Source organism: Streptomyces filamentosus (assembly GCF_014654895.1).
Taxonomy (GTDB): Bacteria; Actinomycetota; Actinomycetes; order Streptomycetales; family Streptomycetaceae; genus Streptomyces; species Streptomyces filamentosus.
Map to the genome: position 1 here is coordinate 2,797,082 of NZ_BNBE01000001.1, position 54,829 is coordinate 2,851,910.

52 protein-coding genes and 1 pseudogene (2 of these 53 cut by a window edge) are annotated in these 54,829 nt (G+C 73.0%); 23 read left to right on the forward strand and 30 right to left on the reverse strand.

All coding sequences use genetic code 11. The features are described from left to right. Together IE326_RS12660 and IE326_RS12665 are read right to left on the reverse strand one after the other, a co-directional pair. Window positions 1-122, reverse strand: partial view of a bestrophin-like domain gene (locus IE326_RS12660; protein WP_150229449.1) — the beginning only. 628 nt of this gene lie to the left of the window's left edge; the window shows 122 of its 750 coding nt (coding positions 1-122); the start codon lies at window positions 120-122; its stop codon lies beyond the left edge, outside the window. A gap of 4 nt (window positions 123-126) precedes the next feature. After that, entirely contained in the window at window positions 127-1,623 is a 1,497-nt protein-coding gene (locus tag IE326_RS12665) for a hypothetical protein (RefSeq protein ID WP_190041552.1), read from the reverse strand. Between IE326_RS12665 and IE326_RS41845 the strand changes: the two are divergent. From IE326_RS41845 to IE326_RS12675, 3 genes and pseudogenes are all read left to right on the forward strand, one after another. Next, window positions 1,602-1,853, forward strand: a pseudogene (locus IE326_RS41845) (hypothetical protein); the annotation flags it as partial. The gene IE326_RS12665 and the pseudogene IE326_RS41845 overlap by 22 nt on opposite strands. Before the next feature lie 36 nt (window positions 1,854-1,889). Further along, the gene (locus IE326_RS12670) at window positions 1,890-3,455 is read left to right on the forward strand and encodes a recombinase family protein (RefSeq protein ID WP_190041553.1); all 1,566 of its coding nucleotides are present in this window, start codon (window positions 1,890-1,892) and stop codon (window positions 3,453-3,455) included. A 133-nt stretch (window positions 3,456-3,588) separates the two neighbouring features. Next, window positions 3,589-5,400, forward strand: coding sequence for a thioredoxin-like domain-containing protein (locus IE326_RS12675; RefSeq protein WP_190041554.1), 1,812 nt, complete (start codon window positions 3,589-3,591; stop codon window positions 5,398-5,400). A 65-nt stretch (window positions 5,401-5,465) separates the two neighbouring features. Here IE326_RS12675 and IE326_RS12680 read toward each other — a convergent pair whose 3' ends face one another. Together IE326_RS12680 and IE326_RS12685 are read right to left on the reverse strand one after the other, a co-directional pair. Beyond that, on the reverse strand, window positions 5,466-6,773 hold the full coding sequence (locus tag IE326_RS12680) for a M18 family aminopeptidase (RefSeq protein WP_190041555.1): 1,308 nt from the start codon (window positions 6,771-6,773) through the stop codon (window positions 5,466-5,468). A 391-nt stretch (window positions 6,774-7,164) separates the two neighbouring features. Beyond that, on the reverse strand, window positions 7,165-8,994 hold the full coding sequence (locus IE326_RS12685; RefSeq protein WP_150229441.1) for an acyl-CoA dehydrogenase: 1,830 nt from the start codon (window positions 8,992-8,994) through the stop codon (window positions 7,165-7,167). Window positions 8,995-9,149: 155 nt separating this feature from the next. On the opposite strand from IE326_RS12685, the gene IE326_RS12690 reads away from it, so the two are divergent. The 3 genes from IE326_RS12690 (at window position 9,150) to IE326_RS12700 (ending at window position 12,139) form a co-directional block, all read left to right on the forward strand. Next, window positions 9,150-9,653 carry an SseB family protein gene (locus tag IE326_RS12690; RefSeq protein ID WP_150229439.1) on the forward strand — a complete coding sequence of 168 codons (504 nt, stop codon included), beginning with the start codon at window positions 9,150-9,152 and terminating at the stop codon, window positions 9,651-9,653. Window positions 9,654-9,948: 295 nt separating this feature from the next. Then, a complete protein-coding gene (locus tag IE326_RS12695) occupies window positions 9,949-10,911 on the forward strand; it encodes a pirin family protein (RefSeq protein ID WP_150229437.1) in 963 nt (320 codons plus the stop codon). A gap of 154 nt (window positions 10,912-11,065) precedes the next feature. Continuing rightward, window positions 11,066-12,139, forward strand: a complete 1,074-nt coding sequence (locus IE326_RS12700) for an AI-2E family transporter (RefSeq protein WP_150229435.1) — start codon at window positions 11,066-11,068, stop codon at window positions 12,137-12,139. Window positions 12,140-12,190: 51 nt separating this feature from the next. On the opposite strand, the gene IE326_RS12705 is transcribed toward IE326_RS12700, so the two are convergent. Both IE326_RS12705 and IE326_RS12710 read right to left on the reverse strand, forming a co-directional pair. Beyond that, a complete protein-coding gene (locus tag IE326_RS12705; protein ID WP_150229433.1) occupies window positions 12,191-13,009 on the reverse strand; it encodes an MBL fold metallo-hydrolase in 819 nt (272 codons plus the stop codon). A 223-nt stretch (window positions 13,010-13,232) separates the two neighbouring features. Then, on the reverse strand, window positions 13,233-15,353 hold the full coding sequence (locus tag IE326_RS12710) for an ATP-binding SpoIIE family protein phosphatase (RefSeq protein ID WP_150229431.1): 2,121 nt from the start codon (window positions 15,351-15,353) through the stop codon (window positions 13,233-13,235). A gap of 145 nt (window positions 15,354-15,498) precedes the next feature. Between IE326_RS12710 and aspS the strand changes: the two genes are divergently transcribed. Further along, window positions 15,499-17,322: an aspartate--tRNA ligase gene (gene aspS / locus IE326_RS12715; protein WP_150229429.1), complete on the forward strand. Its 1,824-nt coding sequence runs from the start codon at window positions 15,499-15,501 to the stop codon at window positions 17,320-17,322. A gap of 57 nt (window positions 17,323-17,379) precedes the next feature. Here the strand turns inward: aspS and IE326_RS12720 are convergent, their stop codons facing one another. Together IE326_RS12720 and IE326_RS12725 are read right to left on the reverse strand one after the other, a co-directional pair. After that, window positions 17,380-17,868: a GNAT family N-acetyltransferase gene (locus tag IE326_RS12720; RefSeq protein ID WP_150232859.1), complete on the reverse strand. Its 489-nt coding sequence runs from the start codon at window positions 17,866-17,868 to the stop codon at window positions 17,380-17,382. Window positions 17,869-17,942: 74 nt separating this feature from the next. Further along, window positions 17,943-18,446: a hypothetical protein gene (locus IE326_RS12725; protein ID WP_190041556.1), complete on the reverse strand. Its 504-nt coding sequence runs from the start codon at window positions 18,444-18,446 to the stop codon at window positions 17,943-17,945. A 153-nt stretch (window positions 18,447-18,599) separates the two neighbouring features. On the opposite strand from IE326_RS12725, the gene IE326_RS12730 reads away from it, so the two are divergent. Then, window positions 18,600-18,938 (forward strand): DoxX family protein, encoded by a 339-nt coding sequence (locus IE326_RS12730; RefSeq protein WP_150229425.1) that lies wholly within the window; start codon window positions 18,600-18,602, stop codon window positions 18,936-18,938. 68 nt (window positions 18,939-19,006) lie between these two features. Here IE326_RS12730 and metG read toward each other — a convergent pair whose 3' ends face one another. Both metG and IE326_RS12740 read right to left on the reverse strand, forming a co-directional pair. Further along, window positions 19,007-20,614 (reverse strand): methionine--tRNA ligase, encoded by a 1,608-nt coding sequence (gene metG, locus IE326_RS12735; protein WP_150229423.1) that lies wholly within the window; start codon window positions 20,612-20,614, stop codon window positions 19,007-19,009. Window positions 20,615-20,723: 109 nt separating this feature from the next. After that, the gene (locus tag IE326_RS12740) at window positions 20,724-22,526 is read right to left on the reverse strand and encodes a VWA domain-containing protein (protein WP_190041557.1); all 1,803 of its coding nucleotides are present in this window, start codon (window positions 22,524-22,526) and stop codon (window positions 20,724-20,726) included. Window positions 22,527-22,763: 237 nt separating this feature from the next. Between IE326_RS12740 and IE326_RS12745 the strand changes: the two genes are divergently transcribed. Then, a complete protein-coding gene (locus tag IE326_RS12745) occupies window positions 22,764-24,836 on the forward strand; it encodes a PhoX family protein (protein ID WP_190041558.1) in 2,073 nt (690 codons plus the stop codon). A gap of 39 nt (window positions 24,837-24,875) precedes the next feature. On the opposite strand, the gene IE326_RS12750 is transcribed toward IE326_RS12745, so the two are convergent. From IE326_RS12750 to IE326_RS12780, 7 genes are all read right to left on the reverse strand, one after another. Beyond that, window positions 24,876-25,865: a hypothetical protein gene (locus IE326_RS12750; protein ID WP_150229420.1), complete on the reverse strand. Its 990-nt coding sequence runs from the start codon at window positions 25,863-25,865 to the stop codon at window positions 24,876-24,878. 34 nt (window positions 25,866-25,899) lie between these two features. Further along, entirely contained in the window at window positions 25,900-27,372 is a 1,473-nt protein-coding gene (locus IE326_RS12755) for an APC family permease (RefSeq protein WP_190041559.1), read from the reverse strand. A gap of 373 nt (window positions 27,373-27,745) precedes the next feature. Continuing rightward, a complete protein-coding gene (locus tag IE326_RS12760) occupies window positions 27,746-29,749 on the reverse strand; it encodes an FUSC family protein (RefSeq protein WP_150229417.1) in 2,004 nt (667 codons plus the stop codon). Window positions 29,750-29,815: 66 nt separating this feature from the next. Continuing rightward, on the reverse strand, window positions 29,816-30,052 hold the full coding sequence (locus IE326_RS12765) for a DUF2630 family protein (RefSeq protein WP_150229415.1): 237 nt from the start codon (window positions 30,050-30,052) through the stop codon (window positions 29,816-29,818). Between the two features lie 18 nt (window positions 30,053-30,070). Further along, on the reverse strand, window positions 30,071-31,099 hold the full coding sequence (locus IE326_RS12770) for an endonuclease/exonuclease/phosphatase family protein (protein ID WP_229915310.1): 1,029 nt from the start codon (window positions 31,097-31,099) through the stop codon (window positions 30,071-30,073). An 83-nt stretch (window positions 31,100-31,182) separates the two neighbouring features. Next, window positions 31,183-31,644, reverse strand: coding sequence for a hypothetical protein (locus IE326_RS12775; protein WP_229915311.1), 462 nt, complete (start codon window positions 31,642-31,644; stop codon window positions 31,183-31,185). Continuing rightward, complete coding sequence (locus IE326_RS12780; RefSeq protein ID WP_150229413.1) at window positions 31,641-32,105, reverse strand: DUF7144 family membrane protein; 465 nt, start codon at window positions 32,103-32,105, stop codon at window positions 31,641-31,643. The genes IE326_RS12775 and IE326_RS12780 overlap by 4 nt, the downstream gene beginning before the upstream one ends. 156 nt (window positions 32,106-32,261) lie before the next feature. Between IE326_RS12780 and IE326_RS12785 the strand changes: the two genes are divergently transcribed. The 3 genes from IE326_RS12785 (at window position 32,262) to IE326_RS12795 (ending at window position 34,791) form a co-directional block, all read left to right on the forward strand. Beyond that, the gene (locus tag IE326_RS12785) at window positions 32,262-32,666 is read left to right on the forward strand and encodes a hypothetical protein (protein ID WP_190041560.1); all 405 of its coding nucleotides are present in this window, start codon (window positions 32,262-32,264) and stop codon (window positions 32,664-32,666) included. Window positions 32,667-32,902: 236 nt separating this feature from the next. After that, window positions 32,903-33,931, forward strand: a complete 1,029-nt coding sequence (locus IE326_RS12790; RefSeq protein ID WP_229915312.1) for an ATP-binding cassette domain-containing protein — start codon at window positions 32,903-32,905, stop codon at window positions 33,929-33,931. Next, window positions 33,928-34,791 carry an ABC transporter permease gene (locus IE326_RS12795; RefSeq protein WP_150229409.1) on the forward strand — a complete coding sequence of 288 codons (864 nt, stop codon included), beginning with the start codon at window positions 33,928-33,930 and terminating at the stop codon, window positions 34,789-34,791. Before IE326_RS12790 ends, IE326_RS12795 begins: the two co-directional genes overlap by 4 nt. Before the next feature lie 3 nt (window positions 34,792-34,794). On the opposite strand, the gene IE326_RS12800 is transcribed toward IE326_RS12795, so the two are convergent. Continuing rightward, complete coding sequence (locus IE326_RS12800; protein WP_150232851.1) at window positions 34,795-35,166, reverse strand: VOC family protein; 372 nt, start codon at window positions 35,164-35,166, stop codon at window positions 34,795-34,797. Between the two features lie 157 nt (window positions 35,167-35,323). Here IE326_RS12800 and IE326_RS12805 point away from each other — a divergent pair, with 157 nt between their 5' ends. Beyond that, the gene (locus IE326_RS12805) at window positions 35,324-36,487 is read left to right on the forward strand and encodes a MerR family transcriptional regulator (RefSeq protein WP_190041561.1); all 1,164 of its coding nucleotides are present in this window, start codon (window positions 35,324-35,326) and stop codon (window positions 36,485-36,487) included. A 280-nt stretch (window positions 36,488-36,767) separates the two neighbouring features. On the opposite strand, the gene IE326_RS12810 is transcribed toward IE326_RS12805, so the two are convergent. The 3 genes from IE326_RS12810 to IE326_RS12820 are packed head-to-tail and all read right to left on the reverse strand — an operon-like array spanning window position 36,768 to window position 38,971. After that, window positions 36,768-37,205, reverse strand: a complete 438-nt coding sequence (locus tag IE326_RS12810; protein WP_030747784.1) for a universal stress protein — start codon at window positions 37,203-37,205, stop codon at window positions 36,768-36,770. A 60-nt stretch (window positions 37,206-37,265) separates the two neighbouring features. Further along, a complete protein-coding gene (locus IE326_RS12815) occupies window positions 37,266-37,895 on the reverse strand; it encodes an FMN reductase (RefSeq protein ID WP_190041562.1) in 630 nt (209 codons plus the stop codon). Further along, complete coding sequence (locus IE326_RS12820; protein ID WP_190042230.1) at window positions 37,892-38,971, reverse strand: LLM class flavin-dependent oxidoreductase; 1,080 nt, start codon at window positions 38,969-38,971, stop codon at window positions 37,892-37,894. The genes IE326_RS12815 and IE326_RS12820 overlap by 4 nt, the downstream gene beginning before the upstream one ends. Before the next feature lie 178 nt (window positions 38,972-39,149). On the opposite strand from IE326_RS12820, the gene IE326_RS12825 reads away from it, so the two are divergent. The 3 genes from IE326_RS12825 to cobM all read left to right on the forward strand — a co-directional run bounded on the left by IE326_RS12825 (window position 39,150) and on the right by cobM (window position 41,343). Further along, the gene (locus IE326_RS12825) at window positions 39,150-39,290 is read left to right on the forward strand and encodes a DUF6126 family protein (protein ID WP_169092966.1); all 141 of its coding nucleotides are present in this window, start codon (window positions 39,150-39,152) and stop codon (window positions 39,288-39,290) included. A gap of 71 nt (window positions 39,291-39,361) precedes the next feature. Beyond that, entirely contained in the window at window positions 39,362-40,597 is a 1,236-nt protein-coding gene (gene cbiE / locus IE326_RS12830; protein WP_150229402.1) for a precorrin-6y C5,15-methyltransferase (decarboxylating) subunit CbiE, read from the forward strand. Further along, a complete protein-coding gene (gene cobM / locus IE326_RS12835; RefSeq protein WP_150229400.1) occupies window positions 40,594-41,343 on the forward strand; it encodes a precorrin-4 C(11)-methyltransferase in 750 nt (249 codons plus the stop codon). Before cbiE ends, cobM begins: the two co-directional genes overlap by 4 nt. A gap of 100 nt (window positions 41,344-41,443) precedes the next feature. Here cobM and IE326_RS41850 read toward each other — a convergent pair whose 3' ends face one another. Further along, window positions 41,444-41,518 (reverse strand): 50S ribosomal protein bL37, encoded by a 75-nt coding sequence (locus IE326_RS41850; RefSeq protein ID WP_099895366.1) that lies wholly within the window; start codon window positions 41,516-41,518, stop codon window positions 41,444-41,446. Between the two features lie 97 nt (window positions 41,519-41,615). Here IE326_RS41850 and IE326_RS12840 point away from each other — a divergent pair, with 97 nt between their 5' ends. The 3 genes from IE326_RS12840 to IE326_RS12850 are packed head-to-tail and all read left to right on the forward strand — an operon-like array spanning window position 41,616 to window position 43,375. Then, window positions 41,616-42,287, forward strand: a complete 672-nt coding sequence (locus tag IE326_RS12840) for a hypothetical protein (RefSeq protein ID WP_170313835.1) — start codon at window positions 41,616-41,618, stop codon at window positions 42,285-42,287. 54 nt (window positions 42,288-42,341) lie between these two features. Further along, window positions 42,342-42,701 carry a hypothetical protein gene (locus IE326_RS12845; protein ID WP_030747766.1) on the forward strand — a complete coding sequence of 120 codons (360 nt, stop codon included), beginning with the start codon at window positions 42,342-42,344 and terminating at the stop codon, window positions 42,699-42,701. Next, window positions 42,698-43,375 carry a nucleotidyl transferase AbiEii/AbiGii toxin family protein gene (locus IE326_RS12850; protein WP_150229396.1) on the forward strand — a complete coding sequence of 226 codons (678 nt, stop codon included), beginning with the start codon at window positions 42,698-42,700 and terminating at the stop codon, window positions 43,373-43,375. Before IE326_RS12845 ends, IE326_RS12850 begins: the two co-directional genes overlap by 4 nt. On the opposite strand, the gene IE326_RS12855 is transcribed toward IE326_RS12850, so the two are convergent. Together IE326_RS12855 and IE326_RS12860 are read right to left on the reverse strand one after the other, a co-directional pair. Next, a complete protein-coding gene (locus tag IE326_RS12855; protein ID WP_150229394.1) occupies window positions 43,372-43,929 on the reverse strand; it encodes a GNAT family N-acetyltransferase in 558 nt (185 codons plus the stop codon). The two genes, IE326_RS12850 and IE326_RS12855, sit on opposite strands and share 4 nt — an antisense overlap. A gap of 64 nt (window positions 43,930-43,993) precedes the next feature. Beyond that, window positions 43,994-44,473: a helix-turn-helix domain-containing protein gene (locus IE326_RS12860; RefSeq protein WP_150229392.1), complete on the reverse strand. Its 480-nt coding sequence runs from the start codon at window positions 44,471-44,473 to the stop codon at window positions 43,994-43,996. 800 nt (window positions 44,474-45,273) lie between these two features. On the opposite strand from IE326_RS12860, the gene IE326_RS12865 reads away from it, so the two are divergent. Further along, on the forward strand, window positions 45,274-46,485 hold the full coding sequence (locus IE326_RS12865) for an IS110 family RNA-guided transposase (protein WP_373310186.1): 1,212 nt from the start codon (window positions 45,274-45,276) through the stop codon (window positions 46,483-46,485). On the opposite strand, the gene IE326_RS12870 is transcribed toward IE326_RS12865, so the two are convergent. After that, window positions 46,482-46,892, reverse strand: a complete 411-nt coding sequence (locus tag IE326_RS12870; protein ID WP_190041563.1) for an ankyrin repeat domain-containing protein — start codon at window positions 46,890-46,892, stop codon at window positions 46,482-46,484. The two genes, IE326_RS12865 and IE326_RS12870, sit on opposite strands and share 4 nt — an antisense overlap. A gap of 289 nt (window positions 46,893-47,181) precedes the next feature. Here IE326_RS12870 and IE326_RS12875 point away from each other — a divergent pair, with 289 nt between their 5' ends. Then, window positions 47,182-48,393, forward strand: coding sequence for an IS110 family RNA-guided transposase (locus IE326_RS12875; RefSeq protein ID WP_373310186.1), 1,212 nt, complete (start codon window positions 47,182-47,184; stop codon window positions 48,391-48,393). Here the strand turns inward: IE326_RS12875 and IE326_RS12880 are convergent. From IE326_RS12880 to IE326_RS12890, 3 genes are all read right to left on the reverse strand, one after another. Then, window positions 48,390-48,800: an ankyrin repeat domain-containing protein gene (locus IE326_RS12880; protein ID WP_190041563.1), complete on the reverse strand. Its 411-nt coding sequence runs from the start codon at window positions 48,798-48,800 to the stop codon at window positions 48,390-48,392. The genes IE326_RS12875 and IE326_RS12880 overlap by 4 nt on opposite strands. Window positions 48,801-48,907: 107 nt before the next feature. After that, window positions 48,908-49,228, reverse strand: a complete 321-nt coding sequence (locus tag IE326_RS12885; RefSeq protein ID WP_190041564.1) for a 4a-hydroxytetrahydrobiopterin dehydratase — start codon at window positions 49,226-49,228, stop codon at window positions 48,908-48,910. A 1-nt stretch (window position 49,229) separates the two neighbouring features. Next, window positions 49,230-50,477: an NsdA family TPR-like regulatory protein gene (locus IE326_RS12890; RefSeq protein ID WP_190041565.1), complete on the reverse strand. Its 1,248-nt coding sequence runs from the start codon at window positions 50,475-50,477 to the stop codon at window positions 49,230-49,232. A 378-nt stretch (window positions 50,478-50,855) separates the two neighbouring features. Here IE326_RS12890 and IE326_RS12895 point away from each other — a divergent pair, with 378 nt between their 5' ends. Further along, window positions 50,856-51,047 (forward strand): hypothetical protein, encoded by a 192-nt coding sequence (locus IE326_RS12895; protein WP_190041566.1) that lies wholly within the window; start codon window positions 50,856-50,858, stop codon window positions 51,045-51,047. Between the two features lie 176 nt (window positions 51,048-51,223). Here IE326_RS12895 and IE326_RS12900 read toward each other — a convergent pair whose 3' ends face one another. Beyond that, window positions 51,224-52,342 (reverse strand): cobalt-precorrin-5B (C(1))-methyltransferase, encoded by a 1,119-nt coding sequence (locus IE326_RS12900; RefSeq protein ID WP_190041567.1) that lies wholly within the window; start codon window positions 52,340-52,342, stop codon window positions 51,224-51,226. Between the two features lie 12 nt (window positions 52,343-52,354). On the opposite strand from IE326_RS12900, the gene IE326_RS12905 reads away from it, so the two are divergent. Further along, window positions 52,355-53,080 (forward strand): cobalt-precorrin-6A reductase, encoded by a 726-nt coding sequence (locus IE326_RS12905; protein ID WP_150229381.1) that lies wholly within the window; start codon window positions 52,355-52,357, stop codon window positions 53,078-53,080. A gap of 12 nt (window positions 53,081-53,092) precedes the next feature. Here IE326_RS12905 and IE326_RS12910 read toward each other — a convergent pair whose 3' ends face one another. Continuing rightward, a protein-coding gene (locus tag IE326_RS12910) for a fibronectin type III domain-containing protein (protein WP_150229379.1) crosses the window boundary here: on the reverse strand, window positions 53,093-54,829 show its 3' portion. The gene runs 309 nt beyond the window's last position; the window shows 1,737 of its 2,046 coding nt (coding positions 310-2,046); its start codon lies beyond the right edge, outside the window; the stop codon is at window positions 53,093-53,095.

Genomic DNA, 54,829 nt, shown 5'->3' on the forward strand with positions numbered 1-54,829 from the left:
GCGACGTCCTCGCGCGGCTCCTCGTCCTCGCCGACGGGGAAGAGCCGTGTCTTGAGCAGGACGGCGAGGGCGCCGAGGAGCGCGACGCCGACGACGACGAAGAGGGTCTCGAACAGGTCCATCGGGTCAGGTCCTCCGGTTCCCGAGCAGTGCGGCGGCGAGGGCCGCCGGCACGAGGACGAGCAGCAGCAGCACGACGACCTCCATCTCCTCGGCCTCCCGGCTCCGGCGCCGCAGCCGCCCGAGGAACCCCTCGCCGTCGGCGGCGGCGGCCCGGCGCGCGGCCTCGGCGGCCGTCTCCCCGACGGCCTCCCCGGTCGTCCCCCCGGTGTCCCGGGAGGGGGAGGTGCGGGCCGGCGGAGTGCGGGGCGGGACGGCGGCGTCCGGCGCCCGGCCCTCCCCGGGCGCGGCCTCCACGGCCCCTTCGCCGACCCCTTCGTCCCCCACGGCCCCGACGCCCGTCCCCGCGCCGGCCCCGGCGCCGGTCCCGGCCCCGTCTCCGGCCCCGTCCGCCCCCGCCCCCGCGCCCGGGGCCTCCGCCCCGGCCTCCGGCGCGGGATCGGGCCCGGGCGGCCCCACCGGCAGCACCCCCACGGCGGCGGGCGGCACGGCGGCCCCGGGTGCTCCGGGCCGCCCGGGAACGCCCCCGGGCGGCGTCCCGCCCCCGGGCGGCCGCACCCCTCCGGGCGGACGCGTCCCCTCAGGAGGCTCCGTCCCCCCGGAGGACTCCGCCCCACCCGGCGGCTCCGTCCCCCCGGCCCGGGGCGGCTCCGGCACCGTGAACGAGGCGCGGGCCCGCGCGGTGAGCAGCGGAGCGGGGAGCCGGCGCCCGCCGGGGGCGTACGTGCCGACCCGGTCCGTGCCGGTGGCGACGCCGGTGCTGCGGTGGACGCCGGGCGGGCGCCGCACGCTCGCGGTGCAGCGCGCCGAGGCGCCCGGCGCGAGCGCCGGCACGACCCCGCCGCGGGCCGTCCCCCCGCCCCCGCAGTCCACGCCCCGCCCCGTGAGGCCGAGAGCGGGGTCGGTGACCCGCACGCCGTGCAGGACGCGGTTGCCGCGGTTGCCCACGGTGTACGTGACGGCGGCGGCGCCCGGCCCCTTCCCGGGGGTCACCTTCTCCGCGAGCGTCAGGACGCCCGCGACGCCGGTGTACCCGGACCGGGCGGTGGCGGCGAGGGTCCGGCCGAGCGAGGGGACGTCGCCCTCGGCCCGCGCGGTGGCCCGGTGGTCGCCGGGGAGGGCGCGGAAGCGGGCCACGCACTCCATGACGCCGAGCCCGGCGAGCCACCGTCCGGAGCAGCGGACGGAGCCCGCGGGGACGCCGGGGTCGCGCACCCGGACCGCGTACAGGTCGGCCTCGCCCCGGTTCTCCAGCCGGTACCGCTTCACGACCTCCGCCCCGGCCCGGACGGCGGGGGGCCGCTTCCCGCTGTGCCCGAGGGTGTTGACGGTGACGGTCATCCGCAGCGCCTTGTCCCCGACCCCGCCGGCCCGCGCCGTGCCGCTCCCGGCGAGGACCAGGCAGGGCAGGGCGAGCACCCCGACGAGGAGCCCGGCCCCGATCCGTACCCGTCGCCTCCCCCGAAAGCGGGAGTAGTCCGATGATCTGCCCGCATGCGTCATGCCCCCATGCCACCGCCCGCCCCGCCCCCCGCCCGCCCCGGGACACGCCCGCACCCCCCACCCGGCCGCACCGATCCACCCGTACGCCCGTGACGGCCGCCGCCCGGAAGCGTGCCCGTGTCCGTGCCCCCGAGCTGATCGGCAAGGGTGGCTGGCTCAACGCGGGTGGCGACGACCTCCCCCTTGCCGACCCGCGCGGAAAGGTCTTAGTCCTCGATTTTTGGATTTACTGAACCAATGTGCGCACTTCTCGCTAACGTGGGGATGTGCACCAACACACCACTGCTGACCTGTACTTGCGCCTGTCCCTGGACCGGGAGGGGAAGACCGCGATCGACCGCCAGGAAGCTGACTGTCGCGCATGGGCGGAGTGCAACGGACTGACCGTTCGCAAGGTCCACATCGACCGTGGACGTTCCGGTTACAAGAACGTCAGCCGCAAGGGATTCGATGCGGCGATCACAGCAGCCACTGCTGGCGTCGTGGGCGTTCTGATCGTCTGGAAGCTCGACCGCCTGTCCCGCAAGGGCATCGGCGAGGTCGGCAAGGCGCTGGACGACATAGGCCGGGTCGGCGGACGGCTGGTCTCCGTCATGGACGGGCTCGACACGAAGAACGACAGCGCTCGTGTCACCATCGCGATGCTGGCTGAACTGGCGCGCAACGAGTCCCGCAACCTTGGGATGCGCGTCGGCAACGCCAAGCGGTACCTACGCCAGCGGGGCCAGTGGATCGGCGGACAGCCACCCTACGGGCTGCTTGTGGACCCCGAGGCGAAGAAGCTCGTCCACGACCCCGAGACCGCCGTCTACGCCCGTCTGATCGCCGACGAGGCGCTATCCGGGAAGGCCCTCGTCCACATCGCCCGGCTGCTGAACGAGCACGGGGTGGAGTCTGTTCGTGGCGGCGAGTGGAACTCGTCCAGCGTCCTGCAGCTCCTACGCTCACCGGCCTTCGCCGGCCTCATGCCGCAGACCGAGTACGAGGAGCAGCCGGACGGGACACGCAAGTACATGAACCGGGTCTCTCCCTACCGGGACCCGGAGACGCTGGAGACCGTGAGTATCGGTGAGGGGATCATCACGGTCGGGGAGCGCGAACTCATCCTCCGCCAGCTCGAAGCGCGCACGTTCCCTCTGGCGGGGAAGCGGCACGGTCACAAGCAAGGGAAGTCACTGCTCACCGGGATAGCGCGTTGCGGGCTCTGCGGGGCCCGGATGAGCAAGGCCGGCACGTCGTACCAGTGCTCCAGCCACCGGATGGGGCGAGGATGCTCCGGCGTATCGGCTCGGGTGGAGAGCATCGACGACTACGTGACCCGGGCGTTCCTCTCACGCCTGCCATCCCTGGGGCCCCATGACCCGCTGCTCGCCGTGATCGCCGATCGCTGGGTGCAGCGGGAGGACCCGGAGGTCTTCGCGAAGCGGGACGCGATCGAGGCGGAGATCGCGGACGAAGGGGCCCGTCTGGCGGACCTGGAGGAGGCCAGGTACGTCCGTGGCGAGTTCACCGGCGCAGACGCCATCGACCGGTACAACCGTCTCGCCGGACGACTTCGTATCCGGATCGAGGGGCTGCGCGCCGACCTACTGCGGATGCCGATCCCTTCCGTGGACATCTCTCCTCTCCTGGACGCGGGCCTGCTACGCGAAGCTTGGGAAGCCGATGATGCGGCCGGAAGGCGTGAACGCCTTGGCCTCGCAATCGATCGCGTGGAAGTCCGGCGAGGCAGGGTGGGCGTGAGGTTCGACGGCGACGAGCGCTGCCGGATCGTCTGGGCGACGAGAGACGGTGCTGGGGAGGAGACAGCGGGTGACGAAGTGACGGAATGACGGTCGAAGTCCATTACCCCCTTAAGAGATGTAAGGAAGCTAGTCCGTGGTGGAGCGGATCCCGTAACTGCGCAGGGTAACGGCGTCGTACGGCCGTGATCCGGTGTTCATGGGCGAATGGCAAGCTTGAAACATGAACGATGCTGCCCCGGCGCCCACCCCCGCGCCCGCACCCCGCAAGCGTGCCCGTGTCCGTGCCCCCGAGCTGATCGGCAAGGGCGGATGGATCAATACCGGCGGGAAGGACCTGAAGCTCGCCGACTTCCGAGGCCGCACATTGATCCTCGACTTTTGGACCTTCTGCTGCATTAACTGCCTGCACGTCCTCGACGAGCTGCGGGAGCTGGAGGAGAAGCACCGGGACACGCTCGTGATCGTCGGTGTGCACTCGCCGAAGTTCGTGCACGAGGCGGAGCACCAGGCGGTCGTGGACGCCGTGGAGCGGTACGAGGTGCACCATCCGGTGCTCGACGACCCGGAGCTCGCGACCTGGAAGCAGTACGCGGTGCGGGCCTGGCCGACGCTGGTGGTGATCGACCCGGAGGGGTACGTCGTCGCCCAGTACGCGGGGGAGGGGCACGCGGGCGCGCTCCGGACGCTGGTGGAGGAGCTGGAGGCGGAGCACGCGGCGAAGGGGACGCTGCGGCGCGGGGACGGGCCGTACGTGCCGCCGGAGCCGGTCGCGACGGACCTCCGTTTCCCGGGGAAGGCCGTCGTCCTCCCGGGCGGCACCCTCCTGGTCTCCGACACCACCCGGCACCAGCTGGTCGAGCTGGCCGCCGACGGGGAGACCGTCCTGCGCCGGATCGGCGGCGAGGGCGTCTTCCGCGAGCCGCAGGGCCTGGCGCTGCTGCCGGACGGGACGGTCGTCGTCGCGGACACCGTGCACCACGCGCTCCAGCGGTTCGACCCGGAGACGGGCGCGGTGGGGCGGATCGCGGGCACCGGCAGGCAGTGGTGGCAGGGCTCGCCGACCTCCGGCCCGGCGCTCGACGTGGACCTGTCCTCGCCGTGGGACGTCGCCTTCTGGCGCGGCAAGGTGTGGATCGCGATGGCCGGCGTGCACCAGCTCTGGACGTACGACCCCGAGGTCGGGACCGTCGAGGTCGCGGCAGGCACGACGAACGAGGGGCTCGTGGACGGGCCGGGCGCCGAGGCGTGGTTCGCGCAGCCCTCCGGGCTCGCCGCCACCGAGGACCGCCTCTGGATCGCCGACTCGGAGACCAGCGCCCTGCGGTACGTCGACGCCGACGGGCACGTCCGCACGGCGGTCGGCACCGGACTGTTCGACTTCGGGCACCGGGACGGCGCCGCCGACCAGGCCCTCTTCCAGCACCCGCTGGGCGTGACGGCGCTCCCGGACGGTTCGGTCGCGGTCTCCGACACGTACAACCACGCCCTGCGCCGCTACGATCCGGCGACCGGCGAGGTCACCACCCTCGCCACCGACCTGCGCGAGCCGAGCGACGCGGTCCTGGTCGGCGAGGACATCGTGGTCGTCGAGTCGGCCCGCCACCGCCTGACCCGGCTGCGGCTCCCGGAGGAGGCCGTGCGGGTGGAGGCGGTCGCGCACCGCACGAAGCGGGAGGCCACCGAGGTCGCGCCCGGCGCCTTCCGCCTCGACGTCGTCTTCCGGGCGCCGGCCGGCCAGAAGCTGGACGAGCGCTACGGCCCCTCGACCCGCCTGCTGGTCTCCTCTACGCCGCCGGAGCTGCTGCTCTCCGGCGGGGGCACGGGCACGGACCTCTTCCGCGACCTGGTGCTGAACCCGGACCTCGCCGAGGGCGTCCTGCACGTCTCGGCGATGGCCGCGTCCTGCGACGACGACCCGGCCAACGAGTACCCGGCCTGCCACGTCCACCAGCAGGACTGGGGCGTCCCGGTGAAGCTCACGGCGGACGGCGCGGGCCGTCTCCCGCTGATCCTCGCGGGGCTGGACGACTGACCGGTCCGCATGTGCCGGAGGGCCCCCGCACGCCTCGGCGCGCGGGGGCCCTCCGGCGTACCGGCTCAGCCCTCCAGGAAGGCGACCAGGGCGTTGGCGAGGAGGTAGGGGTCCTCGGCGCCGCAGAGTTCGCGGGCGCTGTGCATGGAGAGGATCGCCACGCCGATGTCGACGGTGGTGATGCCGTGGCGGGCGGCCGTGATGGGGCCGATGGTGGTGCCGCAGGGCATGTCGTTGTTGGAGACGAACGACTGCCAGGGCACGCCCGCCTTCTCGCAGGCGGCGGCGAAGACGGCGCGGCCGGTGCCGTCGGTGGCGTACCGCTGGTTGACGTTGACCTTGAGGATCGGGCCGCCGTTGACGCGCGGGTGGTGCGTCGGGTCGTGCCGCTCCGCGTAGTTGGGGTGGACGGCGTGTCCGGTGTCGGAGGAGAGGCAGACGGTGCCGGCGAAGGCGCGGGCGCGGTCCTCGTAGGCGCCGCCGCGGGCGTAGACGGAGCGCTCCAGGACGGTGCCGAGGAGGGGGCCCTGGGCGCCGGTGTCGGCCTCGGAGCCGTTCTCCTCGTGGTCGAAGGCGGCGAGGACGGGGATGTACGGGAGCCCGTCGCGTCCGGAGACCTCGACGAGCGCGGCGACGGCGGCGTGCACGGACAGCAGGTTGTCCATGCGGGGGCCGGCGACGAGTTCGCGGTCGCGGCCGAGGTAGGCGGGGGCGTCGACGGCGTGGACCATGAGGTCCCAGCCGGCCACGTCCTCGGCGTCGACGCCGGCCTCGCCCGCGACGAACTCGATCAGGTCGCCCTCGTGCACCTCGCCGGTGCCCCAGACGGGCTGCATGTGGCGCTGGCGGTCGAGCTTGAGCCCGTCGTTGGCGGAGCGGTCGAGGTGGATGGCGAGCTGCGGGACGCGCAGCAGCGGCCGGTCGACGTTCACCAGGCGGTGGCTGCCGTCGCGGAGGGTGAGGCGTCCGGCGAGGCCGAGGTCGCGGTCGAGCCAGGTGTTGAGGAGGGTGCCGCCGTAGATCTCCACGGCGATCTGCCTCCAGCCCTGCGTGCCCATGTCGGGACGGGGCTTCACGCGGAGGTTGGGGGAGTCGGTGTGGGCGCCGACGATCCGGTACGGGGTGTGCGGCTCGGCGCCCTCGGGGACGTACCAGGCGATGATCGCGCCGCCGCGCGTGACGAACTTCCCGCCGCTGGTCCCGTCCCACGCCGCGGTCTCCTCGACCCGGCGGAAGCCGGCCTTCTCCAGCCGGTCGGCCGCGTTGGCCACCGCGTGGTACGGCGAGGGGGAGGCCGAGAGGAAGGACATCAGGTCATCGGTGTGGCCGGGGCCGAAGGGTACGGAAGCCGGTCGGGAAGCTGCGCTGCTCATGCGCCCCACCTTACGCAGCCCCCGCAAACCCTTTCCGCCGCCCGCACCCGATCCCCGCGGGCCCTCCCCCGCGCCCCCGACAGCACCGCGACCTCGCCTCGCGGAGCCCGTACCCCGGCCTCGTGGAGCCCGCCGCCCCCCGGCAAGTTCCCGCCACCTCGCCCCGCGGAGCCCGTACCCCCGCCCCGCAGGACCGGCGAGTGAGCCGAAGGGCGCGCCGGGGGAACGACCCCGAGCGCGCGGAGCCCCGTGAGGAACGAGCGGGGCGAGCACGATCGGGGTCGTGAGCCCGGCACAAAGCGCCCGGAGGCGAACCGAGCCCCCAAAAAAGGGGGAACGGCCCGCCCCCCTCCCCGGGGACGGGCCGTTCCGGCAAGGACCAGGTGCGTTCTTAGAACGCGGCCTCGTCCAGGTCCATGAGGCCGCCGTCCACGCTGTCGGCGAGGAGGCGCTCGGTGGAGACGCCGGGCAGGACGTTGGCGGCGAAGAACTTCGCGGCGGCGATCTTGCCCTGGTAGAAGGCGACGTCCTTGCCGGTGGCGCCGGCGGCGAGCTTCTCGGCGGCGACGGCCGCGCCGCGCAGCAGGAGGTAGCCGACGACGACGTCGCCGGAGGCCATGAGCAGGCGGGTGGTGTTGAGGCCGACCTTGTAGATGTTCTTGACGTCCTCGCCGGTGGCGGTGAGGTCGGTGATCATCGTGCCGACGATGCCCTCCAGGTCGACGGCCGCCTTGGCGAGCGCGTCGCGGGCGCCGGCGAGCTCGTCGCCGCCGGTGCCGACGGCGAGGAACTTCTTGATCTCCTCGGAGAGGGTGTTCAGGGCGGCGCCCTGGTCGCGGACGATCTTCCGGAAGAAGAAGTCCTGGCCCTGGATGGCGGTGGTGCCCTCGTAGAGGGTGTCGATCTTGGAGTCCCGGATGTACTGCTCGATCGGGTACTCCTGGAGGAAGCCGGAGCCGCCGAAGGTCTGGAGCGACTGGGCGAGCTGCTCGTAGCCCTTCTCGGAGCCGTAGCCCTTGACGATCGGGAGGAGCAGGTCGTTGAGGCCGTGGAGGGCCTTGGCGTCCTCGCCGGCGGCTTCCTTCTCCTGGATGGCGTCCTGGACGGAGGCCGTGTAGAGGACGAGGGAGCGCATGCCCTCGGCGTACGCCTTCTGCGTCATGAGCGAGCGGCGGACGTCGGGGTGGTGGGTGATGGTGACCTTGGGCGCGGCCTTGTCCATGAAGTTGGCCAGGTCGGTGCCCTGGACGCGCTCCTTGGCGTACTCCAGGGCGTTGAGGTAGCCGGTGGAGAGGGTGGAGATCGCCTTCGTGCCGACCATCATGCGGGCGAACTCGATGATGAGGAACATCTGGCGGATGCCGTCGTGCTTGTCGCCGATGAGCCAGCCCTTGGCGGGGTGCTTGTCGCCGAAGGTCATCTCGCACGTGTTGGACGCCTTGAGGCCCATCTTGTGCTCGACGTTGGTGGCGTAGACGCCGTTGCGGGCGCCGAGCTCGCCGGTCTCCCAGTCGAACTCGTACTTGGGGACGAGGAAGAGGGAGAGGCCCTTGGTGCCGGGGCCGGCGCCCTCGGGGCGGGCGAGGACGTAGTGGAGGATGTTCTCCTCCATGTCGTGCTCGCCGCTGGTGATGAAGCGCTTGACGCCCTCGATGTGCCAGGAGCCGTCCTCCTGCTGGACGGCCTTGGTGCGGCCGGCGCCGACGTCAGAGCCGGCGTCGGGCTCGGTGAGGACCATGGTGGAGCCCCAGCGGCGCTCGACGGCGATCTGGGCGGCCTTCTTCTGCTGCTCGTTGCCCTCGGTGTAGAGGATGCCGGCGAAGGCGGGGCCGGAGGAGTACATCCAGATGGCCGGGTTGGAGCCGAGGAGGAGCTCCGCGTAGGCCCAGATCAGGGAGCGCGGGGAGACGGTGCCGCCGATCTCCTCGGGGATGCCGAGGCGCCAGTACTCGGACTCCATGAAGGCGTTGTAGCTGGCCTTGAAGGAGGCGGGGACCGGGGCGGTGTTGGTCTCGGGGTCGAAGACCGGCGGGTTGCGGTCGGCGTCGGCGAAGGACTCGGCCAGCTCGTTCTCGGCGAGGCGGCGGATCTCGTCGAGGATGCTCTTGGCGGTGTCGACGTCCATCTCCTCGAACGGACCGGTGCCGTACACCTTGTCGCGGCCGAGCACCTCGAAGAGGTTGAACTCGATGTCGCGGAGATTCGACTTGTAGTGCCCCATGGCGACGGCTCCGTAAAGATCGGGGAGGGTTCCTCGTACCGAGGGCCACCCGCTTCCTACTCACGAGTAGCGCACTCTTCTCTCCGATGATGCTACCCACCGGTAATAAGAGCAACCCCTCTCGGGCGATCTGTGACGCAGTAGGCTCAGGGCCCATGTACGGCTACGAGCAGAATCCGGGTGCGCAGCAGCAGTACGCCCCGCCTCCGCAGGGGCAGTACGCGCCGCAGGCGGGCATGCAGGGGGGCGTCCCCGGCGGGTACGGGCAGCCGCAGCAGGCCCCGCTCTACCCCGAGCCCTCGCCGCCCTCCCTCGCCGACGCCGTACGGGCCTTCACCACCGGCACCCTGTCCGCCGAGGACTTCCAGCAGATCTTCGCGACCTCCAAGGTCTACTGCCCGCGCGGCGACAACCCCGGCTTCCTTGCGCTGCACAACACCCAGCAGCCGGTGATCCCGATGTTCACCTCGCTGAAGGAGCTGCGGCGGTACGCGGGCAAGGAGTCGAAGTACTTCGTGATCACCGGCGCCGAGGTGATCGACCTGCTGCCGACGGGGTACGGCTTCGTCCTCGACATGGAGGGCGACCACCGGATCGTCTTCGACGCGAAGGCCGTGGAGCAGATGGTCGACTTCGCGATGCGGCGGATGTACGGCTGATCCGCGCCGCGGCGTGCCGGCCGCCGGTGTGCGGCCGCCGGTGTGCGGGCGGCGGGTCGTCGGCGTGCGGGACGGCGGTCGGACGGCCGGTTCGTGCTGCGGTGCGCGGACGGCTGGGCCATCGTGGGACCCAGGGAGAACGCCCGGGAGGAATTCCTCCCGGGCGTTCCGCGTTCCAGGTGGCAAGAAGTTCAGCATTCAACTAAAGTGAGGGTACGAGGACGGGCCGAGCAGGCCGCCGAAGCCCTCGGGTCGTACCCAGGCCGTCCCCCAGGCCCACTCAGGAGGTCCCGCCATGCCCGCCGTGACTGTCGAGAACCCGCTCACCCTGCCGCGCGTCGTCGCCCCGGCCGACGCCGCCCCGCGCCCCGTGCTCGCCGTCACCACGGCGCCGCAGGGCTTCGAGGGCGAGGGCTTCCCGGTGCGCCGGGCGTTCGCGGGGATCAACTACCAGTACCTCGACCCGTTCATCATGATGGACCAGATGGGCGAGGTGGAGTACGCGCCGGGCGAGCCCAAGGGCACCCCCTGGCACCCGCACCGCGGCTTCGAGACCGTCACCTACATCATCGACGGCGTCTTCGACCACCAGGACTCGCAGGGCGGCGGCGGCACCATCACCAACGGTGACACCCAGTGGATGACCGCCGGCTCCGGCCTCCTCCACATCGAGGCCCCGCCGGAGTCCCTCGTCGTCAGCGGCGGCCTCTTCCACGGCCTCCAGCTGTGGGTCAACCTGCCCGCCGCCGACAAGATGATGGCCCCCCGCTACCAGGACATCCGCGGCGGCCAGGTCCAGCTGCTGACCTCCCCCGACGGCGGCGCGCTGCTCCGCGTCATCGCGGGCGAGCTCGACGGCCACGAGGGCCCCGGCATCACCCACACCCCGATCACCATGATCCACGCCACCCTGCGCCCCGGCGCCGAGATCACCCTGCCCTGGCGCGAGGACTTCAACGGCCTCGCGTACGTCATGGCCGGCCGCGGCACCGTCGGCGCGGAGCGCCGCCCGATCCACCTCGGCCAGACGGCCGTCTTCGGCAAGGGCGGCTCGCTGACCGTCCGCGCGGACGAGAAGCAGGACGGCAACACCCCCGACCTGGAGGTCGTGCTCCTCGGCGGGCAGCCGATCCGCGAGCCCATGGCCCACTACGGCCCGTTCGTCATGAACACCCAGGCCGAACTCCGCCAGGCCTTCGAGGACTTCCAGGCCGGCCGCCTCGGCACCGTCCCGGCCGTCCACGGCATGGGCGAGTAGGCCGCCCAGGGCGGGGCGAGCGAGCCGTCCGCGGCAGGGGCGAGCGAGCCGTTTGAGGCAGGGGCGAGCAAGAGGCGCTCCTGAGTGACGGGCCGTCATCCGGACGGCCCGTCATGTCCGCATTCGGCAGGTATTGGTGTGATCTTATGGTCGGGTGGAGACGAGTCGAACGCCCCTGCTTCCCGAGCCCGCCCGCAAACTCGGCGCCTGGTGCGCCGTGGTGCTGCTCGTCGCCGGGGTGGCCGCCGTCTTCGTCTGGCTCTGCGTGGTCTTCAAGGCCGCCGTGACGCCGGTGCTGCTCGCCATCCTCGGGACGGCGCTGCTCGGGCCGCTCTACCGGCGGCTGCTGCGGATGAAGGTGAGCAAGTCCCTCGCCGCCGCGATCACCGTCCTCGCCGTGCTCGTCGTCGTCGGCGGAGCCACGTACATCGTGGTCGCCGCGCTGATCGAGACCGGCGACCAGATCCTCGCCTCGCTGCGGCAGGCCGCCGTCGACATCGCCGAGCACTTCGGGGCCGCCGGGACCTCCCTGGAGGACCTGGCGGAGAACGCCAGGACGCTGCTGGAGAAGTTCGGCGGCACCGCCGCCTCCGGCGTCATCTCCGGGCTCAGCGTCGTCGGCCAGATGCTCGCCACCGCCGTCCTCGCGCTCCTCCTGATCTTCTTCTTCCTCCGCGACTCCGACCGGGCCGCCGGCTCCCTGCGCTCCCTGGTCCCCGCCGGCACCGGCGACACCGCGGAGGCCATGGCGCGCCGCGCCTTCGAGGCCGTCGAGGGCTTCATGCGGGGCACCACCCTCGTCGCCCTCGTCGACGCCGTCCTCATCGGCGTCGGCCTGCTCGTCCTCGACGTGCCCGGCGCCGTCGGCCTCGCCGCGCTCGTCTTCGTCACCGCCTACATCCCCTACCTGGGCGCCTTCCTCTCCGGCGCGGTCGCCGTCCTCGTCGCCCTCGCCGACCGCGGCTTCGTCATCGCCCTGTGGGTGCTCGGCGTGGTCCTCGCCGTCCAGGTCATCGAGGGCAACGTCCTCCAGCCGATGGTGCAGAGCCGCACCGTCCAGATGCACCCGGCGGCCGTCATGCTCGCCATCACCGCCGGGGCCTCCGTCGCCGGCGTCCTCGGCATGCTCCTCGCCGTCCCCCTGACGGCCGCCGCCACCGGCATCCTCGGCGAACTCCGCGCCCGGTACGCCGCTCCCCAGGGCCCCGTCCCCGAGGAGGCGTCCTAGCCCGGACCGGGTGGGACGGGCAGGGGCGGGGGGCGGGGAACGCGGGCCGGGTCAGGCCGCCGCGGGCGCCCCGCCCGGCTCGAAGGACCTCAGCAGGGCCTCCAGGGCCGCCTGGTCGGGGCCGACGAAGGGATCGGAGTCCGGCGCCATCGCCAGCGTCCCCAGCAGCCGGTCCGTCATCCGCACGGCCGGCGGCAGGTGGGTGCAGAGCACGATCTCCGGGTCCATCTCCCGCAGCGGCTCCAGGCCCGCCCGGTACTTCTCCGCGTCGACCAGGTGCACCCAGGGGCTGTCGACCGTCGCCCACAGCAGCTGCGCGGCCCGCAGGTCCTCCGGCTTCAGGTCGCTCGCGTGCCCGCTCTCGGCGATCTCCGCCGTCGGCATCGGCCCGCCGAAGCAGTCCGAGCTGAAGCAGATCCGGGTCCGGTCGTCGTAGAGGCCGACGGTCGCCGGGTTGTCGAAGAGCGGCGGCCGGAAGGCGTGCAGCGCGCGGTCGCCGACGTCCAGGGACTGCCCCGGGTTGAGGAAGTACACCCGGTCCATCGGCAACGCCCGCTCGGTCGTCATCTCCCCCGCACCCAGGAACGTCGTCACCACGCGCGCGTGCGGGGCGGCTTCCAGGAGGGCGAAGATCCCGCCCGTGTGGTCCTTGTCGGGGTGGGTCAGCCAGATCCAGCGCACGTCCTCCGGGTCGATCACCCCGCCGAGCACGGCGAGGAAGTCCCGGTCCTCGATCGAGAGCCCCGTGTCGACGACGACGGGTTCGGCGGCGGTGACGACGTAGGCGTTGACCGGCATGTGCCCGATCCCCGGCACTTCGAGGCTGTCGGCCAGGACGGTGGTGTCGCTGCCGACCTTGTGGGTGTCCATGGCGTGCTCCGTGGTCCCCCCGGCGGCCGTACGACACCAGTCTCCGCCGCCGGTACGGGCTCCGCACGCGCGGGGCCTTTCAGCACCGAGCGCCGGGCGGCCCGGGGCCACGCCACGGGCTCCGCACGGACGGACCTTTTCCGTAGGAACTCCACGCGCGCGTGCGGAGGTTCTTCCCGTACGGGCCCTGCACGCGCGCGTGGCTTCTCCCGTACGGCCCCCGCTACCCGCCGTTGCCCTCCGCCCCCGCCGGCTCCGTGAGCTCGAACCAGATCGTCTTGCCCTCGCCGCGCGGCTCCACGCCCCACGCGTCCGCCAGCATCTCCATGAGGACCAGGCCCCGGCCGCTGGAGGCCATCTCGCCGGGGTGGCGCTTGTGGGGGAGTTCGTCGCTGGCGTCGGAGACCTCGACGCGCAGCCGGCGGCCCTTCCCGCCGCAGGCGACCTCGGCGGTCAGGAGGGCGTCGCCGTCCGTGTGGACCAGCACGTTCGTGACCATCTCGGAGACCATCAGGACGGCCGCGTCGAGCTGGTCCCCGTCCGTCCAGTCGTGCAGCAGCTGCCGGACCTGCTCGCGGGCCTCCGCGATCCGCTCCGGCTCCGCCTGGGCGATCGTCATCAGGGTGCGGCGCGGGGTCTCGCGCCCCGGGGTCGCGGGCCGGCGGGAGAGCAGCAGGACGGCGATGTCGTCCTCGCGGCGCTCGGCCAGCGGCCCGGTGGTGTGGTGCGAGCCGGGCCCGTGGACGGCCTCCACGAGGGTGTCGGCCAGCTCCTCCAGGTCGTCGCCCCGGTGCGCCTCCAGGAGCCGCTTGACCCGTTCCCAGCCGCTGTCGAGGTCGTGCCCGCCGGTCTCCAGGAGGCCGTCGGTGCAGATCATGAGGGTCTCGCCGGGGTCCAGGGTGAGCCGGGTCGTGGGGTAGTCGGCGTCGGCGTCGATGCCGAGCGGGAGCCCGCCGGCCGTGGGCCGCAGCAGGACCGTTCCGTCGACCATCCGCACTGCCGGGTCCGGGTGGCCCGCGCGGGCGATGTCGACCGTGCCCGTCTCCAGGTCGACCTCCAGGTACAGGCAGGTCGCGAAGCGCGGGCCGGTGCCGGGGCCCTCGTCGTCACCGGCGTACCCGTCGTTCATCCCGTAGAGGAACCGCGAGGCCCGGGAGAGCACCGCGTCCGGCCGGTGCCCCTCGGAGGCGTACGCCCGCAGCGCGATCCGCAGCTGGCCCATCAGCGCCGCCGCCCGCACGTCGTGCCCCTGGACGTCGCCGATGACCAGGGCGATGCGGCCGGGGGAGCCCGCCGTGCCGCCGGGCAGCCGGATCATGTCGTACCAGTCGCCGCCGACCTGGAGCCCGCCGCCGGTCGGCACGTACCGCGCGGCCACCAGGATGCCCGGGATCCCCGGCCCGAGGACCGGCATCATCGTCCGCTGGAGGCCCAGCGACAGCTCCCGCTCCGACTCCGCGACCCCGGCCCTGGCCAGCGCCTGGGCCAGCATCCGGGCCACCGTCGTCAGCACCGACCGCTCGTCGGGGGTGAACGCCACCTGGTGCTTGAAGGCGGCCATCCAGGCGCCCATGGTCCGCCCCGCCACCACCAGCGGCACGAACGCCCACGACTGCCGGTCGAAGCGCTCCGCCAGCGGCCACGTCGTCGGGAAGCGGCGGTGGTACTCCTCCGGGGACGGCAGGTAGATCGCCCGCCCGGTCCGCACCACCTCCGCCGCCGGGTAGTCCGTCGCCAGCGACATCGACGTGAAGGGGCCCTCGTCGCCGTCCCGCTGCCCGTGGTGCCCGATCACGGTGAGCCGGTCGCCCGCCATCCCGAAGACCGCGAGCCCGTCGGGGGAGAAGCCCGGCATCGACAGGGAGGCCGCGACCCGCAGCACCTCGGCCGTGGACCGCGCCTCCGCGAGTGCCCGGCCCGCGTCCAGCAGGAACGCCTCGCGCGAGCGCCGCCAGTCGCCGGTGATCGGGGTGTGCGGCCCGGCCGTCCCCGGCTGCGGGTCGGCCACCTCCTGGAGCGTGCCGACCAGCTGGTAGTCGCTCCCCTCGATCAGCGGCTTGGACCGGCTCCGTACCGTGCGGACCACCCGGCCCCGCTCGTCCATGATCCGCAGCCGGGCCTCGGCGAGCGTGCCCTCGGCGACCGCCAGGTTGACCACGCCGTCGATCTCGTTCCAGTCCACCGGATGGAAGCGGGACCGCACCGCCGCCTCGGTGAGCCGCACCGGCTCCGCGGGCAGCCCGAGCAGCCGGGCGGCCTCGGCGTCGAGCGAGACGATCCCGGAAGCGTTGTCCCAGCGCCACAGGCCCGTGGCGATCGCGGCCAGGACGTCCTCGGTGCGCATTGCCCCACTTTATGAATATCGGACAGCGTGTCGCCACCGAGAGTATTCGAATCGCGATCTTGGGTGTCCCGGTAGGCTTGGGGCGGCCCTGACGCCGTCACGGCCACGGCTTTCCCCCTGAATCCCGAAGACTGGATGAACGACGATGCATCGGTACAGGTCCCACACCTGCGGCGAGCTCCGCGCCTCTGACGTCGGCACCGACGTCCGGCTCAGCGGCTGGCTGCACAATCGGCGCGACCTGGGCGGCATCCTCTTCATCGATCTGCGCGACCACTACGGCATCACGCAGCTCGTCGCCCGCCCCGGCACCCCGGCCTACGAGGCCCTCGACAAGCTGACGAAGGAATCCGTCGTCCGCGTCGACGGCAAGGTCGTCTCCCGCGGCGCCGAGAACGTCAACGCCGAGCTGCCCACCGGCGAGGTCGAGGTCGAGGTCGCCGAGGTCGAGATCCTCGGCGCCGCCAAGCAGATCCCCTTCACCATCAACGCCGACGACGGCGTCAACGAGGAGCGGCGCCTGGAGTACCGCTTCCTCGACCTGCGCCGCGAGCGCATGCACCGCAACATCATGCTGCGCTCCGCCGTCATCGCCGCCATCCGCTCCAAGATGGTGGCCCTCGGCTTCAACGAGATGGCGACCCCGATCCTCACCGCGACCTCCCCCGAGGGCGCCCGTGACTTCGTCGTCCCGTCCCGCCTCAACCCGGGCAAGTTCTACGCGCTCCCGCAGGCCCCGCAGCAGTTCAAGCAGCTGTTCATGATCTCGGGCTTCGACCGCTACTTCCAGATCGCGCCCTGCTTCCGCGACGAGGACGCCCGCGCCGACCGCTCGCCCGGCGAGTTCTACCAGCTCGACGTCGAGATGAGCTTCGTCGAGCAGGAGGACGTCTTCCAGCCGATCGAGAAGCTCATGACCGAGCTCTTCCAGGAGTTCGGCGGCGGCCGCGAGGTCACCTCCCCCTTCCCGCGGATCCCGTTCCGCGAGTCGATGCTCAAGTACGGCAACGACAAGCCGGACCTGCGCACCGACCTGGAGCTCGTCGACCTCACCGACGTCTTCGCCGACTCGGGGTTCAAGGCGTTCGCCGGCAAGCACGTCCGCGCGCTCGCCGTCCCGGACACCGCCGACCAGCCGCGGAAGTTCTTCGACTCCCTCGGCGACTACGCGGTCTCGCTCGGCGCGAAGGGCCTGGCCTGGGTCCGCGTGGGCGAGGGCAACGCCCTGACCGGTCCGATCGCCAAGTTCCTCACCGAGGACGACGTCAAGGTCCTCACCGAGCGCCTCGGCCTCGCCCCCGGCCACGCGGTCTTCTTCGGCGCGGGCGAGTTCGACGAGGTCTCCAAGATCATGGGCCCGGTCCGGGTCGAGGCCGCCAAGCGCGCCGGCCGCTTCGAGGAGAACGTCTTCCGCTTCGCGTGGATCGTCGACTTCCCGATGTACGAGAAGGACGAGGAGACCGGCAAGATCGACTTCTCGCACAACCCCTTCTCCATGCCCCAGGGCGGCCTGGAGGCCCTGGAGACCAAGGACCCGCTGGACGTCCTGGGCTGGCAGTACGACATCGTCTGCAACGGCATCGAGCTCTCCTCCGGCGCCATCCGGAACCACGAGCCCGACATCATGTTCAAGGCCTTCGAGATCGCCGGCTACAGCCGCGAGACCGTCGAGTCCGAGTTCGCCGGCATGCTCCGCGCCTTCCAGTACGGCGCTCCGCCGCACGGCGGCATCGCCCCCGGCGTGGACCGCATCGTCATGCTCCTCGCGGACGAGCCGAACATCCGCGAGACCATCGCGTTCCCGCTCAACGGCAACGCGCAGGACCTCATGATGGGCGCCCCCACCGAGCTCGACGAGACCCGCCTGCGCGAGCTGAACATCCAGCTCCGCAAGCCGGTCGAGAAGGCCGCCCCGAAGACGGACGACCGCCCGGTGAGCGAGGCGGTCCACCCGGACGCGGCCCGCTGAGCCCGACGCGTGCGTGAAGGGCCCGGGAGCCGGTGCGGCTCCCGGGCCCTTCCCCGTTCACCCCGGGAACTCCCAGCGCACCTCCCCGTCCAGGACCTCCCCGGTGGGCACGAGCCCGGCGGCGCGGGCCACGGCGGCGGACGCGGCGTGCCCGGGGTGCACGTGCGCGACGACGCCCCGGACCCGGGGCCGCAGCCACCCGACGAGCGCGCCGGCCGCCTCCCGGGCGTACCCCCGACCCTGCCGGGCCGTCCCGACGACCCAGGCGACCTCGGCGACCCCGCCGGCGACGGTCGCCTGCACCGTCCCCACGAGCCGCCCCCCGTCCCGCTCCCGGACCACCCAGTTGCACCAGCTGGTCCCCGCCTCGGGCGCCCCGCCCTCCCACCGCGCGTACCGCGCCCGCAACTCCTCCAGCCCCTCCGGCGCACCCCCGATGAACCGGTGCAGCGCCGGATCCCCCAGCACCCCCACCATCTCCTCGGCGTGCCCCACCTCCAACGGCACGAGCTCCAGCCGCGCGGTCGGTATCGGTTCCGCCCGGATCGTTTCGGCCCGCGTCGCTTCGGTCCGGCTCTTTTCGGCCCGGGCTCCGTCCGCCGTCCCCGCCGTTTCTCCGCTCAACGGGTGTGCTCCTTCAGGAAGGCGCCGGCGAGGGCCGCGGCTTCTTCTTTGGTGGGGGCGGGGGTGGGAGGGGTTCGGGTGCCGTCGGCGGCGGTGGCGGTCCAGGTCCAGGTGGTGTCGGTGGGGGTGAGTTCGGCGCGGCCGCCGAAGAGGGTGAGGGCGGTGGCGCCGGGGGCGGGGCGGGTGACGGCGTCGGGCCACTTCTTGCGGGCGCCCTGGCGGGTGATGCCCCAGACGGCGCCGAGCTGCTCGTAGCTCGCGCCGTAGGCCCCCGCGGTGCCGGCGGCGATGGCGGTGAGGCGTCTGACCTCCTGGTCCACCACCTTCCAGGCGGCCAGGACGGAGAGGGCGATGTCGACCGGCTCGCCCTTCCACATCTCGTCCTCGGCCCGGCCGGTGGCGCGGGCGCGGAGGGTGGAGGCGAGGGGGGCGAGGGCGTCGTGGAGCGCCGTTTCGAGGACGGTCAGCTCTTCTGCGGGGAGGTCTGCTGCGGACGTCATGGGGAAACTGTAGTTTACGGATCACGGCTTAGGGAACTTTTGTTTCCATGAAGACGTGTCGAAGTTCTCTCGCGGGGGCCGTCACACCGGGGGCGGCCGCTCCGTCAGTGGGGTGGACGGCCCCTCCAGGGGCCCACAGCCCGGGGAGCCCCGATGACCACCACCGCCACCGTCGTCACCGCCGTCGCCGCCTTCATGGCGGGCTTCTCGGGAGCGGCGGTGCTCTTCCGCGCGAAGTTCGTCGTCGAGCCGCTGGCCGCCTACGGGGTGCCGCGGTCGTGGTGGAACGTGCTGGGGCTGCTCAAGCTGGCGGGGGCGGCGGGGCTGGTCGTGGGCTTCTGGGTGCCGGTGATCGGCGCGGCGGCGGCGGTCGGGGTGGTGCTGTACTTCGCGGGGGCGGTGATCACCGTGGTCCGGGCGAAGGCGTACGGGCACGTGCCGTTCCCGCTGGTGTACATGGCGCCGGCCGCCGCCGCGCTCGCCCTGATGTGAGCACGGCGAAGGCCGCCGCCCCGGGAGGGTGCGGCGGCCTTCGCCGTGCGGGCGCGCGGGCGCGGACGTCAGTCCTTCTTCGGCTCCTCCAGGCGCGGGAAGAGCACCGCGCCCTTCGTCACCGTCGCACCGGCCGGGAGCAGGCCCCAGCGGGCGGCGTCCTGCACCGGCTGGTCGGCCAGGGCGCCCAGGGACGCCTCGGCGCCGAGGGAGTCCCAGAGCTTCTGGGAGGTGTCCGGCATGATCGGGTTCAGCAGGACCGCGACCGCGCGGAGGGACTCGGCGGCCGTGTAGAGGATCGTCGCCAGGCGGGCCCGGCCCTCCTCCGACTCGTCCTTCGCGACCTTCCACGGCTCCTGCTCGGTGATGTAGCCGTTGACCTGCTTCACGAAGTCGAAGACCGCCAGGATGCCGCCCTGGAAGTCGACCTCCTCGCCGATCTTCGCGTCGGCCGTCGCGACGGCCTTCGCCAGGCCCTCGTGGATCGCCTTCTCCGCGTCGCCGTCGGCCGTCGAGGCCGGCAGCGCGCCGTCGAAGTACTTGCCGACCATCGCCGCCACGCGGGAGGCGAGGTTGCCGTAGTCGTTGGCCAGCTCGGAGGTGTAGCGGGCGGTGAAGTCCTCCCACGAGAACGAGCCGTCCTGGCCGAACGCGATCGCGCGGAGGAAGTACCAGCGGTACGCGTCCACGCCGAAGTGCGAGGTCAGGTCCTGAGGCTTGATGCCGGTCAGGTTCGACTTCGACATCTTCTCGCCGCCGACCATCAGCCAGCCGTTGGCCACGACCCGGCCCGGCGTGGGGAGGCCCTGCGCCATCAGCATCGCCGGCCAGATCACCGCGTGGAAGCGGAGGATGTCCTTGCCGATGAGGTGGACGTTCGCCGGGAAGGTCTCGTCGAACTTCTCCGGGTTCTCGTTGTAGCCGACGGCCGTCGCGTAGTTCAGCAGCGCGTCGATCCACACGTAGATCACGTGCTCGCTGTCCCACGGCACCGGGATGCCCCAGTCGAACGTCGAGCGCGAGATGGAGAGGTCCTCCAGGCCCTGCTTGACGAAGTTCACGACCTCGTTGCGGGCCGACTCGGGCTGGATGAAGCCCGGGTTCGCCTCGTAGAACTCCAGCAGCTTCGGGCCGTACTCGCTCAGCTTGAAGAAGTAGTTCTCCTCCTTGAGGATCTCCACCGGCCTCTTGTGGATCGGGCACAGCTTCGTGCCGTCCTCGGCCTCGATGAGATCGCCCGGGAGCTTGAACTCCTCACAGCCCACGCAGTACGGGCCCTCGTAGCCGCCCTTGTAGATCTCGCCCTTGTCGTACAGGTCCTGCACGAACTCCTGGACGCGGTCCGTGTGACGCTTCTGCGTGGTGCGGATGAAGTCGTCGTTCGCGATGTCCAGGTGCTTCCAGAGGGGCTTCCACGCCTCCTCCACGAGCTTGTCGCACCATGCCTGAGGCGTGACGTCGTTCGCCTCGGCCGTGCGCATGATCTTCTGACCGTGCTCGTCCGTGCCGGTGAGGTACCACACCTTCTCGCCGCGCTGACGGTGCCAGCGCGTGAGCACGTCGCCTGCGACGGTCGTGTAGGCGTGGCCCAGGTGAGGAGCGTCGTTGACGTAGTAGATGGGGGTCGTGACGTAGAACGCCTTCGCCCCCTGCTTCTCGGATCCAGTGGCCGCCATGGTCGAAATCCTAACGGCCAGACGAAGATCCACTCACATCGATATCGACGGGGAGCAGGGGGCGAGCGGGCGGAGACGGAGCGGGGCCCCGGGCGGGGGCCCGGGGCGGTCAGAGGTGGAGGTCCGCGAGGACGCCCCGGTAGAACGCCGCGTGCGGGGCCTCGGCCGGGGCCGGGCCCGCGAAGTGCGTCGCCGTACGGTCGGCGGTGAGCTTCCGGAGGAAGTCGAACGCCTTGTTGTCCTCCTCGCCCCACGCGGTGAACCGCCAGTGCACCGGGCGGTCCGCCGCCTCCGCCAGGGCCTGGGCCGCGGCGGCACGGGACTCGGGGGCGCCGTCCGTCTGGAAGACCACCAGCGCGGGGCGGTCCGCGTCGCCCTTCGCGTGGTGGGCGAGGACCTCCTCGACGGCCCGGTGGTAGTTCGTCCGGCCCAGCCGGCCCAGGCCCGCGTTGATCTCCTCGACGCGGGTGGGGGTGAGCCCGGCGGGCGTGAGGTCCACGACGCCGTCGACGTCGGTCGAGAAGAACACCGTCGTGACGGTCGCCTCCTCGTCCAGGTGCGCGGCCAGCGCCACGGTCTGCTCGGCGAGCCGCTGCACCGACCCGTCCTTGAAGTACCCGCGCATCGAACCGGACCGGTCGACCACCAGGTACACCCGGGCCCGCGCCCCCGCGAGCCCTTCCTTCCGCAGCGCCGCCCCCGCCGCCTTGTACGCCTCCACGAGGTGCGGCGCGGCCGTCCTGACCCGCGCGAGCGAGACGGCGGGCCGCGCGGGGGCGTCGGTGTCGGTGCCGGCGTCGGTGCCGGTGACGGCGGTGGTGCCCGTGCCGAGGGCGGTGGCCGTGTCGGCGTCGGCCTCCGGCTGCGCCGGGACCGTCTCGGGCTCGGCCCGCACCTCGGCCTCGGGGGACTCGGGGACCTCGGGTGCCTCAGGGACGGTCTCCGGCTCCGCAGCCGCCGTCACGGCCTCCGGTTCGGCGATCTCAGGCTCGGTGACCTCCGGCTCGGCGACCTCGGCCCGGGGCTCGGCGACGGCGGTCGCCTCCGGCTCCGCGTCGACCGCCTCGGCCGCAGCCGCCGGCTCCTCCGCGGCGGCGGACTCGGCGGCCTCCGGCTCCGGCTCGACGATCGCTGCCTCGACGGCCTTCGGGTCGACAGACTCCGGCTCCGGGTCGACAGCCTCCGGCTCCGTCACGGCGGCCTCCGGCTCCGTCACGGCGGCCTCCGGCTCCGTCACGACGGCCTCGGCCTTCACGGCCTCAGCCTCGGCAACCTTCGGCTCCGGCTCGAAGGTCTCAGCCTCGGCAACCTTCGGCTCCGGCTCGAAGGTCTCAGCCTCGGCAACCTTCGGCTCCGGCTCGAAGGTCTCAGCCTCGGCAACCTTCGGCTCCGGCTCGAAGGTCTCAGCCTCGGCAACCTTCGGCTCCGGCTCGAAGGTCTCAGCCTCGGCAACCTTCGGCTCCGGCTCGACGGCCTTCGGCTCCGCCTCGGGCTCGGCCGCCTCGGCCGTCTCCGCCGGTGCCGTGCGGGCCTTCGGGATCTGGGGGTTGTCGAAGGCGGCGGCCACGAGGTCGTCGGCCGCCTTGCGGGCGGCGGCCTCGGAGGGCTCGGGGGCCTCGGCGGGCTTCGGGGCCTCGCGGGGTTCAGGGACGTCCGTGGCGGGGTGCTGCTCCGCCGTGACGGTCTCCGCCACGACGGACTCGGGCCCGGCGGCCTCCGGCTCCGTCCGGGCGGTCTCCGGCTCCGGGAGGGCGGCGGGCGTCGCGAGGTCCGCGGAGGCGGCCGACCCCGCGGGCCCGACGGCTTCCGCGGAGGTGTCGTGGGGTTCGCGGGACTGGGGCGGCACGGAGGGGGCGGCCGACTCCTCGCGGTCGCGGCCGAACACCTTGCGCAGCAAGCTCCGAATACCCATGGGCGAACCCTTTCGCATGAGTTGGATGCGGTATGCGTCCTTCATCCCTGGCCAGGGCGGACACGTAAGGTTAGCGGCCGCGTCCTCCGGTTCCAGGGACCCCGTCTGCCGCGGTCGCCGCGCATTCATCGGGCGTTCACTCCGTCGCCTCCCCCGTGCAGAGATGCGCACATAGCGTCACGGCCGAACGGATTCCCGACACCATGTCGGCGCAGTGCTGCGCCGGAGGAGGACGAAGTGCGCAAGCTGCTGCCGCTGATCGGCGCCCACGCCCACGGAGGCGGACGTTCCGCGCTCACCTGCCGGTTCCGCTGCGGCGACGCCTGCTTCCAGGAGGTGCCGAACACCAGCGACAACGCGTACGCGGGTGACGTCATAGCCGGTGTGCTGTCCCGTCGCTCCACACTGCGCGCCGCCGCCGTGGTGACGGTCGCCTCCGCCGCCGGCGGTTCGCTCGTCCTCGGCGGTGCGCAGGAGGCGCAGGCCCACCCGGGCGGCAGGCCCGGCCACGGCTCCGCGCCGAAGGCCGACGGTGCCCGCGGCCTCCGTTTCGCGCCGGTCGCGCCGAACACCGCCGACCAGGTCACCGTTCCCTCCGGCTACGGCCAGAACGTCGTCATCCGGTGGGGCGAGCCGATCCTCCGCGGCGCCCCCGCCTTCGACGCCGAGAACCAGACGGCCGCCGCGCAGGCCAAGCAGTTCGGCTACAACAACGACTTCCTCTCCCTGCTGCCGCTGCGCGGGGAGCGCGACCGCCAGGTGCTCGTCGCCAACCACGAGTACACCGACGAGATCCTGATGTTCCGCGGCTACGACGCCGAGAACCCGACCCGCGAGCAGGTCGAGGTGGCGTGGGCCGCGCACGGCCTCTCCGTCGTCGTCGTGCAGGAGGAGCACCGCACCGGCAGGCTCACCGCGGTCTCCCGGCACCACCTGAACCGCCGCCTGCACACCACCAGCGCCTTCGAGCTGACCGGACCCGCCGCGGGCTCCGCCCTGGTGCGGACCTCCGCGGACCCGGCGGGCCGCACCGTCCTCGGCACGCTCAACAACTGCGCGGGCGGCACGACCCCGTGGGGCACCACCCTCCACGGCGAGGAGAACTTCAACCAGTACTTCGCCCACGGCTCGTCCGCCACGGACAAGCGGTACGGCATCGGCGCCGGCGCCACCGAGCGCAAGTGGGAGCGGTTCGACAAGCGGTTCGACGTCGCGCAGGAGCCGAACGAGCCGCACCGCTTCGGCTGGGTCGTCGAACTCGACCCGTACGACCCGGAGTCGACGCCGAGGAAGCGCACCGCGCTCGGCCGCTTCAAGCACGAGGCCGCGCAGCCGCGCCTCACCGAGGACGGCCGCCCGGTCGTCTACATGGGCGACGACGAGCGCTTCGACTACTTCTACAAGTTCGTCTCCTCGAAGCGGATGATGAAGGGCGACTCGCGCCGGGCCCGCGCGCACAACCTCACCCTGCTCGACGAGGGCACCCTGTACGTCGCGAAGCTGACCGGCGACTCCCCGGCGGCCGAGATCGACGGCACGGGCAAGCTCCCGAACGACGGCGAGTTCGACGGCTCCGGCACCTGGATCCCGCTGGCCACGGCCGGTCCCGACGGCGCCGTCTCGCACGTGCCCGGCATGACCGCCGAGGAGGTCTTCGTCTTCACCCGGATCGCCGGCGACAAGGCGGGCGCGACGAAGATGGACCGCCCCGAGGACGTCGAGCCGTCGCCGCGCACCGGCCGCGTCTACGTCGCGCTGACGAACAACACCAACCGCGGCAAGGGCACCAACCCGGGCGCCGACGAGGCCAACCCGCGCAACCTCAACAAGCACGGGCAGATCCTGGAGCTCGCCGAGCACTGGGACGACCCGGCCTCGGACGGCTTCGCCTGGCGCCTCTTCCTCGTCGCCGGCGACCCGAACGACCCGGCCACCTACTTCGCCGGCTACCCGAAGGAGAAGGTCTCCCCGATCTCCTGCCCGGACAACGTGGCCTTCGACCCGCACGGCAACCTGTGGATCTCCACGGACGGCAACCAGCTCGGCTCCCACGACGGCCTCTTCGGCGTGGCCGTGCACGGCGACCGCCGCGGTGAGCTGAAGCAGTTCCTCACCGTCCCCAAGGGCGCCGAGACCTGCGGCCCGCTCATCCAGGACCGCCGCGTCCTCGTGGCGGTGCAGCACCCGGGCGAGATCGACGGCGCCTCCGTGGAGAAGCCGGCCTCCACCTGGCCCGACGGCCCCGGCAAGATCGTCCGCCCGTCCGTCGTCTCGGTCTGGCGCGCCGACGGCCGCGACATCGGCGTCTGACCCCGCCCGTCCGCGGGGCCCGGGAGGGCCCGGGGCCGGTCAGCCGACCCCCAGGCCCTCCCGGAAGCGGGTGAACTGCTCCTCCGGGTCGCCGGTGTACGACCACGGGACCCAGGCCGCCCGCGCCCCGAGCAGTTCCATCAGCTCCCGCGCCAGCTCCGCCTGGCCCGCGTGACAGGCGGCGTGGGCGAGGAAGTTGAGGTCGCCGACCTCCTCGGGCGGGATCGGCAGGGACCGGTCCCGGCCGAGGATCCAGCGGTCGTGGGTGCGCCGCAGTTCGGTCACCGCCAGCTCGTGCTTCCAGTGCTGGTCGAAGCCGCGGACCGGCCCGCGCCCCAGTGCTCCGTCCGCGATGTAGCGGTACTCCTCCACCCGCGCCACCTGCACGAGCACCGGCAGCGCCGAGCCGGGCGGCGCCACGCCCGCCGCGTCCCGCGCGAAGTCGTACATGGAGCCGTGGGTGCCGTGCCAGCGCGCCGAGAGGTAGCGCAGCACCTGCACGTGCCCCTCCGTGTTGTACGGGTCGCGGCGGCGCAACTCGTCGAACCAGTAGCGCAGTTCGCGGCGCGGCACGCCGCCCTCGTACAGCCGGGCCACCGAGAGCAGCGACACCCACGGCATCGGGTCGGCGGGGGCGGCCTCGGCCGCGCCCCGGCAGGCGTCGACGGCCGCGTCGATGCGGGACCGGTCGATCGCGGCGCCCCGGCCGGCCGCGATGGCCGCGTCGAAGACCCGTACCACCTCCGTCGCCGCCCGCAGCACCGCCGCGTCCGCGCTGTGCGGTTCGGCGGCCCGCCAGGTCTCGACGGTGGAGCTGCCCGCGGCGGCGTGCGAGAGCAGCCGGATCCGGTGGGTGCGGCGGGCCCAGTCGTCGCCGGTGGCGGCGAGCAGGTTCCGCACGCCCTGCCAGCGGCCGATCACGATGTCGTGGCGGGCCTCCGTCAGGGCGCGGTCACCGAAGTCCGGGTCGAATGCGGGAGCGAACCGCTCACCGCGCCGCCGCCTGAGGGCGCGTCGGCGTACGCCCATGGGGCTCCTCCTTGCCTCGCTGTGCCGGTGGTCGTCAGAAGTCCGTGGCGTAGCTCTTGTCGCGCAGGCGGGTGCGCGGGGGTGCGGGGGCGGCCTCCCCGGCGGCGGCGAGGGCGCGGGAGGCGTCCAGGCGGGCGGGGCGGTAGTAGTCGCTGCCCTTGCGCCAGTAGACCGCCATCGGGACGAGTCCGGCGGCGAGGCCGCCGAGGCCGATGGTGAGGGCTGTGGTGGACAGTTCGCCGAGCGAGGCGACGAAGGCCCACAGCATGAACGCGGAGCCGAGCAGCGGCCACACCCCGCCCAGCAGGAAGTTCTTCACCGACCGCAGCAGCAGGGACTTGTAGGCGACGACGGCGGCGATGCCGGCGAGGCCGTAGTAGAAGGCGATCTGGAGGCCGATCGCGGAGACGGCGTCCCGCAGGATCCGCTGGACGGAGCCGGCGGCGGCCGCGGCGGCGAAGAGGGCGAGGGCGGCGGCGCCGACGGCGGCGACGGCGACCCACGGGGTGTTCCAGCGGCGGTGGACGCGGCCGAGGGCGGCGGGGAGGGTGCGGTCGCGGCCCATCGCGAAGAGCGAGCGGGTCACCTGGAGCAGGGTGGTCTCCAGGGTCGCGACCGTGGACAGGATCACGGCGACGACGAGGAGCTTCCCGCCGACGCCGGGCCAGATCTCCTGGCCGAGGACGGCCAGCACGTTCGCCCCGGCGGCCTCGATGCGGTCGGCGGGCAGCAGCACGTTCACCGCGACCGTGTACGCCTCGAAGAGGAGGAAGACGAAGCCGACGCCGACGAGCGCGGCGAGCCCGGCGGTGCGGCGGCTGTCCCGGGTCTCCTCGCTGAGGTTGCTGGTGACGTCCCAGCCCCAGTAGTAGAAGGCGGCGATCAGCGCGCCCGCGGCGAAGCCCTCGGGGCCGTGGAAGTGGCCGAGGCCGAACCAGCCCCAGTCGAAGGCGACCGCGCGGCCCCGGTGCGCCACCGCCGCCGCGACGAAGGCGAGGAGGATGGCCATCTCGACGCCCGACATCAGGAGTTGGGCCCGGACGGTGAGCCGGGTGCCGCCCAGCACGACCCCGAGCATCAGCAGGAACCAGCAGGCGCCGACGGCGGCGGCGAGCGGCGTCGAGGAGGCGAGGTCCGGGGCGAGGAGGGCGAGGGTGAGCGACCCGGCGGGCAGCGAGCCCGCGACCATGAAGACGGTGGCGGCGAAGACCAGCGCCCAGCCGGAGAGGAAGCCGAGGAAGGGGTGGAGGGTGCGGCCCACCCAGGAGTAGCCGGCGCCGGCGTTGACGTCGATCCGGCCGAGGCGGGCGTAGGCGAGGACGATGCCGAGCATCGGTATCGCGCAGTAGAGGAGCGCGGCGGGACCGGCGAGGCCGACGGCGCCGAAGAGGACGGCGGTCGTGGCGGCGAGCGAGTAGGCGGGGGCGCTGCCGGCGACGGCCATCACGATGGTGTCGAAGGTGCCGAGGACGTTGGGCTGGAGCCCTCTGCTCGTGGTGGTGCGCATACGGGGGTGTCCTCGGAGTCCTGGGGGTGGGGGCGGGGGGTTCCGGACGACGGAGGGAGGAGCGGGGGAGAGGGAAAGGGATGATCAGGCGGATCTCGGGGCGACTTCAGGCGGCTTCAGGGGAATGCAGGTGATCTCAGGGGGACTTCGGGGAGGCGGCTGAGCGGGGGCGGGCAGGGTGGAACGGCCCGTTCTGCGAGCCGGTCGGCCGACCGGGGCGGGCGCGGGCAGGGGTGCGGGCGCGGATCACGGCGGTGCGGTCGAGCGCATCGTAGTCGCCTCGGTGGAATCCGGTAACGGTGGCAGGAGGGTTCCGTTCCGTGACCGCCGGTAAGTGCTTCCGCGCTCCCCCGCGTACCGGCACGGAAGGGGTTTATCGCAGCTCGGGACCGGCGATGGCACGGGCCGCGCGGACCTCGTGGCGCAGCGGCGCGAGGACGCCGTCCTCGTCGCCGGGCAGCGCGCTGCGGACCGCGACGAGGGTGTCGGAGGCGCGCAGTCCGGCGGCCAGTTCCCGCAGTTCCCCGGCGACTTCGGTGACCTCCGCGGGGTCCGGCGGCGGGGCACCGTGCGCGACCCGGATCCGGGCCGCGGTGGTGGCGTCCACGATCCGTTCGACGGCGATGGCGAGCGGCCACCAGGCGGCGGCGCGGGTGCCGGTCGGCGGGGGTTCGGTGAGGGCCCGCTGGAACTCGGAGCGGACCGCCGACAGGTCCCGGTACAGCTTGCGCCGGGCCCGCAGCCGGCCCGCGTCGGCGCCGGGCCCGAAGGCGCGGTCCACGTACGCGGCGGTGTCCGCGACCGCGTCGGCGAGCCGGTCGCCGATCCGGCTGTGCCAGGACTCCGGCCACAGCAGGTAGCCGGCGACGAGCGCGATGCCGCAGCCGATCAGGGAGTCGTACAGGCGGGGCAGGACGAGGTCGAAGCCCTGCTGGTTGAGGGCGTCGGACAGCAGCAGGATGACGGGGGTGACGGCGGCGGTCTGGAAGGCGTACCCCTTCGCCGACCAGGCCGGGATGAGCGCGGCGAGCACCGCCATCACGGGCACGTCCCACCAGCCGCGCGGCACCTCGGCGAGGACGAGCGCGGCGGCGACCAGGCCCAGGCAGGTGCCGACGGCGCGCAGTACGGCGCGGGAGAAGACCGAGCCGAAGTCCGGCTTCATCACGAAGGTGACGGTGAGGGCGACCCAGTACGAGCGGGGCACCGCGATCAGCGAGACGAGGGCCTGCGCGAGGCCGATGCAGAGCGCCAGGCGCAGCCCGTACCGCCAGGACGGCTCGGAGAGCAGCACCGTGCGGGCGGCGCGGCGGGCGCGGACGGCGAGGGAGGCGGGCCTGCCGAGCCGGTCGTCGACGTCGTACGGGTCGGGTTCGGCCTCGTGGACGACGGTGGCGGCGTGCCGCAGGGCGTGCTCGACGGCCTTCTCGGAGGGGCGGACGGACGGCGGGAGGACGATCTCGGGCCGTTCGGTGCGGCCGGTCTCCACGGCGTCGGCGAGGTCGCGGACCGTGGCGGCGACCTCCGGCGGCAGCGGGCCGACCGCCCGGACCCGCAGGTCGGCGGCGGGCGCGGCCTCCAGGAGCGGGATCAGCACGTTGAGCTGGGCGAGCAGCCGGGCCAGCGAGGAGGTGCGGCCGTGCTGCCGGGTGCGGCGGGCCAGGATCAGGTCGTACGACTGGTTGAGCGAGGCGGTCACCGCCTGCCGCTTCTCCTGGTACGCGTCGGTGCCCGCGGCCTCGTACAGCTCGGCGACCGTCCGGTACGTGGCGGCGACCGCGGCCCGCTCGGGCCCGGCCCGGCGCAGCGGCCAGCCGAGCAGCGTCAGCGCCAGGACGACGAGCCCGCCGACGCCGAGCAGCAGCGGGGCCTTCCACCAGGGGTCCGGCATGGGCAGTCCGGCGCCGACGACGGCGTTGAGGAGCAGCAGCAGTCCGGAGGCGGAGGCGACCGCACCGATCGACGAGATCATCCCGGAGACGAGCGCGACGAGCGTGAGCGTCCCGACCGCGACCCAGCCGTGCCCGAACACGAGCGTGCCGAGGGTGACGCCGAGCGCGCCGAAGCACTGCGGCACGGCGATGTTGAAGATCCGCATCCGGTACGCGTCGGCGGTGTCGCCGATGACCCCGGACAGCGCCCCCATGGACACGAGCGCGCCGTACGCCGGCCGGTCCACGGCCAGTCCCACCGCGAGCGGCAGCGACAGCGCCAGCGACGCCCGCAGGACGGCGGCCCACGGCACGGGCGTGGGCGCGGGCTTCAGCCCGGCGGTGAGCCACACGGGCGGGACGAGACGGCCGGGCCGTTCCGGTCGTCCGGACCGCTCCGGCCGTCGGGACTGTTCGGGCCGCCCGGACCGTGGGGATCGTGCCATATGCCCCAACTTACGCGGCCGGGCGGGCGCGCGGCCGGGCGGTGGGGCGGCCGCGCGTTCCGCGGGTCAGTTGCGGTAGGACTCGACCTCGGAGGCGGGGCGGAGGGCGGCGGTGTCGGGGTCCTCGCCGAACTCGGCCTTGGCGCGGCGCTGGCGGAGCAGGTCCCAGCACTGGTCGAGGCGCACCTCCAGCTCGGAGAGGCGGGCGCGCTCCTCGGGGAGGAGGCCGCCGGTGCGCTGCCGCAGGGCGCGCTCCTCCTCCACCAGCGCGCCGATGTCGTCGAGGATCTGCTCGTTGTCCATGTCTCCCAGCGTGACCGATCAGCGCCGGTCGTGCAGGTCGAGATCGGCGAGGACGGCCCGGTGGTCGCTGCCCGGCAGCGGCGGGAAGCGGACGGCGGTGGCGGTCAGGTCGGGGCCGGTCAGGACGTGGTCGATCTGCACGTACGGCGGCAGCGGGCCCTCCGCGGGCCAGGTGGGGGTGCGGGAGGCGTCCGTGGTGCGGGCCGCGTCGAGGAGGGGACCGGCGGCGACGACCGAGCGGAAGGCCGCGTGGTCCTGGGAGGCGTTGAAGTCGCCCGCCACCAGCGGGACCTCGTCCGGGGGCCGGGCGGCCACGGCGTCCCTGAGACGGCCCAGTTCGTCCCGCCACAGCCGGACCTGGCCCGGCAGCGGCGGCATCGGGTGGGCGAGCTGGAGCCGCACGGCCCGGCCGGCGATGTCGGCGGTGGCGCCCGGCATGCCCATGGTGGAGGGCACGACGGACCGGTCGCGCAGCGGGAAGGCGCTGAGGAGGACGGAGCCCGCGGAGCCCTCCGCGTCCACGGAGACCCGGTGCGGGAGCAGCCCGGAGAGCGCGGCGGTCAGGGCCCGTCCGCAGGCGGGGTCGCACTCGGAGACGTACAGGAGCTGGGGCCGCTCCCGGCGGGCCAGGGCGATCAGGGAGCCGGTGGCCTGCCCGAACTCGACGTTCGCCGCGACGACCCGGATCCGGGCGAGGGGGGCGCCGTGGGTGACGGCGAGCAGCGGCGTGTACGGGAGGGACGCCCAGGCGGTGACGGTCAGCACCGTCGCCGCGAGGAAGGCCAGGACCCGGTGGCGGGCGGCCCCCGCGAGCAGCAGTCCGAGGCCCGCCGGCACCGTCAGCCAGGGCAGGAAGGAGAGCAGTTGGGGGAAGGGCGTCACCCCGTCCGTGCCGAGCGCCCGGCAGCCCGCGACGGCCGCCGGGACGACCAGGAGCAGCCCCGCGGCCCAGGCGGACGCGCGGGAGCGGCGCCCGGGCCGGAGGGCGGGGGGCGGCTGCGGGGAAGAGGGCGTGCGGGGCTGCCCGGCGGGCACGGCTCGGTCCACCCGCCCAGTGTCGCAGGGGGCGGTGACACCGGGCCCGGGGCCGCGGGGAGGGGAGGGGAGGAGGGGTGGCGGCACCACCCGGCTCAGTGCCGCAGGGCCTGTGCGATCTCCGCCGTGGTCGGCCCGGTCAGCGTCCGGTTGCTGCGCGCCGTACCGGACTTGGAGGCTCCGGCGGGGACGGCGTCGATGGACAGGACGACCGTGTCGAGCAGGTTCCCGCCGTCGTCCCGGAAGGTGACCATGACCGTGTAGTCGGCGGCCGAGTCCTTCGGGTTGGTGGCGGTGACGGTGGCGACCGTGCGGTCCCCGTCGGCCGAGGTCGCCCCCGCCCGCACGTCGCCGGTCGCGTTCGCCCCCTCCTTGATCTCGTCCATCTTCTGCTGCGCCGCCGAGGCGACCGCGGCGGTCGCCGAGGACACGATGTCCCCGGCGGCCTCCTTGGCGGCGTCGCAGCCGGCGGCCGCGCCCGTCACCGCGAGGGCGAGGAGGGCGGCCCCGGCCGTGCGCCGCAGCCGGCCGGGGGAACGGCGTGGCCGGTCCCTCACCGGATCCCGTACCGGTCGGTCGGGCCGTACTCGTCGTCCGTCGCCAGCGCCCAGATCACGAAGATCGAGATGGCCATGGAGAAGAGCGCCCACCACGGCTGGTAGGGCAGGAAGAGGAACTGCGCGAGGACGTTCAGGGACGCCAGGCAGATGCCGGCGACCCGGCCCCACTCGGCGCCCTTCAGGATCCCGAAGCCCGCGATCGCGACGACGATGCCGAGGATCAGGTGGATCCAGCCCCAGGTGGTCAGGTTGAACTTGAAGACGTAGTCGCCGACGCGGGCGTAGACGTCGTCCTCGGCGATCCCCGCGATGCCCTGGAAGACGTCCATGATGCCCGTGACCAGCATGAGGACACCCGCGAAGAGCGTCCCGCCGGAGGCCCACGCCTCGGCGGAGCCCGACTTGTGGGAACGGGGCGGTGTGGCCTCCGGACGCGGAGGCGTGCTGTTCTGGCTCATGGCCCCATCGTGGGATCATTCGTACGATTTCGTCCTTCGGGCTGAGCCGTACGGGTGAAGGGGGCGGCCCCTCCACCGCTCCACTTGCGGGGCGCCGGGCGCGGGTGTGCCCTGGAGGGTGCAGCAGCAGGGGGGCGACACGAAGGAGCTCCTGCCATGGCCGCACACGCAGCCGTACCCGCGCGGCGCCCCGCCCGGGTGCACGGCGCCGTCCTCCCCGCCGTCACCGGCATCGCCTACGGCCTCTACGCCGCGACCGTCTCCCGCCACGGAGGGGCGCTCACCTGGGGGCAGTTCTGGCTCGGCCTCGTCTCCGCGATCGTCCTCGCGGGCGGGATGTACGCGCTCCGCACCTACGGCCGCACCCTTCCGCGCGAGGCGCGCGCCGCCGCGTGGGGCGTCCTCGCGGGCGGCGCCGTCGGCTTCCTCTACAGCCTCTCCGGCGCGAGCGTCTTCTCGTCGAGCCTGGTGGGGCTGTTCGTCGCGGCGGGGGTCGGGGCGGGTGCCTTCTACCTCTTCTACACCCACGAGGACGCGGCGGGCCGCCCCGCCCCTTACTGACCCGCGCCCCTTGGTCCCGCCCGACGGCGGGTCCGCGCCCGACGGTCGACGGCACGCGCGACGCGACGGCGGTGGCGGCGGAGGTGGCCGAGCACTTCGCCCCCTACCTGGGGACGGCCGCCGAGGGATGAGCCCCCGGGCGCGTACGGCCCTCGGCCCCCAGGACGCCGCCCACGGGCGAGGGCGGGGGCGGTGGGGGAGACTGGGGGGTGCGGGGGGTGGAGGGAGGACGCCCCATGGGGGAGTTCGCCATCGAGACGGAGGGCCTCGTCAAGACGTTCGGCGGCAACAGGGCCGTCGACGGCATCGACCTCCGCGTCCCCACCGGCACGGTCTACGGCGTGCTGGGTCCGAACGGCGCCGGCAAGACGACCGCCGTGAAGGTGCTCGCGACGCTGCTGCGCCCGGACGGGGGCCGGGCCCGGGTGTTCGGGCACGACGTCGTGGCGGAGGCGGACGCGGTCCGGGGCCGGGTCAGCCTCACGGGACAGTACGCCTCCGTCGACGAGGACCTGACCGGCACGGAGAACCTCGTGCTGCTGGCCCGGCTGCTGGGCCACGGCCGCCCCGCCGCGCGGGAGCGTTCCGCGCAGCTGCTCGAAGCGTTCGGGCTCGCGGACGCGTCGGACCGGCAGGTGAAGAACTACTCGGGCGGCATGCGGCGCCGCATCGACATCGCCGCGTCGATCCTCAACACCCCGGACCTGCTCTTCCTCGACGAGCCGACGACCGGCCTCGACCCGCGCAGCCGCAACCAGGTCTGGGACATCGTCCGGGCGGTCGTCGCGCAGGGCACCACCGTGCTGCTCACCACCCAGTACCTGGACGAGGCCGACCAGTTGGCCTCCCGGATCGCCGTCATCGACCACGGCAGGGTGATCGCGGAGGGCACGAAGGGCGAGCTGAAGGCGTCGGTGGGCTCGGGTTCGGTGCACGTACGGCTCCGGGACGCGGAGCAGCGCCCGGCGGCCGAACGGGTCCTGGCCGCGGCCCTCGACGCCGCCGTCCAGCCCGACCCCGACCCGGTGGCCCTCACCGTCACCGTCGACGGCCACGGCACCGACCTGGGCGCCGCCGAGCAGGCGGCGCGGGCGCTCGCCGCGCTGACCCGCGCCGGGATCACGGTCGACAACTTCGCCCTGGGGCAGCCCAGCCTGGACGCGGTGTTCCTCGCCCTGACCGACCGGACCCCGGCAGACCGGCCCCCGGCAGACCGCGCCACGGCCGGCCGCGATCCGACCGACCGGAAGGAACCCACGGCATGAGCACCGGAGTGACGTCCGGAAGCGACCTCCGGTCCGACGCCGAGTTCGTCGCGCCACGGGCCGACGAGCTCGCCGCCCTGCTCGTGGGGCGGGCCCGGCCGCCCCGCCCCGGAGCGCTCTCCGCCTCGCTCACCTTCGGCTGGCGGGCGATGCTGAAGATCAAGCACGTGCCGGAGCAGCTGTTCGACGTGACCGCGTTCCCGATCATGATGGTGCTGATGTACACGTACCTCTTCGGGGGCGCGCTGGCCGGTTCGGCCTCGGCGTACATCCAGTTCCTGCTGCCCGGGATCCTGGTCATGTCCGTCGTGATGATCACGATGTACACGGGCGTCTCCGTCAACACCGACATCGAGAAGGGCGTCTTCGACCGCTTCCGCACGCTGCCGATCTGGCGGCCGGCGCCGATGGTCGGCTATCTCCTCGGCGACGTCGTGCGCTATCTGATCGCGTCCGCCGTGATGCTCACGGTCGGCGTCGCCATCGGCTACCGCCCCGGCGGCGGGATCGCGGGCGTGCTGCTCGGGGTGGCGCTGCTGCTGGTCTTCTCGTTCTCGTTCTCGTGGATCTGGACCATGTTCGGCCTGCTGCTGCGCAGCGAGAAGTCCGTCATGGGCGTCAGCATGATGGTGATCTTCCCGCTCACCTTCCTCTCCAACGTCTTCGTCGACCCGAGGACCATGCCGGGCTGGCTCCAGGCATTCGTCAACAACAGCCCGGTGACCCACCTGGCGACGGCGGTGCGGGAGTTGATGGCGGGCGGGTGGCCCGCCGCGGACATCGCCTGGTCGCTGGGCTGGTCGGCGGCGTTCGTGGCGGTCTTCGGGGCGGTGACGATGCGGCTCTACAACCGCAAGTGAGGCTCACCGCGCCCGGGGCTCCTTCTGCTGGACCGCCCAGCGGTTGCCGTCCGGATCCGCGAAGTACACGAACGAACCCCAGGGCAGGTCCTCGATCTCCCCCACCTCCACGCCGCGCGCGGTGAGTTCGGCGTGCGCGCGTCCGATGTCGTCGACGACGACCTGCATGTTGTCGAGCGAGCCGGGGGCCATCTCCGTGATGCCCCTCCCGAAGGCGATCGAGCACGCCGAGCCGGGCGGGGTCATCTGCACGAAGCGGATCTCCTCGCTGACGGTCACGTCGTGGTCCGCGTGGAAGCCGACCCGCTCGTAGAAGGTCTTGGCCCGGTCGACGTCGGTGACCGGGACGCCGATCAGTTCGAGTTTGATGTCCATGGTGCCCATGGGGGAATCCTCCGCCCGCGAGCCGCCGCCCGCACGGCGGAGGACGCCCGTACGGGCACCGGTTGACCTTCCCCCGCGGGGAAGGCCCAGCATCGGCGGGGCCGGGCGGAAGGCCCGGCCCGGGGAGCGGAAGGGAAGGCGGACGGCCATGACGGACGCGGGGGACGCGGTGGACGCGACGGACGTACGGGTTGCACCGGGCACACCGGGCACGACCCTCACCATCGGGGACTTCGCCCGCGCCACCGGCCTCTCCGCGAAGGCGTTGCGCCGCTACGACGAACTGGGCCTGCTGCGGCCCGCCCGCGTCGACCCGTACAACGGCTACCGCCACTACGCCGCCGCCCAGACCGAACGGGCCCGCCTCATCGCCTGGCTGCGGCGCATCGGCATGCCGCTCGGCGAGATCGGCCGGGTCTGCGCCCTGTACGAGGGGGACGCGGCGGGCGCGGAAGCCGCCGCCCGCGCGATCCGCGCCTACTGGGTGTCCGTCGAGGCGGACACGGCGGCGCGGCGGGACCTCGCGGACTCCCTGGTCGCCCGAGTGAAGGGAAACCCCACCGGCATGACGACCACGACGACCACGACCACGACGACGGCCACGGACCGCCCCGCGTACGCGCTGACCGGCGCCACGGCCCTCCTCGACCCCGGGCTCGTCCGCGCGACCCAGCAGGACGCGGCCCACGCCTCGGAACGGCTCCTCGCCGTCGCGGACGGGTACGGCCCCGAGGGCGGGCGCGCCGCGCGGGCGGCGATCGGCGCGCTCGCCGCCGTGACGGCCCCGGCGCGGGCCGGCGGCGGGCTCGACGCCCTGGAGGACGGCATGCGCGCCGCCGCCGGCGCACTCGCGGGCCTCGACGGCTCCGGTACGACGCTCACCGCCGCGCTGCTCGCCGGCGGCCGGCTGGCGCTGCTCCACGTCGGGGACTCGCGGGCCTATCTGCTGCGGGACGGCCGGACACGGCAGCTGACCAGGGACGACACCGTCGTCCAGGAACTCGTCGACGCGGGCGGGCTCGACCCGGAGGAGGCGGCGGCGCGGCCGGACCGCGCGCTGCTCCTGAAGGCGCTCGACGGCGGGGGCGCGGTGCCGGTGCCGTCGCTCGCCGTCCACGAGGTGCGTCCCGGGGACCGGCTCCTCCTCTGCACGGACGGCCTCTCCGCGCTCGTCCCCCCGGCGGACCTCGCCCGCGCGCTCGCCGCCGCGCCGACGCCCGGGGCTGCCGCCGAAGCCCTCCGCGCCCTCGCCCACGCCCTGGGCGCCCCCGACAACCTCTCCCTCACCACCGCCGAAGTGACCCCCGTCTGACCGCCCCGGGCTGCGCCCGCCGGCCCTGTGGGCAGGCGTCCCGCAGGGCGGGACGGGTGGGCACGGGGACGGCGCCCTCTGCCGCGCCCAGGCTTACGCGCCTGGACCCGCACCCCGTGCACGAGGCACTTGGGGTGCGGGTCCAGGCCCGGAAGCGGAGGCACCCGCGAGGGGTGCCGTTCCGTCGTGCCCACCCGTTCCGCCCCGGCGCAACGACTGCCCACGACGGAACGGCGGCGCCCGCGACGAAACGGCGGCGGCCCCGCAGGGGCGGGAGGGCCTACTCCGTGGGTTCGCCGCGGACGACGACGACCGGGCAGGGGGCGTGCTGGGTGACGTTGGAGGAGACGGATCCGAGGACGGCGGCCTTGAAGCCGCTGTAGCCGCGGTCGCCGACGACCAGCAGCTCCGCCCCCTTCGCCTGGTCGACGAGCGCCTGCGCCGCGTTGCCGCCGACGACCGTCCGGGTGGCGGCGGCGGCCTGTTCGGGGGTGAGGGCCTGTTCGAGGGACTGGTCGAGGATCTGCCGGGCGAGCCGCTCGGGGTCGAATTCGAGCGGTACGCCGGGCATGAGCGTCGCCCAGGACGCCGGGTACTCCCAGCTGATCACCGCGTGGAGCTCGTCCCCGGTGAGGGCGGCCTGGCCGGCCGCCCACTTCAGCGCCTTCAGGGACGGTTCCGAGCCGTCCACGCCCACCACGATCCTGCCGCCGGCCATCGCCGATCTCCGTCCGTCGTCGGGAAAACTCGAACTTCTCCCGCCAACCTAACAAATCGGTCAATCCAGTCGGAGGTCGGCCAACTGCTTCTCGAAGGGGACGATCTCCTCGTCCTCCTCGGCCCGGCCGGACCCCGCCGCGACGAGCGCCGCGAACTCCTCGCCCGCCCGGGTGATCCGGGCCGGCAGCCCCTCGGTGTACTCGTCGCCGCCGCTGCCCCAGTCCTCCGAGGCCGCGTAGACGGCGGTCGGGGAGACGAGGGCCCGCAGGTAGGCGAAGAGCGGGCGGAGGGCGTGGTCGAGGACGAGGGAGTGGCGGGCGGTGCCGCCGGTCGCGCCGAGGAGGACCGGCGTACGGGTGAGGGCCGCCGGGTCGATCAGGTCGAAGAAGGACTTGAACAGGCCGCTGTAGGAGGCGGTGAAGACGGGGGTCACCGCGATGACGCCGTCCGCGCCGGTCACCCGGTCGATCGTGTCCTGGAGCCGCTCGGAGGGGAAGCCGGTGACGAAGTTGTTCGCGATGTCGACGGCGAGGTCGCGCAGTTCGACGACCTCGACGTCGACGGCGTACTCCTGCTCGGCCAGCTTGTACCGGGTCGCCTGGAGCAGCCGGTCGGCGAGCAGCCGGGTGGAGGAGGGGCTGCTGAGTCCGGCCGAGACGGCGACCAGCTTCAACGTGCGCACGGTCATGCCTCCTTGGTGGCGGTGACGGCGGGGTGGAGGGGGGCGGTGGCGGGGACGCCGGCCGGGCGCAGGTTCTCGAACTCCTTGCGGAGGACGGGGACGACCTCCTCGCCGAGGATGTCGAGCTGTTCCAGGACGGTCTTGAGCGGCAGCCCGGCGTGGTCGACGAGGAAGAGCTGGCGCTGGTAGTCGCCGACGTAGTCGCGGAAGGACAGGGTGCGCTCGATGACCTCCTGCGGGGAGCCGACGGTCAGCGGGGTCTGGCTGCTGAACTCCTCCAGGGAGGGGCCGTGGCCGTAGACCGGCGCGTTGTCGAAGTACGGGCGGAACTCCCGTACCGCGTCCTGCGAGTTCTTCCGCATGAAGACCTGGCCGCCGAGGCCGACGATGGCCTGCTCCTCGGTGCCGTGGCCGTAGTGCGCGTACCGCTGGCGGTACAGCCGGACCATCTTCTCGGTGTGCTGCTTGGGCCAGAAGATGTGGTTGGCGAAGAAGCCGTCGCCGTAGTACGCGGCCTGCTCGGCGATCTCCGGGGAGCGGATGGAGCCGTGCCAGACGAACGGCGGGACGCCGTCGAGCGGGCGCGGGGTGGACGTGAAGCCCTGGAGCGCGCTGCGGAACTTGCCCTCCCAGTCGACCACGTCCTCCCTCCACAGCTTGTGGAGGAGCGCGTAGTGCTCGATGGCGAGCGGGATGCCCTGGCGGATGTCCTGTCCGAACCACGGGTAGACCGGGCCGGTGTTGCCGCGGCCCATCATCAGGTCCACGCGGCCGTCGGCGAGGTGCTGGAGGGTGGCGTAGTCCTCGGCGATCTTCACCGGGTCGTTGGTGGTGATGAGGGTCGTGGACGTGGAGAGGATCAGGTTCTCCGTGCGGGCCGCGATGTGCCCGAGGAGGGTGGTGGGGGAGGACGGGACGAACGGCGGGTTGTGGTGCTCGCCGGTCGCGAAGACGTCCAGCCCGACCTCCTCCGCCTTGAGCGCGATGGCGACCGTGTTCTTGATGCGCTCGTGCTCGCTGGGGGTGCGGCCGGTGGTGGGGTCGGTCGTCACGTCGCCGACGGTGAAGATCCCGAACTGCATCGTGGTCACCTCTCGCGTTCCTCGCTGGTGGTTGAATCTTAAACCATCACGTCCAACGGTGCCACCCGCCCCCGTATTCCGGGCCCCCGCCCGGCCCCCGCGCCCGGCGCTCCGCGCCCGCATTCCGCGCCTCCGCCACCCGGCGTCCCGCGCCCGCCCGCCCCGTACCCTGGACGCCATGACCGAGAAGACGCACGACAACGAGAGCTGGAAGGAGCGGGGCGTGATGCTCCGCGTCTTCGTGTACGTCTTCGCCACCCACGCCTTCGCCGGCTTCGTCTGGCTCCTCTTCTACGTGGGGCAGAACGCCCAGAAGTGAACGGGACCCGCGCGGCCACGTGAGGGCCGCCACGTGCCGCCCACCTGCGGCCCTCACGTAGAGTCCCGGACGTGAACGGTGAGATAGCGGTGGTGTCGGTCGTCGGGATCGGCGCGGACGGCTGGGACGGACTCCCCGAGGGCTCCCGCCGGGTCCTGCGCGAGGCCGAGGTGCTGATCGGCGGCCCCCGCCAGCTCGCCCTGCTGCCCGCCGCCGACTGCCCCGGCGAGCGGATCCCCTGGCCGTCGCCGCTCCGCCCCGCCGTCCCCGGCCTCCTCGCCGCCCACGCCGGCCGCAGGACCGCCGTCCTCGCCAGCGGGGACCCCTCCTTCCACGGCATCGCCCGCACCCTCGCCGAGACCGCCGGGGACGTCGCCCTCGACGTCCGCCCGCACCCGTCCTCCGTCTCGTACGCCTGTGCCCGCCTCGGCTGGCCCCTGGAGGCCGTCGAGACCGTCTCGCTCGTCGCCCGGCCCCCCGCCGCGCTCTCCGCCGCCCTCCACGACGGCCGCCGCCTCCTCGTCCTCAGCGAGGGCGCGGGCACGGCCGCGGGCGTCGCGGAACTGCTGCGCCGGACGGGCTGGGGCGGCACCCGGATCCGGGTCCTCGAACAGCTCGGCGGCCCCGCCGAACGGCTCCTCGACGGCACCGCCGCCGACTGGCCCCACGAGCGCACCGACCCCCTCAACGTCCTCGCCCTCGACTGCGTCCGCGACCCCGGCGCGCTCCGGCTCGGCGCCGGGCCCGGCCTCCCCGACGAGGCGTACGAGCACGACGGCCAGCTCACCAAGCGGTACGTCCGCGCCGCCACGCTCGCCGCGCTCGCCCCCGCCCCCGGCGAGCTCCTCTGGGACGTCGGCGGCGGCTCCGGCTCCATCGGGATCGAGTGGATGCGGACGCACCGCTCCTGCCGGGCGGTCGCGGTCGAGAAGTCCCCCGAACGGGCCGCCCGCATCACCCGCAACGCCGAGGCCCTCGGCGTGCCCGGCCTGCGGGTCGTCCGGGCCGCCGCCCCCGCCGGGCTGGCCGGCCTGGAGACCCCCGACGCCGTCTTCATCGGCGGCGGCCTCACCGCCCCCGGCCTGCTCGACGCCTGCTGGGACGCGCTGCCGCCCGGCGGCCGGCTCGTCGCCAACACGGTGACGCTCGAATCCGAGGCGCTGCTCGCCGACCGGTACCGCCGCCACGGCGGCGAACTGGTCCGGCTCGCGGTCTCCGCCGCCGTGCCCGTCGGCGGCTTCACCGGCTGGCGGACGGCGATGCCCGTCACGCAGTGGTCCGCAACGAAGGGTTCTTCCGACTCATGACCGTCCACTTCATCGGCGCGGGCCCCGGCGCCGCCGACCTCATCACCCTGCGCGGCGCCCGCACCCTCGCGGCCTGCGGCGTCTGCCTCTACGCCGGCTCCCTCGTCCCCCGCGAGCTCCTCGCCGAGTGCCCGCCGGACGCGAAGCTCGTCGACACCGCGAAGATGCACCTCGACGAGATCGTCGCGGAGATCGCCGCCGCCCACGAGGCCGGCCAGGACGTGGCCCGCCTCCACTCCGGCGACCCGTCCGTCTTCTCCGCCATGGCCGAGCAGATGCGCCGGCTCGACGCGCTCGGCATCCCGTACGAGGTCGTGCCCGGCGTCCCGGCCTTCGCCGCCGCCGCGGCCGCCCTCAAGCGCGAGCTGACCGTCCCCACGGTCGGCCAGACCGTCATCCTCACCCGCATCGCCCAGCAGGCCACCCCCATGCCGGAGGGCGAGGACCTCGCCACCCTCGGCCGCAGCGGCGCCCTGCTCGTCCTCCACCTCGGCGCCCGCTACGCCGACCGGATCGTCTCCGAACTGGTCCCCCACTACGGCGAGGACTGCCCCGCCGCCGTCGTCGCCATGGCCAGCCGCCCCGACGAGGTCGTCCTGCGCGGCACCCTCGCCGACATCGCGGGCCAGGTGAAGGAGGCCGGCATCACCAAGACCGCCGTCATCGTCGTCGGCCGCACGCTCGCCGCCTCCGAGTTCCGCGACAGCCACCTCTACGACCCGGCCCGCGACCGCCACACCTGCTGAGCCGCGCCGGATCCGGGGCCCGCCGCACCCGCCGACGACCCGGCCCGCGACCCCGCGCCTCAGGGCGCGGGGTCGCGGGCCGTGGTGCGTGATGCGTGACTCAGGCGTTCGGCCGCTTGCCGTGGTTCGCCTTCTTCTTCTTGCGGGCCCGCTTCTTGTTGCCGCGCTTGGCCATGGGACTCCCTCTCTCACGGGGGTGATGTCCCGGTAAGCGTAGGTTCGCGCACGGGGGCCCGCATCCGGGTGCCGCCCGCATGCGCTGCAATGGACCCATGACCGTCTACGACGTCGCCCGGGCACTGCCGGGCATCGAGGAACTGCGCGACCACTCCCGGGGGCTCGCGATGCTGGACGCCGTGCTCAGCCCGCAGTGGGAGGGCCGGTACTACTCCTACGACGCGCACTGGTCCGACACCGAGCAGCTGGCGTCCATGAAGGACGGGGAGGGCGGCGAGTACACGATCGTCCTCTCCCCGGCCGGCGCGTTCGCCCGCGTCTTCGACCACGAGTCGCCGATCAGCCCCTACGGCCCGCTCGCCGGCGGGGAGACCTGGCCCGGCGTCCTCGACGGCGTCCCGGACGCCTTCCGGGCCTACCTGACCGAGCCCGCCTTCCTCGACGAGGACGACGTCCACGTCACCACCGCCTGCCTGTGGCGCGAGACCGGCGACACCGCCTGGCGCACCGGACCCGTGGACCTCACCGAACTGACGGACCACGAGGACCCGGACGGCGCCGCCCGCTTCCTCGCCCTGCTCACCGACCGCACCCCCGAGGCGTATGCGCGGTGGGCGTCCGCCTATTACGAGACGGCCGTCGACCTCGACGCCGTCCGCCACGTGCTCGCCCTGCGCCCGCTCACCCAGGAGGTCGTCACCGCCCTCCACCCGGGACTGGACCTGGCCGACCTCGCCGAGGACCGCGCGGAGATCGGCTACCCGTGACCGGCGTGGCCGATGTGCCCGCGGGGACGGGCGGGTGCGGGGATAATCGGGGGCATGGCACATGAGACGGCGACCGTCTCCGAGGTACGGCGCGAACGGTACGCACGACGGCTCCCCACCGACCTGTCCGCCCTCCGGGGCCCCGACCGGGGACGGGTCCGGCTTCCCCTGCACCTGGCCTGGTCCGGGCTGACGGAGTACGACCTCGACCGGCCCCGGCTGCGGATGAGCTGCTACCGCACCGTCCTCGCCGAGGGCGGCCACGACGACCTCGTCCGGTACCTCGACCGGGACCTCCTCGTCGAGCTGTGGCCCGTGCTGCGCACCCTCGTCAGCAAGGACCTCCGCGCCGTCTGGGAGGACGCCTTCCGCGAACTGGCGCCGATGGCGACGGCGGCCGGGCGCCCCGGGTGAACCTCACCGGCCTCCACCGCCGCCTCCTCGACGACGTCCTCGCGGCGGGCACCGAGTACCCGCTCGTCCTCACCGGCGGCTACGCCGTCCAGGCGCACGGCCTGGTCGACCGCCTCAGCCAGGACCTCGACGTCGCCACCGAGAGCCCCCGGCCCATGCCGGAGATCGCCGCCCGGCTGCGGGCCGCGCTGGAGGCGGGCGGCTGGCTGGTGCGGACGCTGGAGACCGACCCGCTCTCCGCCCGCCTGATCGTCACCGACCCGGACAGCGGCGAGGCGTGCGAGGTGGACGTCCTCAAGGAAGTCCTCTGCGGCCCTCCCGAACAGCGCGAGTTCGGCCTCCTCCTCTCCCTGCGCGACGTCGTCGGTACGAAGGTCCGCGCCCTCGCGGACCGGGGCATGGCCCGCGACCTGATCGACGTCCACGCCGCGGCCGCACGCGGCTGGAGCCCCGAGGAGCTGGAGGAACTGGGCCGCCGGCACGCCCGCGACGGCTTCGACCTCGAAGAACTCCAGGCGAAGCTCGCCGGCGCCGAGTGGATCGACGACGACGAGTTCACCGCACACGGCCTCGACGAGCCCCGCATCCACGACCTGCGCGCCTGGGCCCAGCGCTGGGCCGACGACATCGGCGAACGCCTCCTCGAAGGCACCGACCCCACGGACGACCTCTAGACCTTCCGGCGCTCCGCCCACTCCGGCGCCAGCACCGACATCACCGTCGCGTCCACCCGCTCCCCCTCCCACAGCAGCGCCCCGCGCAGCACGCCCTCCGCCGTGAACCCGGCCTTCTCGTAGGCGCGCCGGGCCCGCGGGTTGAACGCGTACACCTCCAGCCACACCCGGTACAGCCCCAGCCCCTCGAAGGCGTGCCCGACGATCAGCCGCGTCGCCTCCGTCCCCAGCCCCCGCCCGATCCCCTCCGGCGCGAAGCAGATCCGGAACGCGCAGCTCTCGTTCCCCGGATCCCACTCGTTGAGCACCGCCTCCCCCACGACCCGCCCCGTGGCCCGCTCCACCACCGCCAGGTCCAGCCGGTCGTCCCGCTCCCCCCGCGACCCGTACCAGTCCCGCAGCTCCCCCTCGCCGAACCGCCCGTGCGACCCGGTCAGCCGCGCGACCTCCGGATCCGCGAACATCGGCAGCAGCGCGGGCACGTCGTCCTCCGTCACCGGACGGAGCGTGACGAGGTCACCGGTCAGCGTGGGCTTGTACGAGAAATCGGCCATGCCCGGATTCTCGGCGGGGGGCGGGCGGCTGTCGCGGGCTTTTCCCCTCACCGGCCCCGGCGCGTCACGCCTGGTCTTCGGGCCGCTCTCCGGCACCGCCGTCGATGAGGGTGAGGCCGCTGCCGTTCGCGTACGGGTCGGGGGCGTCGGCCGGGATGTTCCGGACGGCCTGGCCCTGGGCGGCCCCGCCGCCGTTGAAGACGAAGTCGGCACGCAGGCGCCAGTCCCGTCCGTCGGGATAGATGAACCCGTGCTCGGCGAGTTGCTTCAGCGCGCGCGAGACCGAGGACTGGGACATCCCGACCTGCTCGGCGAACCTGGTCTGGCTCTCGACGCGGACAAGGCCGTGGTCCTTGCGGTTCTGCAGGGCGCACATCTTGTGGAACAGCTTGTACGAGGCTCCGCTGAGGTCGGCTTCGGCGAGGGCGTTGTGCGCGTCGTATCCCATCGTGGTGTAGCCACCTCCTCGGAACCAGATGCCGGAGCCCGCGCTGAGCGACGAGTGCACGGTGAGGTCCTGGATCTCGCCCGTGCGGCGGTTCACCGTCTCGATCTTGGTCACTCGTCGGGCCGCACGCACAGGCTACCTCCGTGATGGATCCAGAACCCTCGGCAAGGGGTTGTGCCCCCTCGACATGCGTCAGCCTATTCATATTCGGGTGATGTCAATTTGAAAAGCTCACTTTTTATTCATTTCTGAATAGAAAGCGGGCGGGGCTGCAAGACCGCGACCGTCTTTCCGCAGCTCAGCGAGCCGCCGTGGCCACTCGTCTTAAGGAGGTAAGGGCACCCGCCGTGCGGGCTCCTCCCCGGCCGCTCCGGACGTCTGCCCGCCGCCTCGGGCGGAGGCGCGTGAACAGCAGGGAAGCGTGGCCGGGGCCGGTGGGTGGCTGATGGAGGCACACGTGGCACACGACCGCCCGGCCTCCCCGCCGTCGTGGCGTGCTTTCTTGGGCCGAGGCCGACGGGGGCCGAGGGCGGTGCGGGTGGTTCTTCGGGCGAAGGGAGGTGCCTCGCCGGCCCGACAGGCCCCGGGACCGTCCCGTGCGAGGTCCGCGACGGCGGTCGGCGGTGGCAGCAGCGGCGGTCGGCGATCCCCCCCCCCGTTACCTTCTTCGTGGCTCCGCAATGGGGCTACCGGCCTTCGGGTCCGGCATGACTTCCCCCCCTTGTTGCGGTTGATGATCCGGGGGGTGGTGTCACCGGGCCCGGAGGCATCGACGGACCGCTGATGAGGGGCTTGAGCACCGGCTTCACCCGAGCTGGAAGAGCTCTCCGTAACGTGGATGTGGCAGCTCGGTGCCGTGGCAAGGCCGGACGAAAGCGTGATGGAGGGGCCTGCACGTGATCGACACCGGCGACATCGACGTCTTCCTCGGCCTGGACGTCGGCAAGGGCGAACACCACGCCACCGCCGTCACCCCGGCCGGCAAGAAGGCCTTCGACAAGCGCCTGCCCAACACCGAGCCCAAGCTCCGCGAGCTGTTCGCCAAGCTGAAGGCCAAGCACGGAACGGTGCTGGTCGTGGTCGACCAGCCGGCCTCGATCGGGGCTCTGCCGCTGGCGGTCGCGCGGGACATGGGCTGCCCCGTCGCCTACCTGCCCGGGCTGACGATGCGGCGGATCGCCGACCTCTACCCGGGCGAGGCCAAGACCGATGCGAAGGACGCGTTCATCATCGCGGACGCGGCCCGCGCGATGCCGCACACGCTGCGGGCGATCGACAGCGAGGACGAGACGATCGCCGAGCTGGAGATGATCGTCGGGTTCGACGACGACCTGGCCGGCGAGGCCACGAGGGTCGCGAACCGTCTCCACGGCCTGCTCACGCAGATCCATCCATCGCTGGAACGGGTCCTGGGACCGCGATTGCAGCACCCGGCTGTCCTCACCCTGCTGGAGCGGTTCGGTTCACCGGCCCAGATACGCAAGGCCGGACGGCGCCGGCTGGTGACGCTGCTGCGGCCGAAGGCGCCCAGGATGGCCGAGCGGCTGGTCGAGGACATCTTCGCCGCTCTGGACGAGCAGACCGTTACCGTTCCGGGGACCGAGGCGGCAGCGCTGATCGTCCCGAGCCTGGCCGGGTCCCTGGCCGCCGTCCTTGACCAGCGGAAACTGCTGGCCGCACGGATCGAAGAACTGCTGGAGGCCCACCCTCTTTCGAAGGTCCTGACGTCCATGCCCGGCATCGGCGTCAGGACCGGAGCCCGGATCTTGATCGAGGTCGGCGACGGCAGCACCTTCGCGACCGCCGGCCACCTTGCCGCCTACGCCGGTCTCGCACCCGCGACCCGCAGTTCCGGGTCCTCGATCCGCGGCGAACAGCCCTCCCGAAGAGGGAACAAGCAGCTCAAGAGGGCCTTCTTCCTCTCCGCATTCGCGGCCCTGGCCGACCCGGCATCGCGGGCCTACTACGACAAGAAGATCGCCCAAGGGAAGCACCACACGCAGGCCCTGCTCTGCCTCGCCCGACGGCGGGCAGACGTCCTCTTCGCGATGCTCCGCGACGGCACCTTCTACGAGCCCCGTCCGGTCACGGCAGTCGGCGGAGCCTAGGAGGAGGTCCCGTCTCCGCCCGGAAGGTGGGCAGCCACGTCATAGTTGGCGATCCGTCCCGCCAGTGCCCGCGGACTCACACCATGAGCGTTAACCCGGTCGGGGTCGGCACCAGCTTCCAGCAACAGCCGGATCGCCGCCCCCTCGCCCTGCGAACAGAACACCGCCCGCCACAACGGCGTATTGCCGTGGCCATCCACGGCATCGACCGACGCACCCGCGGCCAGGAGAACCTCGATGACCGATGGCGCCTGGGCCTGAGCCGCAAAATGCAGCGGCGTCCAGCCGGCGGCATCGGCTGCCTCATGGGCGGCGCCCCCGGCCAACAGCACCCTCAGGCCTTCAACGTCCCCGTCGACAGCCGCATAGTGCACTGCCGTCCGCCCCAACCGATCCCGATCCGTCATGCCGCCATCCTGACCCACGACCTTGACCAAAGAGATAGGGGCACCCCCCCGTTACCTTCTTCGTGGCTCCGCAATGGGGCTACCGGCCTTCGGGTCCGGCATGACTTCCCCCCCTTGTTGCGGTTGATGATCCGGGGGGTGGTGTCACCGGGCCCGGAGGCATCGACGGACCGCTGATGAGGGGCTTGAGCACCGGCTTCACCCGAGCTGGAAGAGCTCTCCGTAACGTGGATGTGGCAGCTCGGTGCCGTGGCAAGGCCGGACGAAAGCGTGATGGAGGGGCCTGCACGTGATCGACACCGGCGACATCGACGTCTTCCTCGGCCTGGACGTCGGCAAGGGCGAACACCACGCCACCGCCGTCACCCCGGCCGGCAAGAAGGCCTTCGACAAGCGCCTGCCCAACACCGAGCCCAAGCTCCGCGAGCTGTTCGCCAAGCTGAAGGCCAAGCACGGAACGGTGCTGGTCGTGGTCGACCAGCCGGCCTCGATCGGGGCTCTGCCGCTGGCGGTCGCGCGGGACATGGGCTGCCCCGTCGCCTACCTGCCCGGGCTGACGATGCGGCGGATCGCCGACCTCTACCCGGGCGAGGCCAAGACCGATGCGAAGGACGCGTTCATCATCGCGGACGCGGCCCGCGCGATGCCGCACACGCTGCGGGCGATCGACAGCGAGGACGAGACGATCGCCGAGCTGGAGATGATCGTCGGGTTCGACGACGACCTGGCCGGCGAGGCCACGAGGGTCGCGAACCGTCTCCACGGCCTGCTCACGCAGATCCATCCATCGCTGGAACGGGTCCTGGGACCGCGATTGCAGCACCCGGCTGTCCTCACCCTGCTGGAGCGGTTCGGTTCACCGGCCCAGATACGCAAGGCCGGACGGCGCCGGCTGGTGACGCTGCTGCGGCCGAAGGCGCCCAGGATGGCCGAGCGGCTGGTCGAGGACATCTTCGCCGCTCTGGACGAGCAGACCGTTACCGTTCCGGGGACCGAGGCGGCAGCGCTGATCGTCCCGAGCCTGGCCGGGTCCCTGGCCGCCGTCCTTGACCAGCGGAAACTGCTGGCCGCACGGATCGAAGAACTGCTGGAGGCCCACCCTCTTTCGAAGGTCCTGACGTCCATGCCCGGCATCGGCGTCAGGACCGGAGCCCGGATCTTGATCGAGGTCGGCGACGGCAGCACCTTCGCGACCGCCGGCCACCTTGCCGCCTACGCCGGTCTCGCACCCGCGACCCGCAGTTCCGGGTCCTCGATCCGCGGCGAACAGCCCTCCCGAAGAGGGAACAAGCAGCTCAAGAGGGCCTTCTTCCTCTCCGCATTCGCGGCCCTGGCCGACCCGGCATCGCGGGCCTACTACGACAAGAAGATCGCCCAAGGGAAGCACCACACGCAGGCCCTGCTCTGCCTCGCCCGACGGCGGGCAGACGTCCTCTTCGCGATGCTCCGCGACGGCACCTTCTACGAGCCCCGTCCGGTCACGGCAGTCGGCGGAGCCTAGGAGGAGGTCCCGTCTCCGCCCGGAAGGTGGGCAGCCACGTCATAGTTGGCGATCCGTCCCGCCAGTGCCCGCGGACTCACACCATGAGCGTTAACCCGGTCGGGGTCGGCACCAGCTTCCAGCAACAGCCGGATCGCCGCCCCCTCGCCCTGCGAACAGAACACCGCCCGCCACAACGGCGTATTGCCGTGGCCATCCACGGCATCGACCGACGCACCCGCGGCCAGGAGAACCTCGATGACCGATGGCGCCTGGGCCTGAGCCGCAAAATGCAGCGGCGTCCAGCCGGCGGCATCGGCTGCCTCATGGGCGGCGCCCCCGGCCAACAGCACCCTCAGGCCTTCAACGTCCCCGTCGACAGCCGCATAGTGCACTGCCGTCCGCCCCAACCGATCCCGATCCGTCATGCCGCCATCCTGACCCACGACCTTGACCAAAGAGATAGGGGCACCCCCCCCCCGGCGGCGTCGCGGCGGAACACCCGCCGGGGCCGGGGGACGCGCAGGAAGAGGGCTCAGTCGTCCAGCGGTTCGGCGAGGTGCGCGGCGGCGATGGCGTCGATGCGGCGCGCGAGGTCGAAGTCGGCCTCGGTCAGCCGGTGGCCCGCGTCATGGGTGGTGATCCCGAACCGGACACGTCCCCACCGCAGGTCGATGTCGGCGTGGTGGCCGACGAGCCGCTCGACGTCGGCCACATGCACGATCATGGCGACCCCGCCGTGGTACCGGATGCCGAAGCTCCGGGTGATCTCGTCGCCCTCCCGCCGCCAGCCCGGCACGCTCGCGAGCGCGGCCGCGATCCCGTCCTCCGACAGCGGCGCCTTCTCGTCCGACACGTCAGTTCCCCTCCCTCACCGGTGCCAGGGCCTCCCGCAGGTCCCGGCCCACCGGCGCATCGTGCCACGGTCGCATCACCCGCTCCAGGGCGGACAACTCGCTGCGCATCCTTGCCGATCCGGTTTCGACCGCGACGACCGCCACCTCCCGCGCGATCTCCACGGCCTGCTCCGGCTGCCGCGCGGTCGCGGCGGCGGTGGCGTGCCGGGCCATGTACACGCCCCGGTCCCGACGCGCGCTCGCGGGGACCACCGCCAGCACCTGCTCCCACAGGCCGCTCGCCTCCTCGCCGAGTCCGATCCGGCCGTAGCACGTGGCCCGCTGCACCTCCAGATAACCGGGCGTCCGCCTGCACGCGTTCCCCCACGGAAGGTCGTCGTCGACCCGGGGCAGCAGCCTTCCCGCCGCGTCGATGAGCCGGTCCACCTCGGCCCGGCCCGCGTGGTGGAGAAGACTCGCTCCGTGGGCCTGCTGCTGCAGGGCCATGATCCGGATCTTCGGCACCACCCGGTCGTCGGCGAGGGCTGCCTCGCACAGGTCGACGACACCGGCGCCGTCGCCGAGGTCGGTCCTCACCTGCGCCGAGTTGACCATGGCGTAGCCGACGAGGTGCGGATCGCGGGCGCGGAGTGCCGCCTCCTGCGTCACGCCGCGCCAGAACGCGGCTGCGGCGAGGTCGCCGGCGTCCTGGTAGAGCCAGCCGACCAGCGCGGCGTAGGCGGCGCCGACACGGAGCAGACCCCGCCGGGTCTCACCGGTCGCCGACCGGGTCAGCTTGTCGATGAGCCGGTACTGCGGGCCCAGCGTGCCGATGAGATCGTGGGGGCCGAGGAGCATGTCGGCCCGGTAGTGCCCCTCCAACTGGGCCTGGAAATAGTCGATGAGCGCGGGGTCGACCTGCTGCGGGGAGAAGGGGCCGGGCGCGAGCGCGGGAGCGGTGACCGACAGGAACCCGTCGTCCGGGACGACGGCCTGCTCCTGGTGCCCGGGCCGGATCCAGCCCGGTGGCGGGGTGAATCCGAGCTGTTCCGGCCAGCGCCCGAGGACGTCGTGGAGGACGAGCGCGGTCTCTTCCGAAGGCCAGCCGGGGCGGGCCCCCTCCCACCTCCGCCAGGTCCGTGGGCTGACGTTGAAGTGGCGGTCGTCGAGGAACTGCCGGCCCCGCTCGGTGAGCTGGGCGGCGGCCGTCTCCGCGGACCGCCAGCCGACCCGCAGCCTCGCGGCGCGGAGGGCGTCATTGCGGCTCATGCCGCCAGTGTGGGGTGACATCGCGGTCCTTCGGACGTATGGCCGCGACCTGGCCGTGCATGGCCGCTCGACGGCCTATCGGTGCGGATGGACGCCCGCCCATCATCGTCCCGTGGTCACCGGGGTGTACGGCGAAGTGCGGAAAGCCCCCTGAAGGAGGGCGGCGAGGATGAGCACGACGGATCCGGCAGACGTACGACTGCCCCGATTCGGCACCTTGACGCAACGTCAGCAACGAGGGCAGGACTGCGTGTGGTGCGGCGTCACCCTCGTCGCCGGTCACGTCGTCGACCTCGGCCCGCGCCGCTACCGACGAGCCGACTGGCTGACCCAGTGGTTTCCCCGCGCGTGCCGGAAGCACCCCGCAGGAGAAGCGCGATGACCGGCGTCCTGGTACCGGAGTGCCGGTTCGGCGTCCACGGGGCCTGCCGGACGGCCGGGGTGGTCGTCGAGGGCATCGTCATCGTCCGTGCCCGCCGCTGTGACTGCTCCTGCCACGAGAACGAGAAGCCGAGGAAGAACGATGAAGGTGTGCCGACGTTGCGGACTGCCGATCAGCGGCGAAGCTGACGAGACGATCCCCTTCTCCACGAGCGGAGCCCGCCCCACCGTCCACCACCACAAGACGCTTGCCGAGTGCCGGTCCGCCCAGGACGACGCCGGAAAACCCCCCGAGCGCACGCGTCGGCCGGCATGAGCCGGCTCTTCCCTCGCCGTACGGAAGAGCCGGGTCCACCGAGAGGGGGCTACGGCCCCTTCGGGGCCGATCTGCCGACGATGGTGCCCGCGCGGTCGATGGCGAGGACGTCGACGGTGACGGGGGCGCCGCGGAGGACGGCGAGGGCTTCGTCGCGGGCCCGGGTGGCGACGGCGTCGCCGAGGGGGACGGAGGCGGCCTCGCAGAGGCGGAGGGCGGCGAGGCCGGTGTTGGCGGTCTCGATCTCGGCGGCGAGGGAGGTCGTCGCGCCCGTCTCGCGGGCCAGGGCGGCGAGGAAGGGCTTGTCGACCTGGGAGCGGGCGGAGTGGAGGTCGAGGTGGCCGGCGGCGAGTTTGGACAGCTTGGCGAAGCCGCCGCAGATCGTGAGGCGGTCGACGGGGTGGCGGCGGAGGTACTTGAGGACGGCGCCGGCGAAGTCGCCCATGTCGAGGAGGGCGATCTCCGGGAGGTCGTACACGCCGGTCACCGTGCGCTCGGAGGTGGAGCCGGTGCAGCCGGCGACGTGGGTGAGGCCGCCCGCGCGGGCCACGTCGACGCCGCGGCGGATGGAGTCGATCCAGGCCGAGCAGGAGTAGGGGACGACGATCCCGGTCGTGCCGAGGACGGACAGGCCGCCGAGGATGCCGATGCGGGGGTTCCAGGTGGAGCGGGCGATCTCGGCGCCGTGGTCGATGGAGAGGGTGATCTCGACGTCGCCGGGGGCGCCGTGCTCCGCCGCCACCCGCGCCACGTGCTCGCGCATCAGCTGCCGGGGGACCGGGTTGACCGCCGGTTCGCCGACCTCCAGGGGGAGGCCGGGGAGGGTGACCGTGCCGACGCCCTCGCCCGCGCGGAAGACGACGCCGGAGCCGGGCGGGAGGAGCCGCACGGTCGAGCGGATCACCGCGCCGTGGGTGACGTCCGGGTCGTCGCCGGCGTCCTTCGTCACCGCCGCCATGGCCGCGTCGGGGGTCAGCGACTCGGCCGTCAGGGCGAAGGACGGGGTCTGGCCCTTGGGCAGGGTGATGGTCACCGGGTCGGGGAAGCCGCCGGTGAGCAGGGCCGTGTACGCGGCGGTCGTGGCGGCCGTCGCGCAGGCGCCGGTCGTCCAGCCGGGCCGCAGGCCGGTGTGCTTGAGTTGGGCCTCGCGCCCGCCGCCGGTACTCACGAAGGGGCTCCTATGCACGTACTCATTCTCGGGGGGACGACCGAGGCCCGCGTCCTGGCCGGGCTGCTGCACCCCGGCGCCCGGGTGACGAGTTCCCTCGCGGGGCGGGTGGCGGCGCCCCGCCTGCCGGCCGGGGAGGTGCGGATCGGTGGCTTCGGCGGGCCGGACGGGCTCGCGGCGTGGGTGCGGGAGCACGCCGTGGACGCGGTCATCGACGCCACCCATCCCTTCGCCGAGCGGATCAGCTTCAACGCGGCCCGGGCGGCCGCCTCCGCCCATGTTCCCCTGCTGGCCCTGCGCCGTCCCGGGTGGGTGGCGGGGGAGGGCGACGACTGGCGGGACGCGGGCTCCCTGGCCGAGGCCGCCGCCGCCCTCGACGGGCTCGGCGACCGCGTCTTCCTCACCACCGGCCGGATGGGGCTCGCGGCCTTCGCGGACCGCCCGGAGTGGTTCCTCGTGCGGTCGGTGGACGCGCCCGAGGCCCCGATGCCGGCCCGGACCGAAGTGCTGCTCGACCGGGGGCCGTTCACCCTCGAAGGGGAGCGGGAGCTGATCGCCCGCCACCGGATCGACGTGCTCGTGACGAAGGACTCCGGCGCCGCCGCCACCGCCCCCAAGCTCACCGCCGCCCGCGAGGCCGGCATCCCGGTCGTCGTCGTCCGGAGGCCGCCGGTGCCGGAGGGCGTGCCGGCGGTCGCCTCCCCGGAGGAGGCGGCCGCCTGGGCCCTGCGTGTTTGATGCGTGACCGCGTCAGACGAGGGCGGGCCGTACGGCGGACAGGACACGGGTGGCGACGACGGTGCCGTCCGCCCGCAGCGCCTGGAAGGTGTAGAAGTACGTCCCTCCGGGCAGCGCCGTCGTGTCCGTGTGGCGGGTGCCCGTGGTGGGAAGCAGCCCGGCGTGAAGCGGTTCGTACGTGCTCGTGGCCGCGTTCCAGCGGCTCATCCGGTAACCGGTGATCTCCGCGCACGCTGCGGCGGTGAAGCACGACCAGGAGAGGGAGGGCGCGCCGGTGGTGATGTCCGACCAGCCCATTCCGCCCGAGAGGTTCCAGTCGTCGACGACGTCGACGGACGGCCGGACGTCGAGCTCCTGGGCGGTGACCTTCGCGATGTCGGGTCCGTCCAAGGACAGCTGGTTGCGCGAGGTGTCCCACGCGGCCACGGCGTAGACGACGGTCTCCCCGTCGGGGACGCCGGGGCAGACCATGGCCAGGGGATCGGCGGAGCCTTCCCGGCACGTGGACCAGGCGACGGTGCCGTTCTCGCCGGTGACGCCCTGCCATCCCGAGTAGCCGGCGATGTCGTCGTCGGCCGGCGGCTTCCACGTCAGCAGCGCTCCGTCGGCGCGCGGGGTGGCCCGCAGGTCGACGACGGGCCCGGGAGCCACGCGGTCGCCGCTGCGGACGGTGAACGGGGCGGACCGGAGCGACTCGTTGCCCGTGCTGTCGACCGCGGTGACGACGTACGTGTAGTAGCGGCCTTGATCCATGTCGCGGTCCGTGCACCGGCCACCCGATGCCGTGTACGACCTGTCGGCGCAGGCGAGGCGGGTGAGGGCCGCCGGGTCGAGCACGGTTCCGGGCGAGCGGTAGACGCGGAAGGAACCGGGGTCGGAGCTGGAGACGTCGTGGACGTCCGAGTAGGTCCAGTAGACGATGTTCTCGCCGGGGTAGGCGTGGACGGTCAGGCCGGTCGGAGGGGGAGGCGGCGTCCTGTCGATGCGGTCGCCGTTGGCGGTCGCCGAGTACGCCGACGGGTTGTCGGCCGCGTCGTAGGCGCGGACGCGGTAGTAGCGGTTGACCCCCGGGGCGCTCGACAGGTCGACGTGTGACGGTGCGGAGACCTCTGCGAGCACGGTGTACGGGCCTGACGCCTGGTCCGCCGCCTGTACTTCGTAGCGGACGGCGGAGGCCGGCACCCGCCAGCTGAGCGCGTTGGTGCCGGCGGAGGTGTCGACGACGAGGCCGGTCGGGGCGGCGGGGCCGGTCCGGTCGACGGACGTGATGCGCTGGTCAGCGCTGCCGGCCGATTCGTTGCCCGCCTTGTCGCGTGCCCGCACCTCGTAGACGTACGATTGGCCCGTGGGCGGCGGCTGGTCGGTGTACGTCCTGCCGGTCACGGGGGCCGTTCCGCTGATGCGGGTCCAGGCGGTCGCCGTGCTCGGCCGCCGGTACACGTGGTAGCCGGCGAGGTCCATCTCCTTGTTCGCCGGCCAACTCAGGTAGGTCCTCGCGGAGTCGGCCCAGTCGTACCAGGCGTTCGGAGCCCCGGGCGCGAGCGGACGCGTCTTGTCGACCGTCGCCGAAGTGACGGGAGCGTAGGAGACCTTGACGTTCGCCGCGCCCGTCCAGGTCGCGTAGTGGACGACGATCGTGTGGCGGCCCGACGGGACGGTGAGGTTGACCGTCTTCTTCTGGGTGACGGAGACGTTCTTCCAGAGGTCGATCTTGCGGATGCCGTCGAGGCTGACGCGGATGCCGTCCTG

Excerpts from the sequence above, each read along its gene's own strand:
- IE326_RS12665 (WP_190041552.1), bottom strand. The coding sequence starts at position 1,623 with ATGACGCATGCGGGCAGATCATCGGACTACTCCCGCTTTCGGGGGAGG.
- IE326_RS12675 (WP_190041554.1), top strand. The coding sequence starts at position 3,589 with ATGAACGATGCTGCCCCGGCGCCCACCCCCGCGCCCGCACCCCGCAAG.
- IE326_RS12680 (WP_190041555.1), bottom strand. The coding sequence starts at position 6,773 with ATGAGCAGCGCAGCTTCCCGACCGGCTTCCGTACCCTTCGGCCCCGGC.
- IE326_RS12685 (WP_150229441.1), bottom strand. The coding sequence starts at position 8,994 with ATGGGGCACTACAAGTCGAATCTCCGCGACATCGAGTTCAACCTCTTC.
- IE326_RS12690 (WP_150229439.1), top strand. The coding sequence starts at position 9,150 with ATGTACGGCTACGAGCAGAATCCGGGTGCGCAGCAGCAGTACGCCCCG.
- IE326_RS12695 (WP_150229437.1), top strand. The coding sequence starts at position 9,949 with ATGCCCGCCGTGACTGTCGAGAACCCGCTCACCCTGCCGCGCGTCGTC.
- IE326_RS12705 (WP_150229433.1), bottom strand. The coding sequence starts at position 13,009 with ATGGACACCCACAAGGTCGGCAGCGACACCACCGTCCTGGCCGACAGC.
- IE326_RS12710 (WP_150229431.1), bottom strand. The coding sequence starts at position 15,353 with ATGCGCACCGAGGACGTCCTGGCCGCGATCGCCACGGGCCTGTGGCGC.
- aspS (WP_150229429.1), top strand. The coding sequence starts at position 15,499 with ATGCATCGGTACAGGTCCCACACCTGCGGCGAGCTCCGCGCCTCTGAC.
- IE326_RS12725 (WP_190041556.1), bottom strand. The coding sequence starts at position 18,446 with ATGACGTCCGCAGCAGACCTCCCCGCAGAAGAGCTGACCGTCCTCGAA.
- IE326_RS12730 (WP_150229425.1), top strand. The coding sequence starts at position 18,600 with ATGACCACCACCGCCACCGTCGTCACCGCCGTCGCCGCCTTCATGGCG.
- metG (WP_150229423.1), bottom strand. The coding sequence starts at position 20,614 with ATGGCGGCCACTGGATCCGAGAAGCAGGGGGCGAAGGCGTTCTACGTC.
- IE326_RS12740 (WP_190041557.1), bottom strand. The coding sequence starts at position 22,526 with ATGGGTATTCGGAGCTTGCTGCGCAAGGTGTTCGGCCGCGACCGCGAG.
- IE326_RS12750 (WP_150229420.1), bottom strand. The coding sequence starts at position 25,865 with ATGGGCGTACGCCGACGCGCCCTCAGGCGGCGGCGCGGTGAGCGGTTC.
- IE326_RS12755 (WP_190041559.1), bottom strand. The coding sequence starts at position 27,372 with ATGCGCACCACCACGAGCAGAGGGCTCCAGCCCAACGTCCTCGGCACC.
- IE326_RS12760 (WP_150229417.1), bottom strand. The coding sequence starts at position 29,749 with ATGGCACGATCCCCACGGTCCGGGCGGCCCGAACAGTCCCGACGGCCG.
- IE326_RS12765 (WP_150229415.1), bottom strand. The coding sequence starts at position 30,052 with ATGGACAACGAGCAGATCCTCGACGACATCGGCGCGCTGGTGGAGGAG.
- IE326_RS12780 (WP_150229413.1), bottom strand. The coding sequence starts at position 32,105 with ATGAGCCAGAACAGCACGCCTCCGCGTCCGGAGGCCACACCGCCCCGT.
- IE326_RS12785 (WP_190041560.1), top strand. The coding sequence starts at position 32,262 with ATGGCCGCACACGCAGCCGTACCCGCGCGGCGCCCCGCCCGGGTGCAC.
- IE326_RS12790 (WP_229915312.1), top strand. The coding sequence starts at position 32,903 with ATGGGGGAGTTCGCCATCGAGACGGAGGGCCTCGTCAAGACGTTCGGC.
- IE326_RS12795 (WP_150229409.1), top strand. The coding sequence starts at position 33,928 with ATGAGCACCGGAGTGACGTCCGGAAGCGACCTCCGGTCCGACGCCGAG.
- IE326_RS12800 (WP_150232851.1), bottom strand. The coding sequence starts at position 35,166 with ATGGACATCAAACTCGAACTGATCGGCGTCCCGGTCACCGACGTCGAC.
- IE326_RS12805 (WP_190041561.1), top strand. The coding sequence starts at position 35,324 with ATGACGGACGCGGGGGACGCGGTGGACGCGACGGACGTACGGGTTGCA.
- IE326_RS12810 (WP_030747784.1), bottom strand. The coding sequence starts at position 37,205 with ATGGCCGGCGGCAGGATCGTGGTGGGCGTGGACGGCTCGGAACCGTCC.
- IE326_RS12815 (WP_190041562.1), bottom strand. The coding sequence starts at position 37,895 with ATGACCGTGCGCACGTTGAAGCTGGTCGCCGTCTCGGCCGGACTCAGC.
- IE326_RS12820 (WP_190042230.1), bottom strand. The coding sequence starts at position 38,971 with ATGCAGTTCGGGATCTTCACCGTCGGCGACGTGACGACCGACCCCACC.
- IE326_RS12825 (WP_169092966.1), top strand. The coding sequence starts at position 39,150 with ATGACCGAGAAGACGCACGACAACGAGAGCTGGAAGGAGCGGGGCGTG.
- cobM (WP_150229400.1), top strand. The coding sequence starts at position 40,594 with ATGACCGTCCACTTCATCGGCGCGGGCCCCGGCGCCGCCGACCTCATC.
- IE326_RS12840 (WP_170313835.1), top strand. The coding sequence starts at position 41,616 with ATGACCGTCTACGACGTCGCCCGGGCACTGCCGGGCATCGAGGAACTG.
- IE326_RS12845 (WP_030747766.1), top strand. The coding sequence starts at position 42,342 with ATGGCACATGAGACGGCGACCGTCTCCGAGGTACGGCGCGAACGGTAC.
- IE326_RS12855 (WP_150229394.1), bottom strand. The coding sequence starts at position 43,929 with ATGGCCGATTTCTCGTACAAGCCCACGCTGACCGGTGACCTCGTCACG.
- IE326_RS12870 (WP_190041563.1), bottom strand. The coding sequence starts at position 46,892 with ATGACGGATCGGGATCGGTTGGGGCGGACGGCAGTGCACTATGCGGCT.
- IE326_RS12880 (WP_190041563.1), bottom strand. The coding sequence starts at position 48,800 with ATGACGGATCGGGATCGGTTGGGGCGGACGGCAGTGCACTATGCGGCT.
- IE326_RS12890 (WP_190041565.1), bottom strand. The coding sequence starts at position 50,477 with ATGAGCCGCAATGACGCCCTCCGCGCCGCGAGGCTGCGGGTCGGCTGG.
- IE326_RS12895 (WP_190041566.1), top strand. The coding sequence starts at position 50,856 with ATGACCGGCGTCCTGGTACCGGAGTGCCGGTTCGGCGTCCACGGGGCC.
- IE326_RS12905 (WP_150229381.1), top strand. The coding sequence starts at position 52,355 with ATGCACGTACTCATTCTCGGGGGGACGACCGAGGCCCGCGTCCTGGCC.